Below are 57,671 nucleotides of genomic sequence, written 5' to 3'. Positions count from 1 at the left end.
GGGCGTACCGGTCCTGGAACGCACGAGACGGGACATCCGCGATGTCCTGTCGCGAGTTCCGACGCCGGCACTCGCCGGCCGGAATCGGGGAGAGATATGACGACGGACTCGGGAACAGCGGATTCGGGAGTGGCGGACGCGAGGCAGGCGGACACGCGGCACTCGGACGCCCGGCACGTGGACGCGCGGCACTCGGAGACCCGAGCCGTGGACACCCGGAGCATGACCACGGACGGCGGCATGACCCGCGCGGCCCGGGCCGCGGCCCGGAGCACCGCCCGCGCCGCTGCCGCCGTTGCGGACGCGGCCGCGGCCGGCACCCGCGGCACGGGGGCCAGCGACGCCACCGACGGCGGCCTGGCCGCGAGTGATCCGAACGCCGGCGCGCCCACGGGCCCGGGGGTACCCACCGACGCGGACGCAGCAGCCGAGGCGGTCAGCGCCGCCGAGGCGGAGGCCAGGGCAACCGCCGCCGCGGACGCCGAGCAGCGCGCCGCCACCCTGCGCGAGCGGAACGCGGCGCTGAGCGACCGCTGCCACCGGCTCGTCCGGTTCCTGCACGAGGTGGCCGTCTCCCAGTCCGAACAGGTCGTCGACGTCGACGACAACCCGCTGGTGATCTGGCTCGCCGACCTCCCCGCCGGCCTGTCCCTGTTCGAGCACGCGGGCGCCGGTGAGGTGCTCCTCGAGGCACCCGCCGCGGCGCTGCTGCCGCCGGCCCCACCGCTGCCCGAGATCCTGCGCGGACGGGTGCGGCTGCCGGTGCGTGGCGGCGACCTCGCCGCGGGCCTGCCCAACCCGGGAATCGTCCTGCACGGCCCGGTGCCACCCGCCGACATCGACCTGACCGCCACGCCGGTACTCGTCTACGACCCCCCGCCCCGCCCGACTCCGGCACCCGCCAAGCCCGCACCCCCGCCTCTCGCCCTACCACCGCAGCCGCAGCAGCCACCGGCACCGGACGGATCAGCCGGCGCCGGCAGCGACGGCGCGCAGGCGCCGGCCACCGAGCCGGCCGACGGCGGTGCGGGTAACAGCGAACCGCGCGGTGCCGCCGAGACGAGCGGTGCCGCCGAGACGAGCGGGAAGGCCCCCGGCGACGGGCCGCCCACGAACAGCCCGACCCGCAACGGAGCCGGCACCAGCAACGGCGTCGTCGTGCCAGGCACGACAGACGGTGGCAGCCCCAACGGGATCAGATCGAACGGCGCCAGCCCCAAGGGGGCCGGCTTCAACGGCATCAAGTTCACCGGAATCAGCCCGAACGGCATCAGCTCCAACGGGTCTGGTCACAACGGGTCTGGTCACAACGGCGTCGGCCCGAACGGCGTCAGCCCCGACGGGACCGGGCACACCGCCGCCCCGGGCGAGCCCGGCCACGGCGAGCCGCGGACCGGGGCGGGCCCCGGCGAGGCCGGCAGCAACGAAACCGACGGTAAGGGAACCGACAGCCACGGCGCAGCCGGCCACGGGTCGGACGACAACGAGACCCGCGGCCACGAAGACGGCGACCGGCCGACCGCCAGCCAGCCGACCGGCGGCGAGGCCGGCAGCTCCGGGGCTGCCAGCGTCGAGGACGGCATCGAGGACGAGGCCGAGCAGGTACCCGCCGACGTCCAGGCCGCCTTCACGGAGTGGGCGCGGGCCTGGCACGTGTGGAGTGCCCGGGCCCGGGCCGACGCCGACCGGCGTCACCTGCACACCACGCTGTACGGGGTGGCGCAGCGACTGGCCCAGGAGGGCGACACCCTGGAGCTGGTGCTCGCCACCGGCCTGCTCACCTGGTGGCTGCCGCGCCCGGTCCGCCGGCACCTGCTGGTCACCCGGCTGGTGGTCGAGGTCGACCCGATGACGTCCGCCGTCCGGCTGCGGGTGCCGGGAGGCACGTCCACCCGGCTCGAGGACAGCGCGTTCCTCGACGGCGTCCCCGCGTTCCGGCCCGAGCGGACCAACGCGCTGCACGAGCGCCTGCGCTCCCGGGACGCCGCCCCGCTGGGCGCCGACGACGAGCGCCTGCTGCGGGACTGGCTCACCCTCGCCGTCGACGGGACGACCGCCGGCTACCGTCCGGGCTGGCCGCCGCCTGGCCCGGCCGGGCCGAGCGCCGCCGTAACGCTCGCGCCGGCGCTCGTCCTACGCTCGCGCGGGCACGCCGCGCTGCTCAACTACTACGAGCAGATGCTGGACGCGCTGCGCGGCGACGGCCGTCCGCCGCTGGGCCTGGCCCAGCTCGTCGAGACCCTGGACACCTCCGAACGGCTGGCGTGGCTCGCCTCCCGCGACGGCCCCGACCCCGGCCCGGGCGCCGGACCGGGCCCGCGCGCGATCACCGCCGCCCCGGGTGAGCGTGGCGCCGGGCGGCACCGCGAACCGGCGGAGTCCGGACGTCCCGCGGAGGCCGAGGAGTGGCTCTCGCCGCTGCCGATCAGCCCTGAGCAGGCGCGGGTCATGCGGCGGCTGCGCATGGACAACGGCGTCGTCGTGGAGGGCCCGCCGGGCACCGGCAAGACGCACACCATCGCGAACCTGATCAGCGCGCTGCTGGCCGAGGGCCGCCGGGTCCTGGTGACCAGTCAGAAGGGCCAGGCCCTGCGGGTGCTGCAGGAGAAGCTCCCGCCCGAGCTGCGCCGGCTGTGCGTCTCGCTCACCGACAGCGCCGAGAGCGGCGCGGGCGAGCTCGCCACCAGCGTGAGCGCGCTGGCCGCGCAGAAGGCCGTCTACGACGCCGGGTCGCAGGACGAGCGGATCCGGACGGCGCGCTCACGCCGGGATTCCGCTGTCGCGGAACGCGACCGGATCTCGACCGCGGTCGCGGCCCGGCGAGCGGCGGAGTGGCGCCGCCACGGCACCTACGAGGTCGGGCCGGGCTGGTCGGGCACCCGGGCGGAGATCGCCGCCCGGCTGCGGGACGAGGCCGCCGAGCACGGCTGGATCCCGGTGCCCGTGCCGGGGCCGGAGGGCGGCGGCTGGCCGCGTCCACCGATCACCGACGCGGAGGCCGCCGAGCTCTGGCAGCTGCTGACCGCGCCGGACGCCACCCCACCCGGCCGCGCCGCCGCCGACGCGGCGTCCTCCCGGCAGGGCGGGTTCGCCGGGTTCGGCGACACGTCCGCCGCGCCGCCCACCTCGCCGCTCGTGCTCGGCCCGGCGGCGCGCCTGGCCCCACCGGGCCAGCGCACCCCGCTCGGCCAGACCGTGCAACCCGGCCGGACCGAACAGTCCAACCGGGCCACACAGTCCGGTGAGACCGCACGGCCCAGTCGGGCCGGACAGCCCGGTGAGACCGCACGGCCGGGCCAGGCGGTCGACGGCGCCTCGGAGACCGCGGGCGGGCCCGGCGCGCCCCACGGGTCGGCTACCGCGGGTGGCGAATCCACGCCGGCCGAGGAGCCGACGCCGGCGGACGGCTCACGGCCAGCGAACGGCTCAGGACGGGCAGACCGCTCGGGGCAGGCGGAGGGCTTCGGACCGGCCGGCGGATCGACCGGGCTGCTCGGATCCGGCGGCGGGCCTTCGGACCCGCCGACCGTGCCCTCCCCGATCACCTCCGCGCTGGCGCTGTCCGCCCTGCGCGAGCAGCGGGCGTTCGGCCTCCCGCCGGAGCTCGGCGAGCTGCCCACCCGCTCCGAACTGTCCGTCCTCGCGCACATCGAGCGGGTCGCGCTGACAGCCGCGAAGGCCGCTGAGGACGCACTGAGCCGGCAGGCCGTGCTCATGGCGCCCGTGATCGCCGACGCGCTCGCCCGGGCCGGCGACGAGGCGGCGGAACGGATGGCGGCCGGCGCCGACGACGTGCGGCGTGCCCTCGATGCCGTCGGCCGGCGGGCCGTCCGCCAGCAGTGGGTCGCCGACGCCCTCGCCGACGCCTTCGCCGGGCGGGCCGCCGTCCTGTGGACGAAGGTCGCTGCCGCGGCACCCGCGATCGCGGAGGCCAGCCAGGCGGTGGTCGAGCTCGGCCTGCACCGGGTCGAGCTCCCCACCGGCGGCGAGGGTCCGGGCCGCGACCTGACCGGGCTGCTGTCGTCCGCGCTGGCGCTGCGCGAGCACATGGAGGCCGGCGGCTCGCTGCGCCGGCTGTTCCGGTCAAAGGCGCAGAAGGACGCCGGTCTGCTCCTTGACGGCACCACCGTCGACGGCGTCACGCCCCGCTCCCCCGAGCTGCTCGATCTGGCCCTGTGCCGGCTGCGGGCCGAGGTGGCCCTCGAGGCCGCCACCCGGGCGTGGTCGCTGCTGGGCGTCGCCCCCGATCCCGCCGTCGAGCTGGAGGTGCGTCTGGCCCGGCTCACCGAGGCCCAGGACGCCGCACGGGCCATCGACGTCGCCGTCGCCGCACGCGACCGGCTCGCGGCGCTGCTCGACGCGCTCGGCGTGGAGACGATCACGCTCGACTCGCCCACGTCCTGCGCGGACGTCGGCGCCGCCGTGAACGCCCATCGGCTGCGGCAGTCCGCCACGGTCGCCGGCACCCAGCTGCGGGACCTCACCGCCGACCTCGTCGCGGCGGCCGGCCAGCCCGACGCCGTCCCGGAGCTGGCACTGCTCGCGATCGCGGTCGAGGCGCGCGACCCCGCCGAGTACGTGGCGGCCCTGGAGGCGACGGCGGGCGCGCTCAACGGCCGCGCGCGGGCCCGCCGTCGCGCCGAGCTGCTCGGACGTGTCCGGGAGGCACATCCCCTGCTCGCCGACCTGCTCGCGCTGGGCAACCTCACCGTGGGAAACCCGAACCCGGAATGGGGCGGTCACGGCTCCGCGGCGGGCGGCGCAGGCGGCTGGAACAGCCCGAACGGATTCGCCGCGGGCGCCTTCTCGGCAGGCGGTTTCGCGGCGAACGGATTCGGCGGGGGCGGATTCGGTACGGCCGGATTCGGTGCGGGCGGATTCGGCATGACCGGGGTCGGCCTCAACGGCGTCGGGCCGGAGCGGATGGAGTCGTTCGGCCGGGCCTGGTCGCACGCCGTCGCCGCGACCTGGCTGGCCCGCGTCCGCGCCGTCGACCAGACCGACCTCGACGCCGACCTGGACGCCGCCGACGAGCTGGTCGCCTCCGCCACCGCCGAGCTGGCCGGCGCCCTGGCCTGGAAGCACTGCCTGGAGCGGATGGGCACCGAGCAGTCCGCCGCCCTGCGCGCCTACGCCGACGCCATGGCCGCCGGCGGCCGGTTCACCGGACGCCACGCCGAGCGCTACCGGCAGGCGGCCCGGGAGGCCATGCGCATCGCGCAGACCGCCGTCCCGGCCTGGGTGATGCCGATCAGCGAGGTCCTGTCGACCATCCCCGCGGTACGCGACAGCTTCGACGTCGTCATCGTGGACGAGGGCAGTCAGGCCGGCCTGGACAGCCTCTTCCTGCTGTGGCTGGCCCCCCGGGTGATCGTCGTCGGGGACGACCGGCAGTGCACCCCGCCGGACGCGTCCGTCGAGGAGCTCGAACCCGTCTTCACCAGGCTCGACACCCTCCTGCCGGACATCCCGAGCTGGCTTCGGGTGGGCTTCACGCCGCGGTCCAGCCTGTTCTCGCTGCTGCGGACCCGGTTCGGGGACGTCGTCCGGCTGCGCGAGCACTTCCGGTGCATGCCGGAGATCATCGAGTGGTCGTCGGCGATGTTCTACCGGGACGCCCCGCTCGTCCCGCTGCGGCAGTTCGGCGCGGACCGCCTCGCCCCGCTGCGCGCGCAGTTCGTGCCGCACGCCTACACCACCTCGACCCCCGCCGGCCCGCGCAACCCGATCGAGGCCGAGGCGCTGGTCACCCAGGTGCTCAACTGCGCCGAGGACCCGCGCTACCGGGGGCTGAGCTTCGGCATCGTCGTGCTGCAGGGCACCGCGCAGGCGGAGCTGATCCGCTCGGAGCTGTCCGCCCGGATGTCCGCGGCCGAGCAGCTGCGGCGCCACCTGCGGGTGGGCTCGCCTCCGGACTTCCAGGGTGACGAGCGGGACGTGGTCTTCCTGTCGCTCGTGATCGCGCCAGGCACGTCCACCACCTCGCTGACCAGGCTGGAGTACCAGCGCAGGTTCAACGTCGCCGCGTCCCGGGCCCGGGACCAGGTCTGGCTGTTCCACTCGGTCTCCACCGCCGACCTGGACCCGGGCGACCTGCGGCACAGCTACCTCAGCTACGTCCTCGCGCACTCGGTGTCGGCGCCGATGGCGATCATGGCGACCCCGCTCTCGCCGTCCGAGGTGAGCCCGGTGCTGCCGCACCCCAGGTTCGACTCGCTCTTCGAGCAGCGGGTGTTCCTGGCGCTGAGCTCACGCGGATACCACGTCACCCCGCAGGTCGAGATCAACGGCCGGCGGTTCGACCTCGTGGTCTCCGGCGGCCGCGCCCGGCTCGCCGTCGAATGCGACGGCGACGCGACCCGCTCCACCGAGGACGTCGAGCGGGACCTGACCCGCGAACGCGAGCTGCGCCGGGTCGGCTGGCGCATCTGGCGGGTCCGCCGCTCGGAGTTCGAGATCGACCCGGAGGCGGCGCTCGCCCCACTGTGGCCCCGGCTCGCCGCGGCCGGCATCGCCCCCACCATCCCGGTGGCGCTCGCGCCGCCGGTCTCCGATCAACCGGATCCGGCGATGCTGGTGACCCAGCTCCTCGCCGCCCCCGCCTACGCGAGCCCCGTACCGCCGGCGCCGGCGCCGGCGGCGCCCGCGGCCGCGCCGGCGTCCGTACCGCCGTCGGCGTCCGTACCGCCCTCGGCGTCCGTACCGCCGCCGGCGTCCGTACCGCCGCCGGCGTCCGTACCGCCCTCGGCGTCCGTACCGCCGCCGGCGCCGGCCAGCCCGGCCACGTTTACCCCCCAGAGCGACCCCTCAGCGACAGGTTTCCACGGCTACGCACGCTCGACCGCCACACCGGCGGAGCCGTCGGGTCGGGACGCGGGCAGCTCGGGCACCGCCCAGCCGGGCGGGGGCATCGGCGCGGGCACCGGCACCGCTGGCCTGGGCGAGGCAGGCATCGGCGCCACCGGCCCTGGATCAGGGGGCACCGGCAACGCGGACGTCGGCGACGCGGGCCTCAGCGTCCTCGGGCTGGGTGTCGTGGGCCGGGGCACCCACGGCTCCGGACTCGCGGGCCCGGGCATCACGGGCCACGGGGCCACCGACCCGGACCTCGCTCCCGGGGCCGCGGGAGCCTCCTGGGACCCTCGGACCGCCTCGGCCCTGCCCAGCACCGCGCCCCCGGCCCCGGCCGGCTCGACCAGCCCGTCCGGCCCAATCGCGGCACCCGGCCCGTCCGGCTCACCCGGCGCGAACGGGGCACCCCTGCTGAGCGGCACACCCGGCTCGGGCCAGGCCGCCGCTGCGGCGGCCTCGGAACCACAGACCCCCGGATCACGACCGGCCGGAGGCCCGACTCCGAGCACCCAGACCCCGGCCACCCCACCGGCGAACGCGGCCACGCCGAGCTCGGCGACCGCGGGATGGCCCACCTCCGGCGGGTCACCGACCGGCTGGGCATCGGTCGGGACCGCCCCGAACGGGTTCCCGGGCGTCCCGCACATCTACCCGGGTCCGGACTCCTGGCCGGGCGTATCGCTCTCGCCCAACGCACCGTCACTGCCTGGCGATGCCGCCTCCCCCGGCGGGAGGACTCCCTCGAGCTCACCCCAGGCCGGCGGACCGGCGCGCCCCAGCGCACCGGAGCCCCTCGACGATCTGACGCGCATCGACTGGACGGCAACCCCCGGTGGATCAGCACCGCCCAACGCGATGCCATCCCCCACCGGCAGCATGCCGCCCGGTGGGACCACGGCACCCGGCGGGACCCCGACGCCCGGCGACACCACATCGTCCAGCCGCAGCATGCCGCCCAGCGGGACCACGGCGGCTGGCGGGACCGGCGCGGCGGCCGGAGCATTCGGGCCAGTCGCACCGGACGGGGCGGCCGGCCTCCCGAACGTCCCGCAGAACGGCATGRTGGCGGGCTCGTTTCCCCCGGTCGGCGGCGTGCCCTCCGTCCACTCCGACCCCGACGAACGTCGCCAGCGCTGGCGCCCCATCCCCCTCTCCGACCAAGAAGGCCTAGACGACGCCTAACTAACCCCGATAAATGCGTGGCGGGTGAATGAGTCCATACGCTCACTCACCCGCCACGCTTGTATTGAGAGGCCTCTCCGGTCAGGCGGCCGGGCCCCGGGTAATGGAGGCGGCCCCGTCGTCGGTGGGGGTTTCCAGAGGCTGGGGCGGCGGGGCGTCGCGCATGCGGTCCCGCTCCTGGTCGCGGTCCCGCTCAGGGGCACGGTGCGCCTCCGGGGCACGGTCCCGGTCAGAAACGTGGTTCTGCTCCGGGAGGCGGGCCTCGTCACCGCCATGGTCACCACCACCGCCATGGTCACCACCGCCATAATGACCACGGTCGACGTCAAGGTCACCGTCACCACCGCGATCCCGGCCAGCATCATGGTCACCGTCACCGCCGCGGCCGGCATCATGGTCATGGTCATGGTCGCGGTCGGTGTCATGGTCGCGGTCGGTGTCGCCGTCCGTGCCGCCGACGATGCGGGCGAAACCGGCTCGGGGCAGTCGGGCCTTCACCGGTGTGGGCTCGCTGAAGTCCGCGCGCCGTATGCGGCAGTACCCGGATTCCGGGCCGCCCGCCAGCCGGCCGACCCCGAAGTCCGCCGCCGAGGACAGGTAAGCAACCGCGGCCGCCCGGTCCAGCCCGACCTTCGTCTGGAGGAACGTCACCGCCGCGCGGGCCGCCCGGCGCAGGGCCTCCCGCGGATCGGGGTCGAATCCCGACGTTATCCACAGCTCGTCGGTCTCGATGAACGGCTCCCGCAGTGAGCCGAGAGCGGCCCGGGCCGCCGCGTCCCGCAGGGTCACCAGGCGGAGGGTGGCTCGCAGCGGACCTTCCAGCGCGGTCGCGCCGATCATGCCGTCGCCGATGGCGTAGTGGGGGTCACCCACGGCGAAGAGCGCGCCCGGTGCCTGGATCGGCAGGTAGAGATGTGAGCCCGGGCCGAGATCACGGCAGTCCAGCGCGCCGCCGTGCCGGCCCACCGAGTCGGAGGCGACCGGGCCGTCGGGGACGTCCGCGGCAACGGTCATGATGCCCAGCGACGGGTTGAGCGGAAAGCGGATCCGGGTGTCGCGACCGCTCGGCATGGATCCGAAGAGCCGGCCGCGGCGGCGTTCGACCGCGCAGAAGGACGTGTCCGTCCGATATGCCTGCCAGCGCCGGGCGTCGGCGTCGAGGTCGGGTGCCGGGGTCTCGGGAAACTCGCCGGCGAGCAGGCCGGCGCCGTGCCGGGTGGAGATCACGCCGTAGCGGGCGCGCGGGTGCAGTGAGATGACGTCGATCCGCAGCACGTCGCCGGGTTCGGCGCCCCGGACGTACACCGGGCCCGTCACGATGTGCGCGCCGTCGCGGCCGAAGCGGTGCGGTATCCCGGACGCGGCGATCGCCCGCGCGTCCTCGAGCACCTCGGACGGCGCCACGCCGAAACCGCGGAAGAACGTGTCCGGGTCCCGTCCCTGGTCCTCGAGGATCCCTTCCTGGCTGACGGTGTCGATGGTGACGGTCGTGCCGGGGTCGATGCTGAGGACCGGCCGCGTCCGCGCGGTCGGGAGGGCACCCCAGCTGATTGTCTCGGGGGTGGAGGGCAGATAGTGCCGGCCCTCGATCTTTCCTCGTCCGGGTTGCAGGGCCACTCGCGTTCTACCCGTGCCGGCGACCGGCGTAGGCCGGAATCGTCCTGGTCGTCGCTCGGCGCTCCGGATCGGAGGGCGCACCGGCGGACGGGACAGCGGACGACCGGACGGCGACGGCGGCCTCGGTAGGGGCCGGTCGCAGACGGTGGCGGTGGGGGCGCTGCACGCGCGTCAGAGTCGCAGCGCGACATGACGCCGAGATGTCCTGGATGTTGCAGTCGCGGTCCAGCCCTCGCTCAGCTCCAGCTCAGCGCCGCGCGTCACCCGGTGAGGAGCCCACGGAAGGGGTACCAGAGGGGCACGCGCCGGTATCCGGCGGCTGCTGTTCGTCACGCGGGCGGGGCCCGACGGCCCCGATCCGGGTCCGGCGGAAGACGTCAGCCAACGTCCAGACACGCACCGGAGACGAGGACCGGCCGACTACCGTGGCTCCACAATGAGCACACGCGGCCAGCCGGACACCGAAAGCACCGACGACACCACCGACCCCGGCAGCACCGGCAGCACCGGCAGCACCGGCAGCACCGGCAGCGGGCCGACGGTGGCGGAGACCGGTGAGTTCGGGCTGATCCGGGCGATCACCCGACGCCTCCCCGTCGGGGCGGACGTCCTGCTCGGGCCCGGTGACGACGCGGCGGTGGTGGCCGCTCCCGATGGACGGGTGGTCGTCACGACCGACCTGCTCGTCGAGGGTCGGCATTTCCGGCGCGACTGGTCCTCCGCGTACGACACAGGGCGCAAGGCGGCGGCGCAGAACCTCGCCGACGTCGCCGCCATGGGCGCGCGCCCGACCGCCCTGGTGGTGGGTTTCGCCGCGCCCGGCGAGCTGCCCGTCGCCTGGGCCGAGCAGCTCGCCGACGGCCTGCGTGACGAGTGCGCGCTGGTCGGCGCGTCCGTGGCCGGCGGCGACGTCAGCTCGGCCGCCGGGATCGTGCTGGGGATCACCGCGCTCGGCGACCTCGCCGGACGAGCCCCGATCCGCCGGGACGGCGCCCGCCCCGGCGACCGGGTGGTGCTGGCGGGACGGATCGGATGGGCCGAGGCCGGCCTCGCCCTCCTGCGCGCCGCCGAGCTCCCCCCCGAGATCCTGCGGGCGCACGCCGAGGTTGTGGACGCGCACCGGCGGCCCCACCCGCCCTACGCGCTCGGCCCGCTGCTCGCGGCGGCGGGGGCGCACGCGATGTGCGACGTGTCGGACGGTCTCCTCGCCGATCTCGGCCATGTCGCGGCGGCCTCCGCCGTGTGGATCGACATCGACCCCACGGCGCTGCCGGTGCCCGGACCGATCCGGGACGCCGCCGCGGTGCTGGGCGCCGATCCGCTGACCTGGGTTCTCACTGGAGGTGACGACCACGCGCTGGTCGCCTGCCTTGCTCCTACCGCCCTGCTCCCGGCCGGCTGCGTCGTCATCGGACGGGTACTGGCCGCCCCCACCCATGTGGGCCCGGACGGGACCCGGCCTGATGACCGCGGCGCGGGTCACGGGGTGCTCGTCGGCGGGCTCGACTACCGGCGGGGCACCGGATGGGACCACTTCCGCCAGGTCACCTGAGCCCGCGGGCTCGACAACCCCCGGACACGGCGGGGCCCCATCCTCTGGAGAGAGGACGGGGCGCAACGTGTTAGGGCGCCGGCCCGCCAGGTCGCCTCGCGGCGCGATGTCGCACGTAGCGACTCAATTTGGGTCCGGGGGCCATGATACGGACCGGCACTGTTCATAGTAACGGCCCACACCCCGACCCTGTTCCCGTTCGCTGGATACCCGTCAAACAATCCAGCGCCGCCCACCCGACTCCGTCAGACGGCGGACGGGTTCAGACGGCGGACGGCGTCGTGTGGGTGAGGACGATCGTCCCGATGTCGTCCACGACGCCGGTCCAACCACGGCGGAGCAGGCAGGTCGCCTCGGCGAACTCCACGACGGCCGGGCCGGTCACCGTGTCTCCCCGTCCGAGGGCCGCCCGGGGGATCACGTCGATCTCGTGCCACGCGCCGTCCGTCCAGGCCCGGCGCCGGCCGCGGCGCGCCGTGGGGTCGGGGCGCGGGGCGACCGGTCTCGGTCTGGGCCCGGGCACGGTCACCACCAGGCGGACGGCCACCGTCTCGATCTCGCGGCCCGCCGCGATGTGCCCGTAGCGGCGCAGGTGCTCGGCCTCGAAGGCAGCACGGACGGCGTCGACGAGCCCGCCGGCCCCCGCCGCCCAGCCGCTTGCCGCACCGCTGCCGCTTGCCGCACCGCTGCCGCCCGCGGCCTCGCTGCCGCCGCCCCCGGGCTCCGCCACGTCGATGGTCAGCTCGTGGGACTGCCCCACGTAGCGGCAGTCCAGCCGGTGTTGGAGCACGACCGCGCCCGCGGAATCGTGGCCCCCGGCCAGGCCGGCGCCTGCCGCGAGGTCGGCGAACGCGACGAGGTCGGCGAACGCGGCCGCCAGGTCGACCTCGCCCAGACGGCCGATCAGCGGGCGGGCGTGGTCACGCCGGACGTCGCCGATCGCCAGGCCCAGCGCGGAGAGGACGCCGGCCGCGAGCGGGACGAGGACCCTGGTCATCCCGAGCTCCTCGGCGAGCGCGCAGGCATGCGTCCCGCCGGCTCCGCCGAAGGCGACCAGCACGAGCTCGCGCGGGTCGAGGCCGCGTTCCACGGAGACGACGCGCAGGGCACGGGTCATCTCGGCGTCCGCGACCGCCACCACCCCGGCGGCGGTCTCGACCGGTGAGAGCCCGAGGGGAGCGCCCAGCGCGCCCAGCGCGGCCTCGGCCGCCGCCCGCGAGAGGGTGACCTCGCCGCCGAGCCCGGCGCCGTCGGCGAGGTAGCCGAGGCAGAGGTCGGCGTCGGTCACCGTGGGCCGCGTGCCGCCGCGGCCGTAGCAGGCCGGTCCCGGGTCCGCGCCGGCGGAGCGCGGGCCGACGCGCAGCGCGCCGCCGGCGTCGACCCAGGCGATCGACCCGCCGCCGGCGCTGACCGAGTGGACGTCCACGGTGGGCAGCACGATCGGTACCCCGGCGAGCACCGACTCGGAGGTGGTCAGCGCGCGGCCGTCGAGGACCGGCGCCACGTCGGTGGAGGTGCCGCCCATGTCGAAGGTCAGCAGGTCGCGCACGCCGGACAGGCCGGCCACGTACGCGGCGCCGACCACTCCCCCGGCCGGCCCGGAGAGCACGCAGCGGGCGGCGTGGCCGGCCGCCTCGGCCAGCTCGGTGACCCCGCCCGAGGACTGCATGATCATCGGGACGGTGACGTCCCGGGCGGCGCAGCGCCGCTCGAGCGCCCGCAGATAGGACGACAGCCGCGGGGTCAGGTAGGCGTCGGCGACGGCCGTGGTGAACCGTTCGTACTCGCGGAAGACCGGCAGGACCTCGCTGGAGGCCACCACCGTGACCCCGGGCAGCCGGGCGCGCAGGGCGGCCGCGACGGTGCGTTCGTGGTCGGGGTGAGCGAAGGAGAACAGCAGGCACACGGCGACCGCGTCGAGGCCGGGGACGGCCGCGACCTCCTCGACGACCCGGTCCACCTCGGCGGCCTGCAGCGGCTCGAGCACCCCGTGCGGGCCGCACCGTTCCGCCACGGTGAAGCGCAGCTCGCGCGGGACGAGGGCGGGCGGCCGGTCGAGGGTCAGGTCGTAGAGCGACGGCCGGTTCTGCCGGCCGATCTCGATCACGTCCCGGAACCCGCGGGTGGTCACCAGGGCCGTGCGGGCACCGGCCCGCTCCAGCAGCGCGTTCGTGGCGACGGTGGTGCCGTGGGCGAACGTGCCCACGAGTGGTCCGTCCAGCCCCGCGGCGGTGAGGGCGGCGAGCACTCCGTCGGACGGGTCGACGGGCACCGAGGGAACCTTGGCGAACCGCACCGCGCCGTCCGGGTCGACGGCGACCAGGTCGGTGAAGGTGCCGCCGACGTCCACCCCAAGGCGGATCTTGCCGCTTGGACGGACCCGGCCGGCGGATGACTCCTCGTGATCGACCACTCGGCTTTCCACTCCTCTGACGGCTCCCCTGACGTGCTCACTCCCGCGCCCGCCGCCCTCCGGCAGGCAGTCACCCAGAGCGACGGCGCCGGGCCTCCCGATCGGCCGGTGAACGTCGGCCGCGAGCCTGGCACCGGGAGCTCCGGACGGGCGTCACAAGACCTCGCGCTCTGCACCGGACGGCCGACGCGAACCGGGTCCGTGGCCTGACCATTGCTTCTGGTGTCAGGGAAAGCCACCGACGGCCGACGGGCGGCACGGCGAGAACGCCGGCCGACCGATCGACCCGGCCAAATGGTGTCAATTGTGATGTGACGTCCGGCAGGGCACCTCAAGCGGGTCCGTCCACAGCGGGTAACCTGAGCAGACGGTAGCGAAGGGCCTGTGAACAGGCAGAGATGTACACCGTGGATAGAGGCGATTGGCCCCGTGACAGCACCGACGGTACCCGCGTCAGAACCTGACTTCGGCCCCAACGAGTGGTTGGTCTTCGAGATCTACCAGCAGTATCTCGAGGACCCGGAGAGCGTCTCCGCCGAATGGCGTGAGTTCCTCTCCGACTACCGTCCCGCGAACCCGTCCGCCCCGCATGTGGCGGGCACACTGGTCGCCGGCGACGGACAGGCGGCCGCCGCCACCGACCCCGGTTCACCGCGCCCGCCCGTGCCCTCCGCGCCCTCCCCGGCACCGGGGGCGCCCGCAGCCGCGGCGGCTCCGGCGCAGGCCCAGGCCACGGCGCCGGCTGCTGCGCCCGTGGCGAAGCCGGCGGTGGCGAGGCCCGCCGCTGCCGGGGCCCAGACCCCGCTGCGCGGCGCGTCCGCCCGGGTGGTCTCGAACATGGAGACCTCGCTGCACATCCCGACGGCGACCTCCGTGCGCGCCGTGCCGGCGAAGCTGCTGGCCGACAACCGGATCGTCATCAACCGGCATCTCGCCCGGTCCAGCGGCGGCAAGATCTCCTTCACCCATGTCATCGGCTACGCCATGGTCAAGGCGCTGGTCGACCACCCGGCGATGAATGCTTCGTACGCCGAGGTCGGCGGCAAGCCCACCCTGGTGCAGCCCGAGCACGTCAACCTTGGTCTCGCCATCGACCTGGTGACGCCCAAGGGCCGCCAGCTCGTCGTCGCCGCCGTGAAGAAGGCCGAGACGCTCGACTTCAGCCAGTTCTGGCTGGCGTACGAGGATCTCGTCCGCCGTGCACGGACGAACAAGCTGACGATGGACGACTTCGCCGGCGTCACGATCAGCCTGACCAACCCCGGCGGCATCGGGACGGTGCACTCCGTCCCGCGGCTCATGGAGGGCCAGGGCACGATCATCGGCGTCGGGGCCATGGAGTACCCGGCCGAGTTCCAGGGCGCGTCGCAGCAGACCCTGTCGAAGCTCGCCATCTCCAAGATCATGACTCTGACCAGCACGTACGACCACCGGATCATCCAGGGCGCGCAGTCCGGAGAGTACCTGCGGCGCATTCACGAGCTGCTGCTCGGCGCCGACGGGTTCTACGACGAGATCTTCCACTCGCTGCGCGTGCCCTACGTCCCGGTGCGCTGGCTGCCCGACATCTCCGCGCACCACGAGGGCGACCTCGACCACGGCGCGCGGGTGCTCGAGCTCATCCACGCCTACCGGGTGCGCGGGCACCTGATGGCCGACACGAACCCGCTCGAGTTCGCCATCCGCAGCCACCCCGACCTCGACATCATCGGGCACGGGCTGACCCTGTGGGACCTCGACCGGGAGTTTCCCGTCGGCGGGTTCGCCGGCCAGCGCACGATGTCGCTGCGTGACGTGCTCGGCGTGCTGCGCGACTCGTACTGCCGCCGCGTCGGCATCGAGTACATGCACATCCAGGAGCCCGCGGAGCGCACCTGGATCCAGGCCCGGGTCGAGCGCTCGGCCGAGCGGCCCGACCCGGCCGAGCAGCTCTACGTGCTGGAGCGCCTCGGCGCCGCCGAGGCGTTCGAGTCCTTCCTGCAGACGAAGTACGTCGGCCAGCGCCGGTTCTCCCTCGAGGGCGCCGAGTCGACGATCCCGCTGCTCGACGAGGTCCTCAGCCGGGCGGCGGAGGCCGCCATGGACGAGGTCGTCATCGGCATGGCCCACCGCGGGCGGCTCAACGTGCTGGCGAACATCGTCGGCAAGTCCTACCGGCAGATCTTCGACGAGTTCGAGGGCTACGTCGACCCGCAGACCGCCCACGGCTCGGGAGACGTGAAGTACCACCTGGGTGCCGACGGCGTCTACACCGACCAGGACGGCCGCACCGTCCCCGTGTCGGTGGTGGCGAACCCGTCCCACCTCGAAGCCGTCGACGCGGTGCTCGAGGGCGTGGCCCGCGCCAAGCAGGACGTGCTGGACAAGGGCTTCAGCGGCTACACCGTCCTGCCGGTGCTGATCCACGGTGACGCCGCGTTCGCCGGCCAGGGTGTGGTCGCCGAGACGCTGAACCTCTCCCAGCTGCGCGGCTACCGCACCGGTGGCACCGTGCACGTGGTCATCAACAACCAGGTCGGCTTCACCACGTCGCCGACGTCCAGCCGCTCCTCGGTCTACGCCACCGACGTGGCGCGAATGGTGCAGGCGCCGATCTTCCACGTCAACGGGGACGACCCCGAGGCGTGCGTCCGGGTCGCCACGCTGGCCTTCGCCTACCGGCAGGAGTTCAACAAGGACGTCGTCATCGACCTCGTCTGCTACCGGCGCCGCGGCCACAACGAGATGGACGAGCCGTCCTTCACCCAGCCGCTGATGTACGACACCATCGCCTCCAAGCGCTCGGTGCGCAAGGTCTACACCGAGGCGCTGATCGGCCGTGGGGACATCACCCGCGACGAGGCCGAGCATGCGATGAAGAGCTACCGCGCCGAGTTGGAGAAGGCGTTCGCCGAGACCCGGGAGACCACGACCCGGCCCACGCCGCAGCCACGGATCGTGACCACACCGGCGGAAGCAGCCGCGGCCGCCGCGGTCACCACCGCGGTGTCGCCCGAGGCGGTCAAGAAGGTCGTCGACACCCAGGTCAGCCTGCCGGACGGGTTCGTCATGCACCCGCGCCTGCGCCCGCAGATCGAGCGCCGGGCGCAGATGGTCGAGACCGCCTCCATCGACTGGGCCCTGGCCGAGACCATCGCCTTCGGGACGCTGCTCCTCAACGGCGTCTCGGTGCGGCTCACCKGCCAGGACAGCCGGCGCGGCACGTTCGGCCAGCGGCACTCCGTGCTGGTCGACCGCTACACCGCCGAGGAGCACACCCCGCTGCGCACCCTGCGCGAGGAGGGTGACTCGCAGGTGGGCACCTTCTACACCTACGACTCGCTGCTCTCCGAGTTCGCGGCGATGGGCTTCGAGTACGGCTACTCGGTGGCCCGCTCCGACACCCTGGTGCTGTGGGAGGCGCAGTTTGGCGACTTCGCCAACGGCGCGCAGTCGATCATCGACGAGTTCATCTCGGCCGGTGAGGCCAAGTGGGGCCAGCGCTCGTCGCTGACGCTGCTGCTCCCGCACGGGTACGAGGGTCAGGGCCCCGACCACTCCTCCGCCCGCATCGAGCGCTTCCTCTCACTGTGCGCGGACGGCAACATGACCGTCTCGGCGCCGTCCAGCCCGGCCAGCTACTTCCACCTGTTGCGCCGGCAGGCGTTGTCGCCCGTGCGCCGGCCGCTGATCGTCTTCACGCCGAAGTCGATGCTGCGACTCAAGGCGGCGGCGTCCTCCGTCGAGGAGCTCACCGGCGGTTCCTGGCAGCCGATCATCGACGACGCGGCGGTCAGCGACCCGGCCAGCGTGAAGCGCGTGCTCCTGTCCGCCGGCAAGGTCTACTACGACCTGGCCGCCGCGCGGGTGAAGCGCAACGACGCGCAGCGGTTCGCCCTGCTCCGCGTCGAGCAGCTCTACCCGACCCCCGGGCCGGAGCTCACCGCACTGCTGCGCCGCTACCCGAACGTGACCGACCTCGTCTGGGTCCAGGAGGAGCCGGCGAACCAGGGCGCCTACCCGCACATGGCGCTGAACCTGCCCGAGTCGCTGCCGGACGGCCTGCGGTTGCGGCGGGTCTCGCGGCGGGCCGCGGCCGCCCCCGCGGGCGGCTCGTCCTCGGTGCACGAGCGCGAACAGGCCGCGCTGGTCGAAGCGGCCTTCGAGGGCTGATCACCCCGCGGGCACACCCCGTGCCCGCTGGCCGCATGCCGGTCAGGAGACATTCGGCGGTGAGCCGGGCCCGGAGCAAGCGGGCCCGGCTCACCGCCGAACCTCGTTGAGGCCGCCGCAGCGTCGGGACGGATACCTTTCCACCATGTACTTCACCGACCGGGGCATCGAGGAGCTGGCTGCCCGCCGCGGCGAGGAATCGGTGTCGTTCGACTCGCTCGCCGACGCTCTGCGCACCTTCGTCGACCTGCACCCGCAGTTCGAGGACGCCGTCGAGCAGCTCGCGACCTGGCTGGCCCGCCCCGACGACGACCCGGACCTCTAGCGCCACCGGCCGAGAGCAGGCCGGCGCGCCGCGCCGGGATCAGCCCGTCGCTGTCGGGTTCGGGGGAACGGCGCCCTGTCGGCCGATCACCCGAGCGTCCCCGAACACGGTGCTGCTGCGGTAGTAGGCATAGCTGCTGTCGACGGTCTCCTCCTCGCCGAGGAGCGTGGTCGACAGCCTCAACCGCAGGATGCCGGTCACATCCAGGTCGACCTGCTCCGCCTCGCCGAGGCCGAGGGTGTACTCCGTGAGCCGGCGGCCGTCGCCGTGCACCTCGACCAGGTATTTCACCGAGCTCGTGGCGTCGTCGGCGAGACCGACCGTGGTCTGGAAACGCAGGAAGTGCCGGCCCAGGTCGAACTCCACCTGACCGACCTTCAACGGCTCTTCGTGGTAGGAGTACGCGACGGCATTGATGATCAGACTGCGCGGTTGCGCGACACCGCCCACCGTCGCCTGCCCGGTCTCCACCGACCCCCGGACCTGTAGTTGCCTGCTGTGGTCCCGGCGCCGCCAGGGCGTCGGCGGCGGGCCGCGGATCGGCTGCGGCCGGGTTCTCGTCACCGGGCCCCAGTTGCTCCCACGAGTCGTACTTGCGGGTCCCCATCCGCGTGGGCCCGGTGTCGAGGACCGCCGCTGCCGGGCCCGACACCCGGGTACCCGCCGGCGGGACGTCCAGTGCCGGCCAGGGTGGCAGGCCCTCAAGCCCCTCGGCCGCCGCCAGCATGCGCACAGTGTCCTGTGCCGTCCGCGGGCGCTGAGCCGGATCCTTCTCGAGCAGGCCGGCGACGACGTCCCACAGCGGCTCGGGGATACCGGGTGGCCGGCCGGGCACGAGGTCGACGTGCGCGCGCAGCGCGGCGATGGGCGGGCGGTCCGCGAACGGGCTCACCCCGCAGAGCAGCTCGTAGAGGACGACTCCGACGGCGTAGAGGTCGGCGGCGGTGTCGGCCCGGCCCGCCTCGATGGTCTCCGGTGCCATGTAGTGCGGGGTGCCGAGCACCCCCGACAGCTTCGTCAGGCTCGTCGAGCCGTCCAGCAGCCGGGCGATGCCGAAGTCGGTGACCATGGCCCGCCAGGCATCGGTGTCGCCCCGCGCCATCAGGATGTTCTTCGGTTTGAGGTCACGGTGGACGATCCCGAGCTCGTGGGCGGCACCGACGCCGTGGAGGATCTCGCTCGTCGCGGTCACGGCCTCCAGCGGGGCCAGGGTGCGGCGGTGGCGGATCTCCCGGCGCAGGTCGGATCCGTCGACGAGGTCCATGACGATCGCGAGCTGCCCGCGCTCGGCCACAAGGTCGTGCACCCGCACCGTGTGGGGCGAGTCGAGCCGGCGCAGGATGGAGCGCTCACGCAGGAAGCGGGCGACGAGCTCCTCGTCGGTCGCCAGCTCGGCGCGCAGCACCTTGAAGGCGAACACGGTCCCGTCGTCGGAGCGGCCGCGCCACACCTCACCCATGGCGCCGCGGCCGATCAGGGAATCCAACGTGTACGCACTACCGAGGCGTTGGGCCAATGTCCCGTCCCGTGTTCGTCATGCCGGCAACCGCGTCCACGCCCATGACACCGCGCGGACGGGATGGTCGACGACATAGTGTCGCAGATCGGACGCGGAACGGCGCAGAACCACAGAAGCCCAGGTACCGGGTCCTCCCACTCGCCGGGAGCGGTCAACCGGCTATGGCGTGAGAACGAGTTTCCCGAAGACCTCGCCATCCGCGAGACGCTCGAACGAGGCGCGGGCGTCGGTGAGCGGGCGGACGTCGTCGATCAGCGGGCGGGTACCGGTGTGGTCGAGGAGCTCGACGAGGTCCGCGAGTTCGCCGCGGGTGCCCATCGTCGAACCGATCACCGAGAGCTGCAGGAAGAAGATCCGGTTGAGCTCGGCCGGCGGGTTCGGGCCGCTCGTGGCGCCGGAGCAGACGATCCGTCCGCCCGGGCGCAATGAGCGCACCGAGTGCGACCAGGTCGCGGCCCCGACCGTCTCGATCACTGCGTCCACGCGCTTCGGCAGGCGCGCGCCCGACTCGACGGCGAGATCGGCCCCGAGCTCGAGCGCCCGCCTACGCTTGGACTCGCCCCGAGAGGTGACGAACACGGTGTGACCGGCCGCCTTGCCGATCACCAGGGCCGCGGTGGACACTCCGCCACCGGCTCCCTGGACGAGCAGCGTCCCGCCACCACCCGCCGGCAGGCCCGCCCGGTTGACCACCATGCGGTACGCCGTGAGCCAGGCCGTGGGCAGGCAGGCCGCCTCCTCCCACGACAGCGCCGCCGGCTTGGGCACAAGGTTCCCCCGCGGGACGGCGATCCGCTCCGCGAGCGTGCCGGGATGCAGCTCGGAGAGCAGGGTCCGCTTCGGGTCCAGGGTCTCGTCACCGCCCCCGCGAGCCGGGTCACCGATGACGGCATGGACGATCACCTCGTCGCCGTCCGCGCTGACCCCGGCCGCGTCGCAGCCCAGGATCATGGGCAGGCGCTCGGGCGGCAGCCCAACTCCGCGCAGGCTGAACAGGTCGTGGTGGTTGAGCGCGGCGGCCCGCACGGTGACCGTGGTCCAGCCCTCGGGCACGACCGGTTCCGGCTGGTCGCCGACCACGAGGCCGGCCAGCGGGTCGTCCGGGTTGATGGAGACGGCGGCGGCGGCGAGCACGAGGGTAACCCTAGGATGACGCTCCCCACCAACGCCACCGAACCGTCCGCTCCACGCTCGGTCCGATCCGTGTCCGATCCGTGTCCGGTTCCGGTGAACGCGGCATACGACAGCACCCGACGCCGCCGTTGCTCTTCGTCATGGTTCGCCCCGATCCCGCCGCACGCCGCGGAAGCCGGGGAGATCGACCACAGGCCGATTGACAGGCTTCGGGCAGCCCGGCCGTCGCGCGGTCGGACCGGATGTGTTGAACTCAATCCCGTGGTTACACAGGGGAGTACGCCGGCCCCCCTCAGCCGGGACACAGTCAGCCGGGACGCAGGCGGCCGGGACGGGGGCGGCCGTCGGTTCGGCTGGCGACGGCGCCGGCCGGCGCCCGTACCGGAACCGCCGGTGGTGCTCGTGACAGACGGCGATCCAGTGATCATCGTCCCGTCAGCGGACTTCGTCTGCTGCTCCTACAAGGGCTGCGGCGCGCTGCGCCCACTGACCGAGGCCAGCGAGAACCGCCCCTGCCCCGGCTGCGGCCGGGTCTGAGGCGGCGCCCCGGGCTCCTGGGCGGCGGCGGTCTCCCGGATTCCGAACGGCGACCGCCGCGGAACTCTGAGGTTCCGCGGCGGTCGCGTTAGGCTCTGTCTTTCCCTGCCCGCAGCGCTCCGGACGACCCGAGCCCTGCCGCGGCGGAGGTGCTAGCGGCGTGCGACTCCGTCGGCGCGGGCTGCCGCGGCAACCGCGGTCGAGACCGCGGGCGCGACACGCTCGTCGAAGACGCTCGGGATGATGTGGTCGTCGGCCAGCTCGTCAGCGATCACGTCGGCGAGTGCCCGGGCGGCCGCGAGCTTCATGCCCTCGGTGACCCGGCTGGCGCGGACGTCCAGCGCACCGCGGAACAGACCCGGGAAGGCCAGCACGTTGTTGATCTGGTTCGGGTAGTCGCTGCGGCCGGTGGCCACGATCCGGGCGTACTTGTGGGCGATCTCGGGGTCGATCTCCGGGTCCGGGTTGGCCATCGCGAAGACGATCGCCTCCGGCGCCATCGTGGCGACGGCCTCCTCGGGCACCTTGCCCGCGGAGAGGCCGAGGTAGACGTCCGCCCCGGCGAGTGCCTCGTTGATCGAGCCGCGCAGGCCGGCCTTGTTCGTCTCGGCGGCGAGGGCGGCCTTGACCGTCGTCAGGCCGTCCCGACCGGGGTAGATCATGCCGCGACTGTCGCCGACGGCGATGTCACCGATGCCGGCGGCGAGCAGGATGCGGGTGACGGCCACACCGGCGGCGCCGGCGCCCGACACGACGGCCCGCAGGTCGCCGAGGGTCCGCCCGGTCAGCCGGGCGGCGTTCTCCAGCGCGGCGAGCGCGACGATCGCGGTGCCGTGCTGGTCGTCGTGGAAGACGGGGATGTCGACGCGGTCCTGGAGCATCGACTCGATCGCGAAGCACCGGGGGGCCGAGATGTCCTCGAGGTTGACGCCACCGAAGCCCGGGGCGAGGCGGGCGACCGTGTCGACGATCTCCTCGACGTCGGTGCAGTCGAGGCAGATCGGCACGGCGTCGACCCCGCCGAAGTGCTTGAAGAGGGCGGCCTTGCCCTCCATGACCGGCAGGGCGGCCGCGGGGCCGATGTCACCGAGGCCCAGGACGGCCGTTCCGTCGGTCACCACGATCACGGTGTTGGAACGCCAGGTGTACTCGTCGGCCAGGGCCGGCGTCTCGGCGATCGCCGTGCACACCCGGGCCACGCCGGGGGTGTAGGCGAGCGAGAGGTCCTCGCGGTTGTTCAGAGGTGCGGTCAGCCCGATCCCGATCTTCCCGCCCCGGTGCAGCGCGAAGGCGGGGTCGTCGTCGGACGGGCGCGGGCTCGGCCCGTCGAACCCCGGCGACGTCACCGGTGCCGCGGGCGAGACGGGCCCATCGGTCGGGGCCGCGAGGGACGAGTCGAGGGTCGTGTGGTCTGTGGTTGCGGTCACGAAAGGGGCTCCTCGGACAAGCCACGGCGGTTCCGTCCGGCGAACGGTGTCACTGACCGGACGTGGCTGGACGTTCCCGGGGCCCCGGCGAAGATCGGGCGTTCGCGGGGCGGCGGGCACTGCTGCGCCACCTCGACGTGTGAGGTGGCTGGACTGCCACATGCCTGCGACGGGGGTGGCCCGACGCTGCTTCCAATATGGCACGCGCGAGGCTCCGGGCCTCCCGGTCCGGTTCACCGGCGGCCAACCCGGGATGACATCCGCGTGAAACATGCGTGCGTCGCCCGGGCGCCGTGACGTAGCTGAACTGTGACGTAATGGCACTTGTCGGGCTCCCCGGGATGAGTCCAACCTCCGCCGCTCACAACCGTCTGTCGCCTCGTGTTTCCCTACCTGTCGCCCATCCGACTCCGACGGGCGGTGCCGCCGGAGTCCGCGCCGCCAGGTCCGGCACACCCGGCCGCCCGCCAGGCCCACCCGAGGGCCGGGGCACGGCGGGAGCCAGGGCACACGGCGGCCGCACGTCCTCGCGCCGGCCACCCTACCGATCAGCCGATCAGCTCCCCGGCCGCGCCCGCCAGCCGACGCGGGCCGGCGCCGGTCCRCTCCCGGGGACCCGCTGGAAGGCCGCCACCGGAGCTGCCGTTGCGTTTCTGGAAACGACCTGAAACCGGCCCGCATCGTCCGACCCGGGTGCGGAATCCACCGCGTTTCAAGCCGGTTTCCACACAGGCGCGACGGCAATGATCTCGTGCCTCGCGACACATCCACGACCGATAAAGCGTGAGACGATTCACTCGAAACGCGAGCGTTGTTCGTCCGTGGACCTGCGGAGTGCGACAGGCGACGCGCGGGGGTTTCGAACACGGCTCGAGCCGGCCCGCGATCACCATCCGCCGACCGTCATCTCACAGAGCGGAAGCCCCACGTGTCAGGCCGATCCTGATGTCAACCAGTCGAAGCGGGACGTCCACCGACGGCACACGGCAGGCGACGAGGCTGACCGGGAATCGCCGCGCCCAACCTAGTAGCGTGCGTTGTCGTGGAGGTAACCGAGCTGCCGATCGCCGATGCCTGGTTGTTCACCCCTCGCCAGCACTCCGACCCGCGCGGAACATTCCTCGAATGGTTCCGCGTCGACGCGCTGGAATCGGTGACCGGGCACCGGCTTGAACTCGCCCAGGCGAACGCCAGTGTCAGCCGGGCGGGAACGCTGCGCGGCGTGCACTACGCCCAGGTGCCGCCCAGCCAGGCAAAGTACGTCACCTGTGTCAGCGGCCGCGTGCTGGACTGTGTCGTCGACATCCGGGTCGGTTCGCCGACCTTCGGGTCGCACGCGGCCGTCCTGCTCGACGACGTCGACCGGCGGGGCCTCTATGTCTCCGAGGGGCTCGGGCATGCCTTCATGGCGTTGACGGACGGCGCCGCGATCACCTATCTGTGCTCCACGCCGTACACGCCGGAGCGCGAGTTCGGGATCAACCCGCTCGATCCCGACCTGGCCCTGCCGTGGCCGGCCGAGCTGACCCCGCTGCTGTCGGAGAAGGACACCGCCGCGCCGACACTGAGCCAGGCCGCGGCGGCGGGCCTGCTCCCCACCTACGCCGACTGCCGGGCGTTCTACGACTCGCTGCGGCCGCTGAGCACCGGCGCGAGCCGCGGCTGACCCGCCGCCCGCCCGGGCGGCTCACGCCCGGGGTGGCCGGCTGCGGCGCAGTGCACGCGGGCGCGGCCAGTACCGCGCCACGACCCGGCCGAGGACGTCGCCGGCCGGGATCATCCCGAACGTCGCGCTGTCGGTGCCGGTGYGCACGTTGTCCGAGCGCAGCCACCAGGATCCGTCCGGGTCGGTGAACTCGGCCCGTTTGACCCCCAGCCCGCGCTCGGGCAGCCGCGCCACCACCACGTCACCCGGTCTGGGTGACGCGCCCCACAGCACGAGGCATGTGTCGCCGTCGTTCAGGGTTGGTTGCATCGACTCGCCGCGGACAGCGACCGCCCGCACGGAAACACGTGGCCTCACGGGGGTAGGTTGCCAGAAGGCGGGAAACTGGTCCGCGGACTCCTAACTCGCGATCCACGTCCCGCGATCGCAACCACCCAGGGCCGACCCGCCCGGCGCGGACGCGGCCGCCCCTGGGCGACAGACCCGAGGCGATACAGAGAGGACGGCGGCATGAGCCTGCTGCATCCCGCGATCAGCGTCAGTGCCCACTGTGACCTGCCCTGCGGCGTCTACGACCCGGCCCAGGCGAAGGTCGAGGCCCAGTCGGTCAAGGCCATCCAGGAGAAGTACCAGGCCAACACGGACCCGGAGTTCCGGGCCCGGGCGCTCGTCATCAAGGAGGAGCGCGCCGAGCTGGTCAAGCACCACCTCTGGGTGCTCTGGACCGACTACTTCAAGCCGAACCACCTCGAGAAGTACCCCCAGCTGCATGACCTGTTCTGGCAGGCCACCAAGGCAGCCGGCGCGGCCGGCGCCAAGGGCTCGGTCGACCCGACACAGGGCCAGAAGCTCCTGGACCTGATCGACGAGATCTCCACGATCTTCTGGGAGACGAAGGCCGCCGCCTGAGACTCGGGCGACAGGTAGGGCCGGGCGTTCCCCCGGGTGGCCGAGTGCCATCCCGGCGGGGCGCCCGGTTTTGTGTGTGGGTCGGGTGTCCCGTCGGCCGGTGGGGCGAGCGCCTGTGATCCCGTCCACCGGGGATCTAAATGATCACATCCCGGGAGCGGACATGATCAGACCTGCCCGGCACGGGGACGTCGAAGCCGTCCTCGCCCTGGTCCGCGGCCTCGCCGCCTACGAGCGCGAGCCGGACGCGGTCGCGATGACCGCCGACGACCTCACCATGGCCCTGTTCGGCGACCCACCCGCGGCGCACTGCCTGGTGGCGGGGTCGCCGAACCCGGCCGGCGACGTGGCCGACGTTGTGGGCTTCGCGATGTGGCACCCGACCTTCTCCACCTGGACGGGGAAAAGCGGGATGTACCTGATCGACCTGTTCGTCCGGCCCGAGCACCGCCGCGCCGGGCACGGCCGGGAGCTGCTGACCGAGCTCGCCCGGATCTGCGGGCGGCGCGGCTACCTGCGGCTGGAATGGGCCGTCCTGGACTGGAACACCCCCGCGCACGCCTTCTACCGGTCGGTGGGGGCGGCACCCACCTCGGAGTGGACCACCTGGCGGCTGGACGCCCGCGCGATCGACACGCTGGCAGGCCCCCGCTCACATCACGACAGTGTTACCTGACGTGCGCCTTCCCGGCTGAAACCGTGCCCTGAAGGTCACTGTCACCTGACCTCCGCACCGGCACCCCGGCCGCCCGCGGCCACCTGGTCGGCCGCGCCCGGCGCCGAGAACACCCAGGTGGCCGGGCAGGAAGCGGCCATCCGCGACCAGTCGGGCCTTCGGCGCCCTCTTCTGATCACCCGACCTGCGATACCCCAGGCGGGCTGGGTACGGTGGTGAACGACGGGGCCCACGCGAGTCGGACCTCCTCGGCAGCGCCATCATCGGAGTAACGCCCCGATGGATCGGGCAGGCGCCGGCACCGGAGTGTCGTCCGGAAACGGACACAACACCACGGGTCGCGGGAAACCCGCCTCGCAGCGCCGGCGACCGCAAGACACCGGCAACAGCAAGGCACCGATCACGGGACGGAACCCGAGCCAGACCCAGCCAGATCGAGATCCACGAACGAGCGACACCCGGTGGCGGAAACACCCGACACAAACGCACGAAGACCGACATCATCGACGAGGACCTTCCTCGCACGACCCGGGCTCTTGGGGGTAGGAACGTGAATCCGACGCCTTCGACCGGCGGCGCGGAGAACTCCGGCGGCACCTCGGGCGAGGCCACCCACGGCGGCGGCCCGCACGACGTCGTCCAGCTCACCCTGCCCGCCGCGAGCGCCTATCTGACCGTCCTGCGGACGGCCACCGCGTCGCTCGCGGCCCGGCTGGACTTCACCCTCGACGACATCGAGGATCTCCGGATCGCGGTGGACGAGGCGTGCGCGCTGCTGCTCGTCTCCGCCGTTCCCGGCTCGTCGCTGGAATGCAGGTTCGCCCTCGAGCCCGGCGTCATGAAAGTCCTGGTAACCGTCGAGAGCCTCGACGGCGAGCCGCCCTCCACCGAGACGTTCGCCTGGACGGTGCTGACCGCGCTGGCCGGCGACGTCTCCAGCTCGACCGGTCCGGGCTCCCGGGTAAGCATCGCCCTCCAGAAGCGCCGCGGTGTCCGGGCCGACCTGGGTGAGCCCCCGGCCGGGCACGTCCGCGGCTCCGGCGCGGCCTCCACAGCGGCCCTCGGCGACACGGTAGGCACGTCGTGACTTCAGCCGGCAGAACACCCACCACCCCTCGTACGGTCCCCACGAACCGCGCGGGCGACCCGGTCGCGGCACTCAGCCAGCGCGGTGCCGGCGACATCACCAGCGCTGACATCGCCAGCGCTGACACCGCCGGCCCCGACGTCGGCGGGATCACCGGGACGGCGCACGAGGCCGACGGCCTAGCCGAACGCGGATCCGGGCCTGGCGCCGAGCACGGTGGTCCGCCGCCCGCCTCGGCCGTGGGCGAGCAGGCCCAGCCCGACGAGGCCGTCGACGCCGCCGGTGCGGGCTCCCGCTCCGGCGCGTCCGGGCACGGCGCCGGGTCGCCGGATCGGATCCGGGCCCGCGCGCTGTTCGTCCGGCTGGTGTCGCTGCCCGAGGGGGACCCGGAACGGGCCGCCCTGCGCGACCAGCTCGTCCGCATGCACCTTCCCCTCGTCGAGTACCTCGCCCGGCGGTTCCGAAACCGCGGCGAGCCGCTCGACGATCTGGTGCAGGTCGCGACCATCGGGCTGATCAAGTCCGTCGACCGGTTCGACCCGGAGCGCGGGGTCGAGTTCTCGACCTACGCGACCCCGACCATCGTCGGGGAGATCAAGCGGCACTTCCGCGACAAGGGCTGGGCGATCCGGGTGCCCCGTCGGCTCCAGGAGCTCAAGCTCTCGCTGACGAAGGCGACCTCCGAGCTGTCCCAGTCGCTGGGCCGCTCGCCGACGGTCAGCGAGATCGCCCGTCACCTGGAGATGAGCGAGGAAGAGGTCCTCGAGGGCCTCGAGTCGGCGAACGCCTACTCGGCCGTCTCGCTGGACGCGCCCGACTCCGGGGACGACGAGGCTCCGGCCGTCGCCGACACCCTGGGGGTGCAGGACGAGTCGCTGGAGGGCGTGGAGTACCGCGAGTCCCTCAAGCCGCTGTTGGAGAAGCTTCCCCCGCGGGAGAAGCGCATCCTGCTGCTCCGCTTCTTCGGCAACATGACCCAGTCGCAGATCGCGAACGAGCTCGGCATCTCGCAGATGCACGTGTCCCGGCTGTTGGCCCGCACACTGGCCCAGCTCCGCCGCGGGCTACTGGAAGACGGCTGAGCCGACCAGCATTCGGTACGCCCCGGGGCCGCACCCCCGCCCCTGGCCCGGCCAACCGCCCGGCCTAAGCCTGACTGCTCACCAGCAGCAGCCCGTCCAGCACCTGCCTGTCCAGCAACGCCTGTCCTGTTCGCTGCCCGTCCGACCCGCGCTCGGCGCGGGTGCCGCACGGCACAGCCTGCCGGCGAACCGACCCCTGGGCCCGGGTCGGTTCAGCTCCTCACCCGGCCGCCCAGCCCGCCACGATCAAGCGTCGCCATCTTCGGCCGGCCTGGCGTACCCGCCGCCGAAGCCCAGGGACACGATGATCGCGAGCGGAACTACCACCAGCGGCACACCATAGCCGTACAGACCACCCTGCAACAGGCCCCAGGCAACGGGGAGACACAGAACCTGTGTCACCAGCGCAGGCGACCGGAAACCGGACCGGCCGCGCAGGACCCCCCAGGTCACCAGGCCCAGGCAGGCCGCGCCCACCAGAGCGAGCACACCACCGGTCTCCGCCCGGCCGACGTCCTCGATGTCGGAACCGAAGCCCCGGACCACCAGCAGCGCGCCCAGGCCCGCGAGCACCGCCGTCTCAACGCCGAGCAGCACGCCAGCGGCAAGCAGCGGACGCGGTACGACCCGCGCGCTCGGTGCCGGAGCAGGGCCGGACGCCCCGACGGGGCCGCGGTTGGTACCCATCCGCCGAGATTACGTCCCGTTCGCCACGACGGCGCTGGGGACCACACCGCGAGGCCCACGCCACGGCGCGGGATCCGCACGGACGGTGTGAGAGTTTTCCCAGCCGACGCCCGGAATGGTTGCGCAGGCTACCGTATTGGCATGCGCGGGCTGCTGGTCGTCAATCCGGTCGCGACCACCACTACCGAGCGGGTCCGCGACGTGCTCGCCACCGCTCTCGCCGCGGACGTCGCCCTGGAGACGGTGGTCACCAAGGGGCGCGGCCACGGGCTGGAGCTGGGTGCCCGGGCCCGCGAGCTCGGCATCGACGTGGTGATCGTCCTCGGTGGCGACGGCACCGTGAACGAGATCGTCAACGGCCTGGTCGAGAGCGGCCCGGCGGGCGAGGGCCCGGCACTCGCCGTCGTCCCGGGCGGGAGCACGAACGTCTTCGCCCGAGCGCTCGGGTACTCGGCGTCGCCGGTGGAGGCCACCGGGGAGCTGCTTGCCGCGCTGCGCGAGGGCCGCTCCCGGCAGGTGAGCGTGGGCCGGGCCCGGTACGGCGACCAGACCCGCTACTTCACCTTCTGCCTCGGCATGGGTCTCGACGCCGATGTGGTCGCCGCGGTCGAGCGTCGCCGTGACAAGGGACGTCGCAGCACCGCCGGGCTCTTCCTGCGCTGCGCGACCGCCGAGCTCGTCCGCCGGGTCGGGCGCTCCGGCCCGGCGATCAGCATCACCGCGGCGGGCGGCATCCTGGGTGGGGTGGCCACCGGGCGCGCGGCGCCCGACGGCGACGCGGCTGACGGCGACGCGCGGGACACCGAGGCCGGCGGGGCGGCCGGCACCGGGGAGACCGGCGGGGCGGCTGTCGACCACTCCGAGCCCGGGGCGCAGGGCCGTGAGCCCGTCGAGGTGTCGCTCGCGATCGTCTGCAACACCCGGCCCTGGACCTACCTGAACAACCGGCCGGTCGCCGCCTGCCCGGAGGCCTCCTTCGACACCGGCCTCGACCTGGTGGGGCTGCGCCGCGCCAGGCTGTCGAGCGTGCTGCGGACGGGGCTCCAGATGCTGGGCGACGAGCCGACCCCCCGGGGGCGCAACGTCGTCACGCTGCACGACGCGGCGGCGGTGACTCTGCGGGCCGATCAGCCGGTCGCGGTGCAGATGGACGGCGAGGTCCTGGGGAACTTCGAGCTGGTGGAGCTCACCGACCACCCTCGGGCACTGCGCGTCATCGCCTAGCCCGACCGAATCGCCCGAGGCTCCTGAGCGTCGTCACCTGAGCCGGGACCGAGTCGACTGAAGCTCCTGAGCCGACTGAAGGCGCCTGAGGCGGTGAGGCAACCGAGGCCCCTGAGCCGGCTGAGAGCGCCCGCTCAGGGGCGCCGCAGCGCCTGGCCGACGCCCACGGGGTCGTCACAGATCACGCCGTCCACACCGGCGTCGCGCAGCTCGATCGCCGTCGCCGGGTCGGTGACCGTCCAGGTGACGAGGCGGAGGCCGGCCCGCCGCGCGCGCGGGACCGCGTCGGTCACGCCCAGCACGGCGGACACGTGTGCGTGCAGCTCCGTGTGGCCCGCCGAGCGGGCGTAGGCGACCCCGCCGCTCACCGACATCCGCGGCATCGTGAGGAACGCGGTCGCGACGCCGAGCCCGGCGTCGCGGATCGCCTCGATCGCGAACCAGTCGAAGGACGAGACTGTGATTCCCGACACAGATCGGCTTGCCGGCGCCGGGTTCCCGGTGGAGCTCGACCCACTCGATTCGCCGGCTGGCCCACCCGCCGAGCCGGGCGCGGAAGGCGCTCCGTTCGCGGGAAGCGCTCCGTTCGCGAATGGCGTACCGGGGCCGGGCGGCGCACCGGCGGCCAGCTGGGCGAGCTGTGGGTCGACGTCGGATGGCGCACCGGGGGCCGGCGCTGTCGCCTGATCGAGGTGCGCGCCGGCGACGGAGGAGCCCGGCAGCCCGCGAGCCCGCAGCAGCTCGATGAGCGCACGGGCCGTCCGCTCGCGTGGAGCGTCGAAATCCGGCTGGCCCGGCTGGTTCTTGATCTCCAGGATGAGACGGCCACGGCCGTCCCAGACGTCGAGCATCTCGGTCAGCAGTGGGATGCCACGGCTGGCGAGCTCACTGGTCGACCGGCGGATGACGGCCCGACCGCCCAACCGCGGCAGCCGCGCGTCGTGCACACACACCAGGTCGCCGTCGGCGCTGCGGCGCACGTCGAGCTCGACGCCGTCCGCACCTGCCCGTAACGCGGCGTCTACCGCCTCGAGCGTGTTCTCCGGACCGGGTGTCCGGCTTCCACGATGGCCCAGAACCTCCATCGCCCCATCCTGCGCGGTCCGTTCCATGCGGTCACGCCGCGTGGAGAGTGGATCGGTCGGGTGTTCCGCGACTCACCTGCCGTCGGTTACCTGCGGTCAGTTCACGTGCTGGTCGTATGCCCCGCTGTCAGCGCGGTTGCCTGCGTGGTCCTCAGTGCTACGCCGGCCGACCGCGCCACTCCACACGGCGACAGCCAGATCGACACCAAGAGGGCAGCCTAGCACGAGATGACTAACCGGCATCACCCGACAGGCCAACATCGTTTGACCCTGCGGGGCGAGCCGACCCATCGTTACGCCACAACGATTCAACATGATCCGAAGGGCCTCGAAGTACTACAAACCACGGGATCCACTCGTGATGACCACCGGCCGACGTAGGGCAGGGTGATCCTTGGTCCGCTTGTGTCCCCGTCGGACAGGTAGCGGCCAGACCGGGCGTGACGGACCATGCAGGTTCTTGCGCCCCTGCCCGTTCCGGTGGGAGGGTGGCGAATGTCCGAGGTGGATGCACGTGCAGTTGGGTCCGCACACATGCACTCGCACAAGCCCCGGTCGCCGCGACCCGATCAGACATCCGGAATTTTCTTCTGGGACGCGACGCAACCAAGGCGGCTCACCGAGCGTCTGATGTGCAGTGTGACCCGAGACGAGAGAGGGAGTAGTACGCATGGACTGGCGCCACAGAGCGCTCTGCCGTGAAGAGGACCCCGAGCTCTTCTTCCCGATCGGTACGACCGGTCCGGCAGAACGCCAGGTCGAAGAGGCGAAGGCCGTCTGCAGGCGGTGCGCAGTCACTAGTGACTGCCTCAACTGGGCACTGGACACCGGGCAGGATTCCGGCGTCTGGGGCGGGTTGAGCGAGGATGAACGTCGGACGCTCAAGCGCCAGGTGCGGCTGAGAGTCCGGACCGCCTGAGTCCGGACCACCCAAGCCCGGGGCGCCCCACACTGGGCGCGATCGAGCCGGTCGGCATCAGGACCGATCAGGCCTACCTGAGGTAGGCCGCACACAACCGAACAATGATCGTGAACCGCCTGTCCGCGTACGGACGGACCGGATGTCCATTGCGGAGCCACGCAGTGGTCCGTTCCCATCCGCTCGCGGGTCGATCGACGCATGCCCGAGGCGAGATTCACGATATGCATCACCATCGGCCGCTCTGTCCGCTGGTCCGGCGCACACCCCTGCGCGGACCCGGACGGAGCGGCCGAAAAATCTTTCGGGTCGGCATCCCCTTCGGGGTACTCGGCCTCCCCGCCGGCACCATCGGCGGCGCCCGATGCGCCACGACCGCCCTGCGGCGACGACACGACCGCCGTACGCGAGCCGTGAACAGAGGACACATTGGCCTGCGTACCCGCGCCAGCGAGGCCCAAACACACAACTTCAAGAAAGTGGGATCGACAGGAGCGCCTCGGTCCCTCGTGCCGGACCGGCCTGCAGCCGGATGGTCCCGCGCATCTCGCCCAGCACCAGCTGACGGACGATCTGCAGCCCGAGCCGGGGTGAGTGCTCGAGCTGGAAGTCGTCCGGCAGGCCGGCGCCGTCGTCGGCAACCACGACGTCGAGGCGGTCCTCGGCGCGCCGCACGCGGAGCTCGATCGCTCCCGACGATCCATCGAACGCATGTTCGACAGCATTCTGCAGAAGTTCCGAGAGCACAAGGGCCAACGGCGTGGCGAGTTCGCCCGAAAGCCGGCCGAACGACCCGATCCGCCTGGTCGTCGCGCGGGTCCCGGTCGACGCGAGGTCGACGGTCACCGAGGTGATCTGGTCGGCGATCTCGTCGAACGGAACGGACTCCCCCAGCGTCTGGGAGAGYGTCTCGTGGACGACGGCGATCGAGGTCACCCGGCGCACCGACTCGCGCAGCGCGTCGCGGGCCTCGTCCGCCTTCGTCCGGCGCATCTGCAGGCGCAGCAGCGCCGCCACGGTCTGCAGGTTGTTCTTGACCCGGTGGTGGATCTCCCGGATCGTCGCGTCCTTGCTCAGCAGCTGGGCCTCCCGGCGCCGCAGCTCCGAGACGTCGCGGACGAGGACCAGCACCTCGCGGATCGCGCCGGGGAAGAGCGGGATGGCCCGCAGCAGCACGACCGTGCTGCCCACCTCGATCTCGACCTCGACCGGCCGGCGCCGGCTGATCGCGTGCCAGACCGCGGGTGTCGTGGCCGGCAGGTTGAGCGCGCGGTGCACGGTGCGCAGGTCCTCACCGGTGACGTTCCCGGTGTGGCCGAGCCGGCGGTACGCCGACAGCGCATTCGGGCTGGCGAAGATCACCTTGCCGGCGCCGTCGAGGCGCATCATGCCGTCACCGACCCGCGGCGCCTCGGGCAGCTCGGCGGAGCTGCCCCGGAACGGGAACGCACCCTCGGCGATCATCAGGGCCAGGTTGTTCGCGCCCTGCAGGTAGGCGGACTCCAGCGCGCTCGGCGTCCGGGTCGTCGCGAGGTTGGTGTCCCGGGCCAGGACGGCGATCACCCGGTCGCCGTGGCGCACCGGGATCGCCTCGGTGCGCACCGGCACCCCGCCGTCCCACTCGGGCTCACCCTCCCGCGCGATCCGGTGCTCGCGCCAGGCGTTCTGCACGACCCACCGGTTGATGACGACGCTGCCGACCTCGTCGTTGTGATACGCGGTGGGTCCGGTCGTGGGACGTACCTGCGCGACGACCTGGAACTCCATGCCGCCGGCGTGCCCCGCCCGCACCGAGCCGGACCGCACCGGGACAAGCAGCAGCAGGTCCGCGAAGGACAGATCGGCGAGCAGGGCCCAGTCCGCGACGAGCGCATGGAGATGGTCGATGTCGTCGCCGCTGAGATCGGTGCTCGCTCGCAGGGCGTCGGCGAGGGTTCCCACGGGACGCAGACTGCCAGACGCCGTGGTGGGCGTGCCGGGCGGCCGGGCCGGAATGCGCCGTACGCTCGCCGACGTGACGCCCGACAGCACCATCACCACCCCATCCGCGACCTCGGCCGACGCATCGGACGGCGTCCCGGCCAGCCCCGCCGGCACCGTGCCCGGCCCCGCGGGCGGCGCGACCAGCCACGCGAACAGCCCCGCCGCCAGCCCCGCCCCGCTCGGCTGGCTGGGCGAGGCGGCCCGGCTGCGGGCCGAGGCCGGGCTGCACCGCGTGCTGCGCCCCCGGGCGCCCCGCGCCGAGCGCGGGCCCACGGGCGCGCCGGCGCTGCCCGCACACGGCTCGCTGCAGCCGTGGACCGACGGTGATCTCCTGCTCGACCTCGCCGGCAACGACTACCTCGGGCTGGCTCGCCATCCGGAGGTGGTCGAGGGCGGCATCGCCGCGCTGCGCGCGTTCGGCGCCGGGTCCACCGGCAGCCGGCTGGTCAGCGGCACCACGACGCTGCACGGGGAGCTCGAGTCCGCGCTCGCCGAGCACCTCGGCTTCGGCTCCGCGCTCGTCTTCTCCTCGGGCTACGCCGCCAACCTGGCGATGCTGACCGTCCTCACCGGGCCTGGTGACCTGGTGCTCTCCGACGAGCGCAACCACGCCTCACTGGTCGACGCCTGCCGGCTGTCCCGCGCGGACGTCCTGGTCACGCCACATTCGGACGTCGATGCGGTCGACGAGGCGCTGGCCACACGTTCCTGGCGGCGCGCGTTCGTCCTCACCGACTCGATCTTCTCCGCGGACGGCGATCTCGCCCCGCTGGCCGCCCTGCACGCGGTCGCCCGGCGACACGGCGCCGTCCTGCTCGTCGACGAGGCGCACGGGCTCGGCGTCGTGGGCCCGGGCGGGCGCGGGGCGCTCGCCGCGGCCGGGCTGGCCGGCGAGCCGGACGTGATCGCCACCGTGACCCTCTCCAAGTCGCTGGGCAGCCAGGGCGGTGCCGTCCTCGGGCCGGCCGCGCTGCGCGACCACCTGATCGACACCGCCCGGACGTTCATCTTCGACACGGGGCTGGCGCCGGCGTGCGCGGGCTCCGCACTGGCGGCGCTGCGGCTGCTCACCCGACACCCGGACCTGCCGGAGCGGGTCCAGCGGCGGGCGCGGGAGATCGCCGCCGCGACCGGGGCCCCGGAGCCGGCCGGCGCGGTGGTGTCGGTGGTGCTCGGCGATCCCGAGCGGGCCGTCTCGGTGGCCGCGGCCTGCCGCGACGCCGGGGTCGCCGTCGGCTGCTTCCGGCCCCCGACGGTCCCCGCCGGGACGAGCCGGCTGCGGGTGGCGGCCCGCGCCGACCTCACCGAGGCCGATGTGAGCCGCGCGGTCGGTGTGATCACCGACGCCATCGGCCGGTTCCCCGCGCCGTGAGCGTGCTCATCGTCACCGGCACCGGGACGGAGGTCGGCAAGACCGTGGTGACCGCCGCCCTCGCCGCCCTCGCCGCGGACAGGGGGACGGCGGTCGCCGTGGTCAAGCCGGCGCAGACCGGCGTCCGGGCCGGCGAGCTGGGCGACGTCGACCTCGTCCGGGACCTCTCCGGGGTCGACGACGTGCACGAGCTCAGCCGGTACGCCGACCCGCTGGCGCCGGTGAGCGCCGCGCGGCGGGCCGGCCTGCCCACGCCCGACCTCGGCACGGTGGCGGTGGCGGTGCGGCGGCTGCAGGCCGACCGCGGGCTGGTCCTCGTCGAGGGCGCCGGCGGTCTGCTCGTCCGGTACGACCACGACGGCTCCACCCTCGCCGACCTGGCCCGGACGCTGGCGGCACCGGTTCTCGTGGTCACGACCGCCGGGCTCGGCACGCTGAACGCGACGGCGCTCACCCTGGAGGTCATGGCCAACCGCGGGCTCGACCTGGCGGGCATCGTCGTGGGCTCCTGGCCGGCCGAGCCCGACCTGGCCGCGCGCAGCAACATCGTCGACCTCGAGCTGCTCGCCGCGCGGCCGCTGGCCGGGGCGGTGCCGGCCGGGGCCGGGCTGCTCGGCACCGGGCAGTTCCTGCAGATCGCGCGATCCTCGCTCGAACCGGCCCTCGGCGGCGCATTCAACGCCGCGGAGTTCCGACGCCGGTACGCCGTGTGACGACCCCGGCCGGACTCACGTCACAACACGGGCACGAGTCACGAGGATGACTGAACAATGGTCTCGGCGCGGATCGACCGGCCCCGGCCGGCCACAACCCCCGCCACCCGACCGCTGATACGAGAAGACGGACGTCCAGCCCGACCGCTGGCCGCGAGCCACGCCGCCGGCACGACCTCCTGATGGAGATCACCTGTGACCGCACCTGTGACCACGCCCGCGACCGCGGAAGCGTCCCCGACCGTCGAGACCACCGACGTCACCGAGGCACCCCGACCCGTCGACGACGACATTCTCGCCCGTGCCCGCCGACAGGTACTCGACGAGGGGCGCGGCCTCGACGAACAGGACGTGCTCGCGGTCCTCCAGCTGCCGGACGAGGCACTGGGCGACCTGCTCGCGCTCGCCCACGAGGTGCGGCTGCGCTGGTGCGGGCCGGAGGTCGAGGTCGAGGGCATCATCAGCCTCAAGACCGGCGGCTGCCCCGAGGACTGCCACTTCTGCTCCCAGTCCGGCCGCTTCGACTCCCCCGTGCGCTCCGCCTGGCTGGACGTCCCGTCCCTGGTCGAGGCGGCGAAGGCGACGGCGGCGACCGGCGCCACCGAGTTCTGCATCGTCGCCGCGGTCCGCGGCCCCGACCAGCGGCTGATGGAGCAGATCCGCGAGGGCGTGGCGGCGATCCGGGCGGCCGTCGACATCAACGTCGCCTGCTCGCTCGGCATGCTCACCCAGGAGCAGGTGGACGAGCTCGCCGGCCTGGGCGTGCACCGCTACAACCACAACCTGGAGACGGCGCGCTCGCACTTCCCGAAGGTGGTCACCACCCACAGCTGGGAGGAGCGCTGGGAGACCTGCGAGCTCGTCCGCGCCGCCGGGATGGAGCTGTGCTGCGGCGCGATCATCGGTGTGGGCGAGTCCCTCGAACAGCGCGCCGAGCTGGCCGCCCAGCTCGCCGCTCTGGAGCCGGACGAGGTGCCGCTGAACTTCCTCAACCCGCGACCCGGCACCCCGTTCGGTGACCTGCCCGCGGTGGACTCACGCGAGGCCCTGCGCACCATCGCCGCGTTCCGGCTGGCGCTGCCCCGCACGATCCTGCGCTACGCCGGCGGGCGCGAGATCACGCTGGGCGACCTGGATGTCCAGGGAATGCTCGGCGGCATCAACGCGGTGATCGTCGGAAACTACCTGACCACGCTCGGCAAGAATCCGGAGAGCGACCTGGCCATGCTCACGGAGCTGCGGATGCCGATCAAGTCCCTGCAGGCCACGCTCTGAGCAAGTGAGTCCGGACCTTCCGTCACCCTAATGTTGATCTATCATCGGGGGTTCGTGTCCGGTTCGGGTGTTCCGCGGAGCACCGCGGTCGACCGTGGTTCGTGGTGACCACGGCTCGCGGGAGTTCGGGTGTTCCGCGGAGCACCGCGGTCGACCGTGGTTCGTGGTGACCACGGCACGGCCAGCCGTCATTTATCGGACAAAACCCCTACACGTCGGGGTGGCCTGCTCGTCGTTTGACATCCTTCTCGCCCTCCCAGAGCGAACGTCGCAGGGCGTGCCGTCTGAAACGGCGAGAAAGAAACCAAACGGCGAGTAGCCGAGCGCGCGGAAGCGAACCGGAGCCTGGGCGGTCGGCACCGAGGGCGAAACTGTCGGACTACTCGTCCAGACCACGAGCCCCGCCACCGACCCAGGGCCGGGTAGCGGGACGAGCCCGGCCCCGCGGCCAAGGCTGGGAAGCGGCCACGGGTCAGGCCGACACCGACGTCCCGTGCTCGGCGCAGCGCGCGCTCCAGCCCAGCGGGGTCACCTGGACGACGAGGCGACGCCGGCAGGACGAGCAGTACCGCGGTGGTTCCAGCGCGCGCGCCCGCGCGCAGACGTCATGACTGCCAATGCTCGCGAGCTGGCCACACCGGTCGCAGAACGAGGCCTCCATGACAGAGCAGCCTAGGGCACCCGGCCCGCGACCGGCGGCGGGAAGTCCGCGCCGTCACGTCACCACCGGTGGCCTGCCGGGCGGCTGCCTGCCGGGCCGTCGCGGGCCACCGGCGGCAGCATGTCACCCGCGCAGCATGTCACCGGTGACCGGTCAGGAGTCGACGACGGCGATCAGGTCCCCGTCCTGCACGACGTCGCCCTCGTTGACGGCGATGCTGGCGACGGTGCCGCCCTCCTCGCTGATCACCGGAATCTCCATCTTCATGGAGTCGAGGATTACCAGGGCATCACCCGCCGCGACCGAGTCGCCGACACCGACGACGACCTTCCAGACGTTGGCGACCATCTCGGCACGGACTTCCTCGGACATCGGAATCCCTTCTCCACGTCGACCGCTCTCCCGGTCGACCGCGCTGCGGCGCCGGCTGATGTGAGCGTAGTAGCCGCCGGGTCGGCGCAGGATCGCAATCGACCCGACGCGCCATCCGGACGACCCGCGGCGGGGCCGCGCCCGGTTGGGAGGACGACCCCACACCCCCGGGCCATGCCGGTGCGCGGCGCCGGATCGGGCGCCCACGCGGGCACGGGCCGCGACCTCGTCGTCGGCGCCGCTGCGTCCCGGGCCCGTCGCGGAAGGGTCACACCGGCGGGCGGTGCTGCGCGATCGAGCGGCGACCCTCCACACTTACGGATGTGCTCGTACTCCTCCTCCTGACCCTGTTGTGCGGGTTGGCCGTGGGGCTCGCGAGGGGCGGAACCCTCGACGCCCTCAGTCGCGTCCACGTCGCCAGGCCCTGGCTGTTCGTCGGCGTACTGGTCGTGCTGGCCGTCGGCAGGCTCGTCGGAGCACTGCACAGCCCGGCCTGGATCCTCGCGTCAGCCGGTCTGGTGGTCTTCGCCGTGGCCAACCGGCGGCTCCCCGGCCTTCCGCTGCTGTGCGCCGGCGTGCTGCTCAACGCGCTCGTGATCAGCGCCAACAGCGGGGACATGCCGGTCTCGGCGTGGGCCGCCGACCGGGCCGGCGTATCGGTCCAGAGCATCCACGACTCGCACTTCCACACGGTGGCGGGAGGGGACACGTCGCTGCGCCTGATCAGTGACATCCTGCCGCTCCCGACGCCGGGCGCACCGGCCGTGGTGAGCCTCGGGGACGTCCTCATGGCCGCCGGCCTGGGCATGTTCGGCGCGGTGGCACCGGTGCGGGCACGGCGGACGTTGCAGGCCCGGCTCGCCGCCGGCCTCGCCCGACCCCGGCGGGCCGCTGGCGCACCGGACACCGACGGACACGGCGCGGACGACAGCGACGGCGACGGCGACGGGCCCGGCGACGACGAGGGACACCTCGACGACGAGCACCTCGAAGACGAGAGACCCCGCGTCGACGGGCACGGCAGAGACCACGAGGACGTCAGGGATCACGAGGGTGACGGGCTCGAGAGCGACGGGCGGGACGGGGACCGTGAGGACGACGGATACGTCCTGGACCAGGACCCGTCGGCCGAGGAGCCGCTCGCCGAGGGCCCGCCCGGCGACGAGCACACGGAGCGGGACGGCACGCCACGGCTCGTTCCCGCCATGACCGGGCCCGCGGACGACCCGGCCGGACCCGTGGGCGCCACGGCCGCGCCGGAGCGCCCCGGAGCGGGGGACGTGCCGCCCGGCCGCGAACCCGCCGACGATCATCCGGGCGGTGACGGGCCCCCGCCCGGCGACGGGACCAGGCTCGGCGGACGCGCCGGCGCGGGCCCGGACTCCGGCCCCACCAGCGGCCTCGCCCGCCCCGTCGACAGCGGCCACGCCGCCGAGTAGGCCGACCAGCCGGGTCCGCCGCCGCTGCGCGGCAGCCGGCGGCTGGCAGTATGTGCCCAGAGCGACCATGTGCTCAGAGCGGCGGAGAGGAGTTCATGATGGCGAAGAAGAAGCGCAAGCGGCGCGCGCGGGCGAAGAGCAAGGCCAACCACGGCAAGCGCCCGAACACCTGACAGGTGGACCGGGTGGGACGCCCAGCGCTCCCACCCGGTCTCGTCAGCCGGTCACGCCGGCCGAGCCGGAGGCGGCGGCGTGGGCGCTGATCCGGGCCCGGATCCAGTCGACGGTCCGGGTGAGCCCGCCGTCCAGGTCCATCCGCGGCCGCCAGCCGATCTCCCGCTCCGCGAGGCCGACGTCCAGGCTGATGCGCTGCAGCTCGCCGGGGCGCGGCGGGGCGAACTGGGGCTCGTCCGGCACCCCGACCACCCGCGCGATGCGGCTGTGCAGGTCGAGAACGGTGGTCTCGGCGCCGGTCCCGATGTTGATCCGCAGGCCGTTGGCCGCCTGGGCCGGCACGCACCGGGCGAAGGCGTCGGCGACGTCCCCGACGAAGACGTAGTCCCGGCTGGTCGTCCCGTCACCGAAGATCTTGGTCGGGCGCCCCTCGAGCATGGCGGTGCCGAAGATGGCGACCACCCCGGCCTCGCCGTGCGGGTCCTGACGGGGCCCGTAGACGTTCCCGAGCGCCAGCGCCGTCGTCGCGACACCGTAGGTCACCCGGTACACGTTGAGGTACAGCTCGCCGGCGGCCTTCCCGGCCGCGTACGGCGACTCGGGCGCGGGTGGCACGGACTCGTCGACGGGCAGCGCGGCCGGCGTGCCGTAGATCGACCCGCCGGACGAGGTGTGGATGACCTTCGCCACCCCGGCGGCCCGGGCCGCCTCCAGCAGGTTGATCGTGCCGAGAACGTTCAGCCGGGCGTCGAGCAGCGGGTCGGCGACGCTGATCCGGACGTCAATCTGCGCCGCGAGATGAGCCACCGCGTCGGGGCGGACCCGGGCGACGAAGTCACCGAGATCGGGCGATGTGATATCGCCCTTCTCGAACGAGAACCGGGCATCGGCCGCCGCCTGCGCGAGATTCTCCATGCGCCCGGACGACAGGTCGTCGATGCCCACGACCGAATGACCGTCAGCAAGCATCCGATCGACGACGGTGGAACCGATGAAACCGGCCGCGCCGGTGACGAGGATACGCACAGCAGGCAGCCTAACCGCCCGCTGCCGACCTCCCCGCACGAGCGGGGAGGCGCTCGCCTAGTCGGGGCGGAACTCGGTCGCGTCGGCGCCCGTGCGGGCCGCGCGCAGCCGGGCCAGCACACTGAGCCGCAGCGAGTCCGGTGCCCGCTCCCCGCCGCACTTGCGCGCGACGAGCATTTTCACCTCGTGTTCGACCCCGAACTCCCGCAGGCACGGCGAGCACTCGTCGAGATGTGCCCGGATCAGGTGCTGCTGCGGGTCGTTGCACTCCCCGTCGAGGTAAAGAAAGACCGCGTCGAGCACCTTGCGGCAATCGATGTTGTGAGGTCCTCCGCAGCTCACGACCCACCGCCCTCGTTCTCGGCAGACCCCGCCGGAACCAGCCCGCGCTCCAGCGCGTACTGCTCCAGCGACTTTCGCAGACCACGCCGCCCACGGTGCAGCCGTGACATCACGGTACCGATGGGAGTGCCCATGATCTCAGCGATCTCCTTGTACGAGAACCCCTCGACGTCGGCCAGATAGACCGCCATCCGGAAGTCCTCGGGCAGCGCCTGGAGCGCCTCGGTGATGTCGCTGTCGGGCAGGTGCTCCAACGCCTCGGCCTCGGCGCTCTTCAGGCCGGTGGACGTGTGCGACTCCGCCTCGGCGAGCTGCCAGTCCTCGACCTGCTCGGTCGGGCTCTGCAGCGGCTGCCGCTGGCGCTTGCGGTACGTGTTGATGAACGTGTTCGTCAGGATGCGGTACAACCAGGCCTTGAGGTTGGTTCCCTCCTGGAACTGGTGGAAGGCCGCGAATGCCTTGACGAAGGTCTCCTGAACGAGATCCTCCGCGTCCGCGGGGTTGCGGGTCATCCGCAGCGCGGCAGCGTAGAGCTGATCGAGGAACGGCAGGGCATCCCGCTCGAACCGGGCGCCGCGCTCCTGGGTGGACTCGTCGTTGGTCTCGTCGACCAGGATCACTCCTTCGCCCCGCCGGGAACCGATCGCCGGCCCGCCGGCTGCCGTCCTGACTGGACCGCTCTCCGCGCCGGACGATACCCCCGCCACCGCCCTGGTGCGCACCGGCGCGGCGACCGGCCGCCCGCGGCCCGGCCCCGTCACCCGGCGATCCTGCGAGCGCGGGCCTGGTGTGCTGTGCTGGAACGTCATCGAACCTCCGTGACGCGGGCACTCCGGCGGTCGCACCACCTCCGTGCGACACCGGCCACGCCTGGCCTCCCGCGCTTCCCACTGGCGCCAACCACCGCGGGCTGTTCTCGATTCCCGGCGGGTGCTGTTCTCGATTCCTGGCGGGTCAGGCGGGTCGAACGGGTCGCGGGTGGGTAACCGAAACAGACGTGAGCACTCAGCCGCGGCGCGCTCAGGCCGTGCCGCCGGGCCCGTCTCCGACCATGCCTCCGGGCTCATGTCCGACCGTGTCCCCGGGCTCGTGCCCGACCGTGCCGGAGGGCTCGTCCCCGAGGCGGGCGAGCAGCCAGGACGCGCCCACCTCCGCGGCCTCCCCGATCACCTCCCCCACGGGCCGGCCGTCCCGGACCCGCACCCGGAACGAGTGGTCGGCCCCCGCCACGACGTGCACCCTGATCCCGCAGGACGGGTCGGCCACCGGCATGCCGAAGGCGTCGCGCGATCCCTGCACCACGAGGACGGGGACGCCGGCCCCCGCCAGCTCCGGCCCGCGCGACGGCTTCCCGCCCGGCGGCTCGAGCGGGAAGCCCAGCGCCAGCACCGCGCGGGCACCGACGGCACGGGCGCAGCGCACCGCCACCCGCGATCCCATCGACGCCCCGGCCAGCGCCAGGCGGTCGGGCGGGCCCAGCGCGGCGACCGCCGCGGTGAGCACGGCGTCCAGCCGGGCGGGGCGGTCGGGGGCGCGCCGGCCGGCCACCCGGTAGGGCATCTCCAGGGCGGCCACCCGGATCCCGGCGGCGGTGAGGCGTTCCGTGAGCGCGGTCAGCGCCGGCGTGTCGGTGCCGCTGCCCGCCCCGTGCAGGAGGACGACGGTGCCGACAACCTCGGCGCGTGGCGGGACGGGAACCACCCACAGTCGTCCACCGTCCACAAGGAGGGGATCCTCGCCTGCCGTCGCGGCCGCCCTGACCGGCGCCGGTGGCTCGGCCGGGTCACTTCCGTCCGAGCCGCCCGGGAAGGACACTGCGTGGTCGGCCCGAACATCTGTCAGAATTTCACCTTGCGCATGTGACGTGCCTCGCATCATTGCCCCTTGAAGGGTAGGAACGGTCCATGTTGTCTGGCCCCGACGCCGACACTCACTCGTCCCGGGGGTCCTCCAACACGCTGGTGTGTGAGGCCCCCGCCGGCAGTGACGACCCCTACTGGGCCTTCTACGAGGAGGTCGCCTCGGCCCAGCTGAAGGAGTGGCTGCCCGCCGATCCGGTCCGCGTCCTGGACGTCTCCGGCCCGCGGGCCAGATTCGCACGCCAGATGGTCGCGGCCGGGCACGAGGTGGTCCGGGTCGTGGGGAGCCTCAGCAGCGTGGACACGCCGGGCGAGAGCGAGCCCGCTCCCGGCCCGGGGGCCGTGCGGCGGGTCGTCGGTGATGCCCGCTCGCTGGACTGGTTCCGTCCCGGCTCGTTCGACGCCGTGCTCGCCGAGGCACGGGCCCTGTCGTTCTGCCTGGCTACCGAGACCACGCTCGAGGAGATCCACCGCATGCTCCGGCCGGGCGGCCGGCTGCTGCTGTGCGTCGACTCCCTGCTTCTCGGGCTCGCCCGGCTCGCCGAGCAGCACCGCTGGGCGGAGCTGTCCGACGTGCCGCGCGCGGACGTCGTGCTCGTCCCGGCCGAGGACGGCACCATCACCCGGTGCTTCTGGCCCGAGGAGCTGCGCGCCCTGCTCACCAGTGCCGGTCTGGAGGTCGACTGGATCCGCCCGCGCACGGTGCTCTCCGCCGAGGCGGTCCGCCGGGCCGTCGCCGAGGACGTCTCCTGCTTCCCCACCCTGGTGCGCACCGAGGTCGAGCTCGCCGCCGAGCGTGAGGGCGAGTCAATCGGTATTCACCTGATCGCCTCGGCCCGCCGGCCCGACTAGCGCCGGGAATCCGGCATGCTGGCACGGTGACCACCATCACCGAAGTGCAGCGCGGGCAGGGCGACCCGTGGTCGGCTCCGGTCGCGACCGGTCCGGTCCGGGCGACCGTCACCGTGCCGGGCTCGAAGTCCGGCACAAACCGGGCGCTCGTGCTGGCCGCGGCGGCTGACGGGGTCTCCCGCCTGCGCGGGGCGCTGCGCTCCCGGGACACCGTCCTGATGACCGCCGCCCTGCGCGAGCTCGGCGCGACGGTGACCGACGAGGCCGCACCAGGCGGCGCCGAGCCGGGCAGGCCGGGTGAGCCGGGCGCGGACCAGGGCGCCGCCGACATCGTCGTCACCGGCCCGGTCGGCGCCGTACGGGGCACGGCCGCGATCGACTGCGGCAACGCGGGAACGGTCGCGCGCTTCACTCCCGCGCTGGCGACACTGGCCCGCGGGGACGTGCGCTTCGACGGCGATCCCCGGATGCGGGACCGCCCGCTCGCCCCGCTGCTGCGCGCGCTGCGCGAGCTGGGCGCCCACATCGACGGCGACCGGATGCCCTTCACCGTGCGCGGCACCGGGGCGGTCTCCGGCGGGGCGGTGACGGTCGACGCGTCGGATTCCAGCCAGCTCGTCTCCGGCCTGCTGCTCGCCGCGGCGCGGTTCGAGCGCGGTGCGACCGTGACCCACGCCGGTCACCGCCTGCCGTCCGGGCCGTACCTCGACATGACCGTCGCCGACCTGCGGGCGGCCGGGGTGATCGTCGACGTCGACGACCCGACCGCGGACCTGCTGCGCGCCGGGGGCACTCCGGCCGCGTCGACCCGGCGCTGGCGGGTCGAGCCCGGCGGGCCGCGGCCGCTGGACCGCGTGATCGAGCCCGACCTCAACAGCGCCGCCCCCTTCGTCGCCGCCGCGGCGGTGACCGGCGGCGAGATGACGATCACCGGCTGGCCGGCGTCCACCGAGCAGCCCGGCCGGATGCTGCCGGACCTGCTGGTGGCCATGGGCTGCCGGGCGGAGCTGGTGCCGGAGGGCCTGCGCGTCACCGGCGGCGGGCGGATCACCGGTATCGACGTCGACCTCTCCGACTTCGGCGAGGCGGCGCCGGTGCTGACCGGGCTGGCCGTGCTGGCGGACTCGCCGTCCCGGCTGCGGGGCATCGCCCACCTGCGCCTGCAGGAGACCGACCGGCTCGCCGCGCTGGCGAGCGAGCTCGGCCGGCTCGGCGCCCGTGTCACCGTCACCGACGACGGCCTGTCGATCACCCCGGTGCCGCTGCGCGGCGCCCGGCTCGACCCGCACGCGGACCACCGGCTGGCGATGACCTACGCCGTGGTCGGCCTGGCGGTGCCCGGGGTCACCGTCGACGACATCGCCACCACCGGCAAGACAGTCCCCGACTTCGCGCGGATGTGGACGACGATGCTGGCCGGCTGACCGTGGCACGCGAGATGGACGAGGACGACGTCCGTACCCGACCCGGCCGGGGCTCCCGGCCGCGGACGCGGATCCGGCCCGAGCACGCGGACGCGGCCCGCGCGGTGGTCGTCGCGGTCGACCGCGGCCGCTACACCTGCCGCCCGGAGATTGGCCCGGGCGGCCGCCCGGGCACGGCCCGGCGTGACACCCCCGCCGGCCGGCGGGAGGGCCCGGCCGGCCTGGTGGCGGCGGTGCGCGGCGGTTCCATGCGGCGGACGTCCGTCGTGGTCGGCGACCGGGTCGAACTGGTCGGGGATCTCTCGGGCAGCGCCGGCTCGCTGGCGCGCATCGTGCGCCGCGACGAGCGGACGAGCCTGCTGCGGCGCACCGCCGACGACTCCGACCCGGTGGAGCGGCCGATCGTCGCCAACGCCGACCTGCTTGTCATCGTCTGTGCGCTGACCGATCCGCCGCCGCGCACCGGGCTGATCGACCGGTGCCTGGTGGCCGCCTACGACGGCGGGCTGACCCCGGTCCTGTGCCTGACCAAGGCGGACCTCGCCGATCCGGCCCCCGTGCGGGCGTCCTACGAGCCGCTCGGGCTGCCGGTGGTCGCCACCCGGCCGGACGGCGACCTCGACCCGCTCCAGACGCTGCTGCGCGACACGACCAGCGTGTTCTTCGGGCACAGCGGGGTCGGCAAGTCGACGCTGGTCAACCGCCTTGTCCCGGACGCCGACCGGGCCATCGGAGTGGTCAACGCGGTGACCGGCCGTGGCCGGCACACCTCCTCTGCGGCCGTCGCGCTCGCCCTGCCGGACGGCGGGACCGTCGTCGACACCCCGGGGATCCGCTCGTTCGGGCTGGGCGCCGTCCAGCTCGAGCGGGTCCTGACGGCCTTCGACGACCTCGCGGCCGCGACCGCCGACTGCGAGCCCGGCTGCGACCACCTGACCGCGCCGGACTGCGGGCTCGACGAGGCCGTCCGGCAGGGGCGGGCCGACCCCGCKCGGGTGGCGAGCCTGCGCCGTCTGCTCGCGGCCCGCGCGACACCCGTCTGACCGGACGGCGCCGGTCGCACGCGGTCGCACAACCGTCGGCGTCGCAGCACAGCGTGCGGCCCCACAGGGCTCCGGCCAGCCATGTGATCGACAAAGGCTGCCCGGCGGATGCCGATCATGGCTGTGCCGCACCTAGTCTCGGTCTGTGACCGATCAAGGAACGGTGCCGCGGACGGGTGAGTTCGCCCGCGTGGCCCGGCGCCGACGCCGGCAGCCGGTGGAGGCCGAGCGCGAGATCCTCCAGGCCGCGATCGAGATGATCGGCTCGGACGAGCCCGGCCCGATGACCGTCGCGGCGCTGATGAGCCGCACCGGGCTCGGCCGCTCCGCCTTCTACGCGTACTTCCGGGACGTCCCCGACCTGCTGCGGCGGCTGCTGCGTGAGATCGAGGGCGAGCTGTCGGCGGCGTCCGCCGGCTGGTTCGACGGCAACGGCGACCCGGTCGAGGACTGCGTCCGCTCCGCCCGGACCATCGTCGGCGTGCACCTGCGCCACGGGTTCGTCCTGCGGGTCATCGCGCAGGCCGCGGCCACCGATCCGGAGCTGGCCGCCGGGTACCGGAGGGCGGCGGTCGAGGGATTTGTCACAGCGGTGACCGAGCGGCTCGGCCGGGAGCAGGCCCGCGGCCGGGTGCGCCCCGACCACCACCCGCAGAGCGCGCGGGCGTTGATGGCGATGACCGATGCTTACCTGCGCGAAACACTGGGCCACCACCCCCGGGCGGATCCCGCCGAGGTCATTCGTACCCTCACCATGGTCTGGTCGCAGGCGCTCTACGGGCGGGCACCGGCAGAGCCTGCCGAAGCCGCCACGCCGGGCGGGCGGATCCGGGCCGACGTCCGGTGACCACCGCGCCCGTTCCCTCGACGCCGGAACTCGTAGTCTTCCCTCGTGACTCCGCCAAACCCGAGCCCCGTCAGCGCCAACCCGGTCGAGGCGGTCGACCCTGCCGGCTGGCTCGCCGACGACCTCGCACTCGCTCTGAGCCTCGCCGACGCCGCCGACCGGATCACCCTCTCCCGCTTCCAGGCGGTGGACCTCCACGTCGAGTCGAAGCCCGACAACACTCCGGTCTCGGACGCGGACACCGCCGTCGAGTCCATGATCAGGGAACGGCTCGCCACCGCGCGCCCCGGTGACGGAGTTCTCGGCGAGGAGGAGGGCCTCGTCGGCGAGAACACCCGCCGGCGCTGGATCCTCGACCCGGTCGACGGCACCAAGAACTTCGTGCGCGGCGTTCCCGTCTGGGGCACCCTGCTCGGCCTCGAGGTGGACGGCGAGATGGTCGTCGGCGTGGCGAGCGCCCCGGCCATGAGCCGCCGCTGGTGGGCCGCCCGCGGCACCGGGGCGTTCACCCGGGATGCCACCGGCGACACCCGTTCACTGCAGGTCTCCTCCGTCGCCCGGCTGTCGGACGCCTTCCTCTCGTTCGCCTCACTGGAGGGATGGCGCACCGCCGACCGGCTGCCCCAGCTCCTGAGCCTGGCCGAGCAGATCTGGCGCAGCCGCGCCTACGGCGACTTCTGGTCGCACATGATGGTCGCCGAGGGCGCCGTCGACCTCGCCTGCGAGCCGGAGGTCTCACTGTGGGACCTCGCCGCCCTGCAGGTCATCGTCGAGGAGGCCGGCGGCCGGTTCACCGACCTGCGTGGGCGGCGCGGGCCCGGCTGGGGCACGATCCTCACGACCAACGGGCACCTGCACGACGTCGCCCTGAGCCACTTCCGGGACTGACCCGAGCGGGCACCCGTCCCACGATGATCGGTTTCGCGCACCGCGGCGCGCCGGCCCCGTTCCAGCGGGAGAACCGGCTGCCCGCCTTCCGCCGCGCGCTGGCGGCCGGCGCCAACGGCCTGGAGTCGGACGTCTGGCTCACCGCGGACGGAATTCCCGTCCTGCGGCATGACGGCACGCTGGGCCCACCCGGCCGCCGGCGGCGGCTGGGTGAGCTGCGCGGCGCCGATCTGCCCGGGTGGCTGCCGACGCTGGCGGCCTTCTACGACGATCTGGGCTGGGGTTTCGATCTCAGCCTCGATCTGAAGGGCCGTCCCGATCACATGTCCGCGGCCGAGGCGGCGGGCGCCGTCCTCGCGGTCACCCGTGCGGCGGGTGGCACCGAGGCCGCCGCACGGCTGTGGCTGTGTGGTTCGTTTCCCGACCTGCACGAGTGGCGGCAGGCCGACGGTGACGTCAGGCTCGTGAACTCCACCACGGTGGCAAACGTGGAACAGAACGGCGGCGCCGCCGCCTACGGGGGCATCCTGCGCGCGGCGGGCGTCGACGCCCTGAACCTGCGCACGCGGGAGTGGACACCACCGCGGGCGGCGATGGTCGACGAGCTGCACGCCGCCGGTATCGCGGCGTTCGGATGGGACGCCCAGTCGACGGCGACACTGCGCCGGCTACGCGGTTACCGCCTCGACGCCGTGTACTCGGATCATCTCGGGCGGTTGATCGATGTCACCGTCGGGCACACCCGATCCGCGATCGGCGACGACTGGCCGGCGGCGGGCTCATCGTAAGGACGCGGGATGGTTGGGCCTGATGGGCCGGGGCCGGCCCGATCACCCGGAAGTGCTCACCCGCAATACATCATGACCCCACACGCGCGAGCAATGGGTCACCCGATTGAGGCGGGCCGGGCCGAATGTAGCCGTCTCACTACCAGAACGATTGACCTGACCGGTCGAATTTGACGAGGTACTCGCGATGGATCTCCCACCGCGAAGACCACATGTCAAGGACATCTAGGCGAAGGGACACGGGCGGACAGGCCCGCAGGGACGTATTCATGACACCGACGGCGACCAGTACCACACGCCCCGCACTACAACCGAGACCGCACGGCCCCGGCGCACACGGCCACGGCCGCCGGCCTGGTCCGCGACTTCACGGGCACGGGCATGGGCGAACGGTCAGTCTTTGACGGCGACTTTGAGCATCTTCGCGGGAAAGCCGGTGCGTTCCGCGACGTTGTCGATGGAGTAGCCCTGCTCTACCAGGTCACGAGCCTGTTCGAGGGTCCAGCCCCGACCGGGGTCGACCCTGCGGACGATCACCTCACTCGCCTGATGATGTTCCTGCGGCCAGCTCAGTCGCGCGCGGCGTGCCAACGGTCGACCTCCGAAGTTATGGCGGGCATTAGCGTTACGAACCAAGGATAAGCCAGATACGCGCCTTCCCGCTCCATGAACTTCGCGATAGAGACCACGCCAGAGTAATGCGCAACCCGTCGACCGGACACCGTCGGGACCACGGCCCGGCCCCATCATCGATGCTCACCGGACACCTGACGCTGCGCGCCGGGCCGCGTGGACAACACCGTGGTGAGACAACTGTTGACCCGGCGACTGTGCGGCGCCGAGTTGTCCGATCGACATGTCCACTTAACTTGTCCGACCGGTACTTGTCCGGTCGGTTCTTGTCCGGTAATGTCCAGCGCCCGCCGCGAACGGACGGGTGCGAACGGGTCTCTCGAACCGTACCGCCCGGATCGCGCCGGCCCGGGCGGCGGAGGTCACCTGTGGCGGTATCCCTTCATCCGGCGCCACGGGACCGACCGGCCGCCCGGGGCGCGACCGGCGGCGGATCAGTCGTCCTGTGCGGGTGCCGCCGTGCCGTGGGAACGCAGCAGGGTGCGCCACTGGCGGGCGGAGTGGCTGGCCGGTCTGGTGGTCGCCAGAAAATCCTCGAGAACGGCCCGGAATCGCACCGGGTCCGCGTGGTGGGGGAAATGGCCCGCGTCCGGGAAGATCTCCAGCCGGCTGCCCGGCATCGCCTCGTGGGCGATCCTCGCGTGCTCCACCGGGATCGCCGCATCGTGCGCCCCCCACACGATCAGCGAGGGCATGCCTGCCGCCAGGTAGCACCGGTCCAGCATCGTGATCGCCTGGCCGTGGCCGTCCACCGCCGAGCGCAGGGTGCGCAGGAAGGCCTGCCGGGCCGTGGGGACGTCCAGCGAGGCGAACACGCGCATCAGGTCGTCCGCGTCCCGCCCGACGTCGGTGTGCAGCAGCCGCAGCGCGCGGGTGGCCGCCCAGCCGACCCGGCGCACGGGCGCTCTGGTCAGCAGCGACAGCGCATGGCCCGAGCCCGGCACCGTCGCCGCCCGCAGCACCGGGTGCAGGTCCGGCCCCACGCCCCCGGTCGACACCAGGACGAGCCGCTCGCACCGCTCGGGGAACTGGTAGGCGAACTGCATCGCCACTCCGCCGCCCAGCGAGTGGCCTACCACCGTCGCCCGCTCGATGCCCAGGACGGTCAGCAGGTCGCGCATCCCGCAGGCGTAGCCGGCGATCGAATAGTCGCCCCGGGGCTTGTCGGAGCGGCCGTGGCCCAGCAGATCCGGCGCGATGACGGTGCGGCCGCGCGCCAGCTCCGGGATGAGGTCCCGCCAGGTTCCCGAATTGTCCCCGATGCCGTGGATCAGCAGCAGGGCCGGACCACGACCGGCCCGGAGATAGGCCCGCCGGTAACCGTGGACCGTCACGAACCGGGTGGACAGCTGCCGCCCCGGCCCACCGGAAGCCCGCGCGGCCGCGGTCCCGGCCGCACCCGCACCCGCAGCCGGAGCCGCGACCTCGGTCTTGTCCCCGGCACCGGCCTTGTGCCCCGCTGCTTGCCCGCCGTCCGTCACCGCCACCGACCCTAGAACTCGATGTTGTGCATCACGTGCTTGATACGGGTGTAGTCCTCCAGCCCGTAGACCGACAGGTCCTTTCCGTAACCGCTCTTCTTGAATCCTCCGTGTGGCATCTCCGCAACGATAGGAATGTGCGTGTTGACCCATACGCACCCGAAGTCGAGGCGGCGCGCCACCCGCATCGCGCGGGAGTGGTCACGCGTCCAGACACTGGAGGCGAGGCCGTACTCGACCCCGTTCGCCCACGCGACCGCCTCGTCCTCGGCCGAGAACTCCTGGACGGTGACGACCGGGCCGAACACCTCCTGCTGGATCAGCTCGTCGTCCTGGCGCAGGCCGGCGATCACGGTGGCCGGGTAGAAGTAGCCGGGCCGGTCCAGCGGCGTCCCGCCCGCGAGCAGGCGGGCGTGCTCGGGGGCACGCTCGACGAACCCGCTGACCCGGCCGAGCTGACCGGCGCTGTTCAGCGGGCCGTAGTCAGCCTCGCCTCCGCCGGCCGCGGCCCCGCCGGTCTGGCCGCCGGTCTGGCCGCCGGCGGCGGGCGGGCCGGTCGTGGTGGCGCGGGCGGCCTCGGCGAGCGCGTCGGCGAGCTCGCCCGCGATGCCGGGCCCGGCGAGCACCCGGGTCGCGGCCGTGCAGTCCTGGCCGGCGTTGAAGTACGCCGCCCCGGCGATCTCCGCGGCGACCACGGCCGGGTCGACGTCGTCAAAGACGATCACCGGGGCCTTGCCTCCGAGCTCGAGGTGCACCCGCTTGAGCGAGTCGGCCGCCCCGCGGGCGACCTCCATGCCCGCGCGCACGCTGCCCGTCACCGAAATCATCGCCGGGCCCGGGTGGGCGACGAGGGCACGGCCGGTGTCCCGGTCACCACAGACCACGTTGAGCACACCCGGCGGGAGGATCTCGGCCGCGATCTCGGCGAGCAGCAGCGAGCTGGCGGGCGTGGTCTCCGCGGGCTTGAGCACGACCGTGTTCCCGGCCGCCAACGCCGGGGCGATCTTCCAGACGGCCATCATCAGCGGGTAGTTCCAGGGGGTCACCTGGGCACAGACACCGATCGGCTCACGCCGGACGTAGCTGGTGTGGCCCGCCAGGTACTCCCCCGCCGACCGGCCCTCCAGCAGCCGCGCCGCCCCGGCGAAGAACCGGATCTGGTCGGCCGACGGGGCGATCTCCTCGTCAAGGGTGAGCTGGCGCGGCTTGCCGGTGTTCGCGCACTCCACGTCGGCGATCTCGGCCGCCCGTTCCTCGACGGCGTCGGCGAGGCGGAGCAGGGCACGGGAGCGCTCGCTCGGCGTGCTGTCCCGCCAGCCCTCGAACGCCTCACCGGCGGCCCGCACGGCGGCGTCCACGTCGGCCGGCCCGGAGCTCGGCGCGTGCGCGAGGACCTCGCCGGTGGCGGGATTGAGCACCGGCATCGTCCGCCCGTCCAGCGACGGTGCCTGCTTCCCCCCGACGAAATTGCTCAGCGTCCGCTCCATGGGTGTCCGCTCCATGGGTGTCCGTTCCATCGGTGTCCGTTCCATGCGTCCGGCTCCCTCCGGTCGTCCGAGCGCCGCCCAACGGACACGATGGTTCCACGAACCTGGTGCCACCGATAGCGCATTCAACTCGCTCTTATGCAACCGAAAACTTCGAGAAAGGACCGTTTCAGCGATGTCTGTAGCCCGCCGTGCGGGCCCGGGAGGGCCCGGGAGGGCCCGGGAGGGCCCGGGAGGGCCCGGGAGGGCCCGGGAGGGCCCGGGAGGGCCCGGGAGGGCCCGGGAGGGCCCGGGAGGGCCCGGGAGGGCCCGGGTGCGACCCTGGTACACCGGGCCCGACCGGTCCCGGTTCCGGTGGCACAGTCATCACGACGGAACGATCTGTTCCGGCGGAGCGGGAGGCGACGGGCACCGTGCGCGACACCGACACCGGAGCAGAGGCAGACGAAGCGGTCACACCGACGGCCGTCAGCAAGGCGCCGGCGCGCCGGGCGATGGTCAGCCCGACGGGCTGGTCGCTGTGGACGGACACCCTGGACGGCGCGGCGCGCCGCCCCCGGCCGCGGGCCCGCGGCGCGCTCACCGCCGACGTCTGCGTCGTCGGAGCCGGCTACACGGGCCTGTGGACGGCCTACTACCTGGCCCGCACCCATCCCACGCTACGGGTGATCGTGGTGGAGAAGGAGACGGCCGGGTTCGGCGCCTCCGGGCGCAACGGGGGCTGGTGCTCGGCGCTGTTCCCCAACACGGCCCTCGCCGGGCAGATGCGGCCCGCCCTGGCGGCGACCGTCGACGAGGTCGGCGCGGTCGCCCGCGAGGAGGGCATCGACTGCGACTTCGTCAAGGCCGGCTACCTGAGCGTGGCGACCACACCGGCACAGGCTGCCCGGCTGCGCCGCGAGGCCGGCTCCGCCTGGCTGGACGCCGCCGCGGTGGCGGGCATCGTGCGGGTCGCGGGGGCCGAGGGCGGCGTCCTGGACCCGGACTGCGCCGCGCTCCATCCCGGCCGGCTCGCGCGCGGGCTCGCCGACGCGGTCGAGCGCCGCGGGGTCACGTTGTTCGAGCGCAGCCGCGCGCGCCGGATCGTCCCGGGCCGGGTCGTGCTGGAGGGCGGGGTCGTACGGGCGGACGCGATCGTGCGCGCGACGGAGGCCTACACCGCGGCGCTGCCCGGTCTGCGCCGCGAGCTCGTGCCCGTCTACTCGCTGCTGATCGCCACCGAGCCGCTGCCGCCGGCGGTCTGGGACGAGATCGGCTGGGAGCGCCGGGTCACCGTCGGCGACGGCCGCCATATGATCACCTACGCGCAGCGCACGGCGGACGGGCGGATCGTGCTCGGCGGCCGCGGGGCGCCCTACCACTTCGGCTCGCGAGTCCGGCCGTCCTTCGACGTCGTGCCGGCCGTCTTCGACCATCTGCGGCGCACTCTCGGCGCGCTGTTCCCGGCCGCCGCGTCGGCCCGGATCACCCACCGCTGGGGCGGGCCACTGGGAGTTCCCCGCGACTGGACACCCGCCGTCCACCTGGACCGGGAGACCGGGCTGGCCCACGCGGGCGGGTACGTGGGCGACGGGGTCGCGGCGAGCGCCCTCGCCGGCCGGACGCTCGCCGAGCTGATCACCGGGCGCACCTCGGAGCGCACCGGCCTGCCCTGGGTCGGCCACTCCCGGCGGCGCTGGGAGCCCGAGCCGCTGCGGTGGCTGGGCGTGAACGGCGGCGCGCTGCTGGCGTCCGCCGCCGACGCCCGCGAGAACCGCACCGGACGGCCGTCCCGCCTCGGCTCGGCCCTGTCCGCCCTCACCGGCGGCCGCTGACGGCCAGAGACCGCTGACAGTCAGCGGCCGCGACGGCCGGCGGGCGCTCACGGCCGGCGGGCGCAGGACCCGTCAGCCGCGGGCGAGGTCCGCGGCCATCGCGTCGAGGCTCGCCAGGTAGCGGTCGACGTCGGCGTCGGTGTGCTGGACGGACAGCGTCCACTCCTCCTCCCGGCCGGGGGCCATCAGCACCTGCCGGTTGGCGTTGTAGAGCCAGGCCAGCTCCGGCAGGACCGCGTTCTGGTGGGCCATGAAGGACGTGTAGTCCCGGATCGGGGCGTCGGTGAAGTGGACGCATCCCTTCGAGCTGATCCCGACGGCGTAGCCGGCGATGCCGTGGCGGGCCAGGATCGCGGTGCAGCCGTCCACCAGGCGGTCGTTGAGGCGGTCGAGGTGGGCGTAGGCGTCCGGGGTCAGGACCTCGGTCAGGCTGGCCCGCGCCGCCGCCATGACCAGCGGGTTGCCGTTGAAGGTCCCCACCTGTTTCACCCTGTCCTCGGCGACCGCGGCCATCAGCTCCGCGGTGGCGCCGATCGCGCCGGCCGGCAGTCCGCCGCCGAGCGCCTTGGCGAGGGTGACCATGTCGGGCAGCACCCCGAACCGCTCGACGGCGCCGCCGGCCGCGACGCACAGCCCGGTCTTGACCTCGTCGAAGATGAGCACGATGCCGTGCCTGCGTGTGATCTCCCGGACGGCCTCCAGGTAGCCCGGCTCGGGCAGGACGACGCCGAGGTTCATCATCGCCGCCTCCATGATCACGCAGGCGGGCTTGCGCCCCTCGGCCTCGAGCGCGGCGATCCGCCGTTCCATCGCCGCCGCGTCGTTGAACGGCACGGGCACCGTCAGGTCGACCACCGCCTGCGGGATTCCCGCGCCGTAGGCCAGGGAGTTCATGTGGTCCGCCGGCCCGATGTCCCCGTAGGGGGTGCCGATCGAGACCATCACGTAGTCGTGATGGCCGTGGTACGAGCCGAAGATCTTGACGATGGTGTCCCGGCCGGTCACCCCGCGGGCGATACGGATGGCGTCCATGGTCGCCTCGGAGCCGGAGTTGACGTAGCGCCACTGCGGCAGCCCGAAGCGGCGGGCCAGCTCCTCGCTGACCAGCACCGAATCCTCGGTGGGCATGGCGAAGTGCGAGCCGAGCGCCATCCGCTCGGTCACCGCGCGCACGATCGCGGGGTGGGCGTGGCCCTGAACCATCGAGCCGTACCCGTTGTGGAAGTCGGAGTACTCGTTGCCGTCGACGTCCCAGACCAGCGAGCCGCGGCCGTGCGTGAGGTAGATCGGCCAGGGGTCGCGCAGCTGGTAGGAGGACGGGACCCCGCCGGTCATCGTCCGCAGGGCACGGGTGTGCATGGCCTCGGACGCCGGAGTGCGGGCCTGCAGCGCGCGCTCCTCCCGCTCGAGGAGGTCGGTCACCCGCCCGGCGTGCCCGGTCCGCGGCGGGTCACCGGGACGAGGAGTCGTGGTCGTCGCGTTGGACACCGTCACCGCACCCTTCCTTTGCTCTCGACTATCGAAAGCGTAGCCCCGGGGCGCTGTTTGCGATGGAATCCGTGGAGACGGAGAGGTAGAAATGCCATATCCAGGCCAACGCCCCCGCGCCCATACGATGACGCGCAGCGAGTACTTGCCCCATGATCGGCGTCCATCGGACGAAACATCCAGGAGGATGTCGCGTGCAGTCACGCAGGTCGCCCGGTCAGCGCCAGACTCCGGAACCGCTGCTGGACGACATCAACAAGGCGATCATCGAGCAGCTCCAGCAGGACGGCCGCCGGTCCTACGCGGCGATGGCCACGGCCGTCGGCCTGTCGGAGGCGGCGGTCCGCCAGCGCGTGCAGCGCCTGCTCGACGCCGGGATCATGCAGATCGTCGCGGTGACGGACCCGCTGCGCGTCGGCTTCCGCCGCGAGGCGATGGTCGGCGTGCGGGTCTCCGGGGACACCCGCCAGGTGGCCGAGGCCCTCGCCCAGCTCCCGGAGGTCGACTACGTCGTCCTCACCGCGGGCACGTTCGACATCCTGATCGAGCTCGTGGCCGAGGACGACGAACACCTGCTGTCCCTCATCAACGACCACATCCGTGCGCTTCCGCAGGTCAGGGAGACGGAGACCTTCGTCTACCTGCGACTGGTCAAACAGACCTACACCTGGGGCGCCCGATGACCGAAAACGTCGGCGCCACGACAACCCTTGCCACCGGGCAACCATGAAGAGCCAACAGGAGTCCAACCTTTCGCTAAGACTGGTTGATTCCGGCTCGATCGATGAGGAGACCGTGACTACTCCGACGGCTGAAGCCGCCGGCTTCTCAGGCGGCTTGCGCCGCTTGAAGGGCCAGCCCGACCCTGAGGATGTTGACGGCGGCGTTCACGTCGGCGTGCGCGGTGTGCCCACAGCCACCGCAGGTGAAAACGGCTTGTGCTCTGCGGTTGTCGGCGTGGCAGTGCCCGCAGACCGCGCAGGTGCGGGACGTGTTGGCGGGTGGCACCTCGACGACTGTCCGTCCGGCGCTTTCAGCCTTGGCGCGCAGTACGGCGAGGAACACCCCCCATCCCGCATCGAGAATGCTCTTGTTCAGCCCGGCTTTCGCCGTCTGTCCGTTGGGCAGGAACGTCCCGGGCCGCTCCGGGTCGGGTCTCGCAGCCACCCGACGGGTCATGTTCGCGACCCTGAGCGCCTCCACCGCGATCAGGTCGTGGTCGCGGACCAGATCCAGGGCAGTCTTGTGGGCGAGGTCGAGGCGCTGGCGGCGCACCGTCCCGTGCAGCGCCGCGACTTTCGCGACGGCCTTGCGGCGCCGGGCCGATCCGCGTTTCCTCCTCGCCAGCTCCCGCTGCGCACGGGCCAGCCGCCCGGCCGCCGCCGCCAGGTAGCGAGGGTTACCGACATGGCGGCCCTCAGACGTGGTGGCCAACGACGCCACCCCCATGTCCACCCCGGTCACCACCCCGGTCGGCGCAAGCGGCCGGGCGGGCACGTCATCGCAGGACAGGACCACGTACCAGCGGCCCCCCTCACGCTTGACACCGATGGTCTTGACGGTGCCCTGCACGGGCCGGTGCTGGTTGACCTTGACGTGGCCAACGCCCTGAAGCCTCACTCGGGTCTGGGTCGGGTGACCGGGCTGGGAGTCCCAGCGGCAGCC

45 protein-coding genes and 1 pseudogene (1 of these 46 cut by a window edge) are annotated in these 57,671 nt (G+C 73.3%); 25 read left to right on the top strand and 21 right to left on the bottom strand.

What is annotated here, in order from left to right:
* Window positions 1–96 precede the first annotated feature (96 nt).
* Window positions 97–8,034: an AAA domain-containing protein gene (locus BBK14_RS01420; RefSeq protein WP_071059392.1), complete on the top strand. Its 7,938-nt coding sequence runs from the start codon at window positions 97–99 to the stop codon at window positions 8,032–8,034.
* Window positions 8,035–8,115: 81 nt separating this feature from the next.
* Here the strand turns inward: BBK14_RS01420 and BBK14_RS01415 are convergent, their stop codons facing one another.
* Complete coding sequence (locus tag BBK14_RS01415) at window positions 8,116–9,651, bottom strand: acetamidase/formamidase family protein (protein ID WP_071059391.1); 1,536 nt, start codon at window positions 9,649–9,651, stop codon at window positions 8,116–8,118.
* Window positions 9,652–10,087: 436 nt separating this feature from the next.
* Between BBK14_RS01415 and BBK14_RS01410 the strand changes: the two genes are divergently transcribed.
* Complete coding sequence (locus BBK14_RS01410; RefSeq protein WP_071059390.1) at window positions 10,088–11,203, top strand: thiamine-phosphate kinase; 1,116 nt, start codon at window positions 10,088–10,090, stop codon at window positions 11,201–11,203.
* Between the two features lie 262 nt (window positions 11,204–11,465).
* Here the strand turns inward: BBK14_RS01410 and BBK14_RS01405 are convergent, their stop codons facing one another.
* Entirely contained in the window at window positions 11,466–13,616 is a 2,151-nt protein-coding gene (locus BBK14_RS01405) for a hydantoinase/oxoprolinase family protein (RefSeq protein WP_071059389.1), read from the bottom strand.
* A 429-nt stretch (window positions 13,617–14,045) separates the two neighbouring features.
* Here BBK14_RS01405 and BBK14_RS01400 point away from each other — a divergent pair, with 429 nt between their 5' ends.
* Together BBK14_RS01400 and BBK14_RS01395 are read left to right on the top strand one after the other, a co-directional pair.
* Window positions 14,046–17,768: a multifunctional oxoglutarate decarboxylase/oxoglutarate dehydrogenase thiamine pyrophosphate-binding subunit/dihydrolipoyllysine-residue succinyltransferase subunit gene (locus BBK14_RS01400; RefSeq protein ID WP_071059388.1), complete on the top strand. Its 3,723-nt coding sequence runs from the start codon at window positions 14,046–14,048 to the stop codon at window positions 17,766–17,768.
* A gap of 145 nt (window positions 17,769–17,913) precedes the next feature.
* The gene (locus BBK14_RS01395; RefSeq protein WP_018502297.1) at window positions 17,914–18,093 is read left to right on the top strand and encodes a DUF6104 family protein; all 180 of its coding nucleotides are present in this window, start codon (window positions 17,914–17,916) and stop codon (window positions 18,091–18,093) included.
* Window positions 18,094–18,132: 39 nt separating this feature from the next.
* On the opposite strand, the gene BBK14_RS34325 is transcribed toward BBK14_RS01395, so the two are convergent.
* From BBK14_RS34325 to BBK14_RS01380, 3 genes and pseudogenes are all read right to left on the bottom strand, one after another.
* On the bottom strand, window positions 18,133–18,657 hold the full coding sequence (locus BBK14_RS34325) for an NPCBM/NEW2 domain-containing protein (protein ID WP_157904189.1): 525 nt from the start codon (window positions 18,655–18,657) through the stop codon (window positions 18,133–18,135).
* A gap of 238 nt (window positions 18,658–18,895) precedes the next feature.
* A pseudogene (locus BBK14_RS34320) lies at window positions 18,896–19,552 on the bottom strand (serine/threonine-protein kinase); the annotation flags it as partial.
* 219 nt (window positions 19,553–19,771) lie between these two features.
* Complete coding sequence (locus tag BBK14_RS01380; protein WP_071059385.1) at window positions 19,772–20,746, bottom strand: zinc-binding dehydrogenase; 975 nt, start codon at window positions 20,744–20,746, stop codon at window positions 19,772–19,774.
* A gap of 393 nt (window positions 20,747–21,139) precedes the next feature.
* Between BBK14_RS01380 and BBK14_RS39365 the strand changes: the two genes are divergently transcribed.
* Window positions 21,140–21,283 (top strand): hypothetical protein, encoded by a 144-nt coding sequence (locus BBK14_RS39365; protein WP_198145458.1) that lies wholly within the window; start codon window positions 21,140–21,142, stop codon window positions 21,281–21,283.
* A gap of 152 nt (window positions 21,284–21,435) precedes the next feature.
* Here BBK14_RS39365 and BBK14_RS01370 read toward each other — a convergent pair whose 3' ends face one another.
* Entirely contained in the window at window positions 21,436–22,710 is a 1,275-nt protein-coding gene (locus BBK14_RS01370; RefSeq protein ID WP_071059383.1) for an NAD(P)-dependent malic enzyme, read from the bottom strand.
* A 1,042-nt stretch (window positions 22,711–23,752) separates the two neighbouring features.
* On the opposite strand from BBK14_RS01370, the gene BBK14_RS01365 reads away from it, so the two are divergent.
* Window positions 23,753–24,376: a dTDP-4-dehydrorhamnose 3,5-epimerase family protein gene (locus BBK14_RS01365; protein ID WP_018502293.1), complete on the top strand. Its 624-nt coding sequence runs from the start codon at window positions 23,753–23,755 to the stop codon at window positions 24,374–24,376.
* Between the two features lie 21 nt (window positions 24,377–24,397).
* Here BBK14_RS01365 and BBK14_RS01360 read toward each other — a convergent pair whose 3' ends face one another.
* Complete coding sequence (locus BBK14_RS01360) at window positions 24,398–24,733, bottom strand: S24/S26 family peptidase (protein ID WP_071059382.1); 336 nt, start codon at window positions 24,731–24,733, stop codon at window positions 24,398–24,400.
* Between the two features lie 153 nt (window positions 24,734–24,886).
* Here BBK14_RS01360 and sodN point away from each other — a divergent pair, with 153 nt between their 5' ends.
* From sodN to BBK14_RS01340, 4 genes are all read left to right on the top strand, one after another.
* On the top strand, window positions 24,887–25,285 hold the full coding sequence (sodN, locus tag BBK14_RS01355; protein ID WP_018502291.1) for a superoxide dismutase, Ni: 399 nt from the start codon (window positions 24,887–24,889) through the stop codon (window positions 25,283–25,285).
* 163 nt (window positions 25,286–25,448) lie between these two features.
* Complete coding sequence (locus tag BBK14_RS01350; protein ID WP_071059381.1) at window positions 25,449–25,961, top strand: GNAT family N-acetyltransferase; 513 nt, start codon at window positions 25,449–25,451, stop codon at window positions 25,959–25,961.
* A gap of 550 nt (window positions 25,962–26,511) precedes the next feature.
* Window positions 26,512–27,048 (top strand): ATP-binding protein, encoded by a 537-nt coding sequence (locus BBK14_RS01345; RefSeq protein WP_018502289.1) that lies wholly within the window; start codon window positions 26,512–26,514, stop codon window positions 27,046–27,048.
* Complete coding sequence (locus BBK14_RS01340) at window positions 27,045–28,130, top strand: RNA polymerase sigma factor SigF (protein ID WP_083390624.1); 1,086 nt, start codon at window positions 27,045–27,047, stop codon at window positions 28,128–28,130. The genes BBK14_RS01345 and BBK14_RS01340 overlap by 4 nt, the downstream gene beginning before the upstream one ends.
* A 246-nt stretch (window positions 28,131–28,376) precedes the next feature.
* Here the strand turns inward: BBK14_RS01340 and BBK14_RS01335 are convergent, their stop codons facing one another.
* Window positions 28,377–28,817 (bottom strand): hypothetical protein, encoded by a 441-nt coding sequence (locus tag BBK14_RS01335; RefSeq protein ID WP_071059380.1) that lies wholly within the window; start codon window positions 28,815–28,817, stop codon window positions 28,377–28,379.
* Between the two features lie 141 nt (window positions 28,818–28,958).
* On the opposite strand from BBK14_RS01335, the gene BBK14_RS01330 reads away from it, so the two are divergent.
* Window positions 28,959–30,041 (top strand): diacylglycerol/lipid kinase family protein, encoded by a 1,083-nt coding sequence (locus BBK14_RS01330; protein WP_071059379.1) that lies wholly within the window; start codon window positions 28,959–28,961, stop codon window positions 30,039–30,041.
* A 134-nt stretch (window positions 30,042–30,175) separates the two neighbouring features.
* On the opposite strand, the gene BBK14_RS01325 is transcribed toward BBK14_RS01330, so the two are convergent.
* Window positions 30,176–31,126: a glycerophosphodiester phosphodiesterase gene (locus tag BBK14_RS01325; RefSeq protein WP_071059378.1), complete on the bottom strand. Its 951-nt coding sequence runs from the start codon at window positions 31,124–31,126 to the stop codon at window positions 30,176–30,178.
* 670 nt (window positions 31,127–31,796) lie between these two features.
* On the opposite strand from BBK14_RS01325, the gene BBK14_RS01320 reads away from it, so the two are divergent.
* Window positions 31,797–32,045 (top strand): WhiB family transcriptional regulator, encoded by a 249-nt coding sequence (locus tag BBK14_RS01320; RefSeq protein ID WP_018502284.1) that lies wholly within the window; start codon window positions 31,797–31,799, stop codon window positions 32,043–32,045.
* Window positions 32,046–32,516: 471 nt separating this feature from the next.
* On the opposite strand, the gene BBK14_RS01315 is transcribed toward BBK14_RS01320, so the two are convergent.
* The gene (locus BBK14_RS01315; protein WP_041253694.1) at window positions 32,517–33,986 is read right to left on the bottom strand and encodes a sensor histidine kinase; all 1,470 of its coding nucleotides are present in this window, start codon (window positions 33,984–33,986) and stop codon (window positions 32,517–32,519) included.
* Between the two features lie 52 nt (window positions 33,987–34,038).
* Between BBK14_RS01315 and BBK14_RS01310 the strand changes: the two genes are divergently transcribed.
* From BBK14_RS01310 to bioB, 3 genes are all read left to right on the top strand, one after another.
* On the top strand, window positions 34,039–35,400 hold the full coding sequence (locus BBK14_RS01310; RefSeq protein ID WP_235014381.1) for an 8-amino-7-oxononanoate synthase: 1,362 nt from the start codon (window positions 34,039–34,041) through the stop codon (window positions 35,398–35,400).
* Entirely contained in the window at window positions 35,397–36,113 is a 717-nt protein-coding gene (gene bioD, locus BBK14_RS01305; protein WP_071059377.1) for a dethiobiotin synthase, read from the top strand. The genes BBK14_RS01310 and bioD overlap by 4 nt, the downstream gene beginning before the upstream one ends.
* 195 nt (window positions 36,114–36,308) lie before the next feature.
* Window positions 36,309–37,388 (top strand): biotin synthase BioB, encoded by a 1,080-nt coding sequence (gene bioB, locus BBK14_RS01300; RefSeq protein WP_071059376.1) that lies wholly within the window; start codon window positions 36,309–36,311, stop codon window positions 37,386–37,388.
* 472 nt (window positions 37,389–37,860) lie between these two features.
* On the opposite strand, the gene bsaP is transcribed toward bioB, so the two are convergent.
* Window positions 37,861–38,049, bottom strand: a complete 189-nt coding sequence (gene bsaP / locus BBK14_RS34315; RefSeq protein WP_083390623.1) for a biotin synthase auxiliary protein BsaP — start codon at window positions 38,047–38,049, stop codon at window positions 37,861–37,863.
* A gap of 153 nt (window positions 38,050–38,202) precedes the next feature.
* Window positions 38,203–38,421, bottom strand: a complete 219-nt coding sequence (locus BBK14_RS01295) for a biotin/lipoyl-binding carrier protein (protein WP_020458608.1) — start codon at window positions 38,419–38,421, stop codon at window positions 38,203–38,205.
* A gap of 365 nt (window positions 38,422–38,786) precedes the next feature.
* Between BBK14_RS01295 and BBK14_RS01290 the strand changes: the two genes are divergently transcribed.
* Both BBK14_RS01290 and BBK14_RS41865 read left to right on the top strand, forming a co-directional pair.
* Window positions 38,787–39,860, top strand: a complete 1,074-nt coding sequence (locus tag BBK14_RS01290) for a DUF5317 domain-containing protein (protein ID WP_241831027.1) — start codon at window positions 38,787–38,789, stop codon at window positions 39,858–39,860.
* Between the two features lie 98 nt (window positions 39,861–39,958).
* On the top strand, window positions 39,959–40,033 hold the full coding sequence (locus BBK14_RS41865) for a 50S ribosomal protein bL37 (RefSeq protein WP_369299096.1): 75 nt from the start codon (window positions 39,959–39,961) through the stop codon (window positions 40,031–40,033).
* 43 nt (window positions 40,034–40,076) lie between these two features.
* Here the strand turns inward: BBK14_RS41865 and BBK14_RS01285 are convergent, their stop codons facing one another.
* From BBK14_RS01285 to BBK14_RS01270, 4 genes are all read right to left on the bottom strand, one after another.
* On the bottom strand, window positions 40,077–41,060 hold the full coding sequence (locus tag BBK14_RS01285) for an NAD-dependent epimerase/dehydratase family protein (protein ID WP_071059374.1): 984 nt from the start codon (window positions 41,058–41,060) through the stop codon (window positions 40,077–40,079).
* A gap of 57 nt (window positions 41,061–41,117) precedes the next feature.
* On the bottom strand, window positions 41,118–41,402 hold the full coding sequence (gene rsrA / locus BBK14_RS01280; RefSeq protein ID WP_020458605.1) for a mycothiol system anti-sigma-R factor: 285 nt from the start codon (window positions 41,400–41,402) through the stop codon (window positions 41,118–41,120).
* Window positions 41,399–42,211, bottom strand: coding sequence for a sigma-70 family RNA polymerase sigma factor (locus BBK14_RS01275; RefSeq protein WP_020458604.1), 813 nt, complete (start codon window positions 42,209–42,211; stop codon window positions 41,399–41,401). The genes rsrA and BBK14_RS01275 overlap by 4 nt, the downstream gene beginning before the upstream one ends.
* Window positions 42,212–42,422: 211 nt before the next feature.
* Complete coding sequence (locus BBK14_RS01270; protein WP_071059460.1) at window positions 42,423–43,277, bottom strand: alpha/beta hydrolase family protein; 855 nt, start codon at window positions 43,275–43,277, stop codon at window positions 42,423–42,425.
* Window positions 43,278–43,306: 29 nt separating this feature from the next.
* Here BBK14_RS01270 and BBK14_RS01265 point away from each other — a divergent pair, with 29 nt between their 5' ends.
* The 6 genes from BBK14_RS01265 to BBK14_RS01240 all read left to right on the top strand — a co-directional run bounded on the left by BBK14_RS01265 (window position 43,307) and on the right by BBK14_RS01240 (window position 49,103).
* The gene (locus BBK14_RS01265; protein ID WP_020458602.1) at window positions 43,307–44,113 is read left to right on the top strand and encodes a methyltransferase domain-containing protein; all 807 of its coding nucleotides are present in this window, start codon (window positions 43,307–43,309) and stop codon (window positions 44,111–44,113) included.
* Between the two features lie 26 nt (window positions 44,114–44,139).
* Window positions 44,140–45,537, top strand: coding sequence for a 3-phosphoshikimate 1-carboxyvinyltransferase (gene aroA / locus BBK14_RS01260; protein WP_071059373.1), 1,398 nt, complete (start codon window positions 44,140–44,142; stop codon window positions 45,535–45,537).
* A 14-nt stretch (window positions 45,538–45,551) separates the two neighbouring features.
* Complete coding sequence (gene rsgA, locus BBK14_RS01255) at window positions 45,552–46,580, top strand: ribosome small subunit-dependent GTPase A (protein ID WP_071059459.1); 1,029 nt, start codon at window positions 45,552–45,554, stop codon at window positions 46,578–46,580.
* A 163-nt stretch (window positions 46,581–46,743) separates the two neighbouring features.
* On the top strand, window positions 46,744–47,427 hold the full coding sequence (locus tag BBK14_RS01250; protein ID WP_241831026.1) for a TetR/AcrR family transcriptional regulator: 684 nt from the start codon (window positions 46,744–46,746) through the stop codon (window positions 47,425–47,427).
* Window positions 47,428–47,472: 45 nt separating this feature from the next.
* Entirely contained in the window at window positions 47,473–48,315 is an 843-nt protein-coding gene (gene hisN, locus BBK14_RS01245; RefSeq protein ID WP_071059371.1) for a histidinol-phosphatase, read from the top strand.
* Window positions 48,316–48,338: 23 nt separating this feature from the next.
* Complete coding sequence (locus BBK14_RS01240; RefSeq protein WP_071059370.1) at window positions 48,339–49,103, top strand: glycerophosphodiester phosphodiesterase; 765 nt, start codon at window positions 48,339–48,341, stop codon at window positions 49,101–49,103.
* 393 nt (window positions 49,104–49,496) lie between these two features.
* On the opposite strand, the gene BBK14_RS01235 is transcribed toward BBK14_RS01240, so the two are convergent.
* The 3 genes from BBK14_RS01235 to BBK14_RS01225 form a co-directional block, all read right to left on the bottom strand.
* On the bottom strand, window positions 49,497–49,694 hold the full coding sequence (locus tag BBK14_RS01235) for a hypothetical protein (protein ID WP_041253691.1): 198 nt from the start codon (window positions 49,692–49,694) through the stop codon (window positions 49,497–49,499).
* Between the two features lie 476 nt (window positions 49,695–50,170).
* Window positions 50,171–51,223, bottom strand: a complete 1,053-nt coding sequence (locus tag BBK14_RS01230; RefSeq protein ID WP_420849112.1) for an alpha/beta fold hydrolase — start codon at window positions 51,221–51,223, stop codon at window positions 50,171–50,173.
* A gap of 5 nt (window positions 51,224–51,228) precedes the next feature.
* Complete coding sequence (locus BBK14_RS01225) at window positions 51,229–52,704, bottom strand: gamma-aminobutyraldehyde dehydrogenase (RefSeq protein ID WP_071059369.1); 1,476 nt, start codon at window positions 52,702–52,704, stop codon at window positions 51,229–51,231.
* Between the two features lie 494 nt (window positions 52,705–53,198).
* Here BBK14_RS01225 and BBK14_RS01220 point away from each other — a divergent pair, with 494 nt between their 5' ends.
* Complete coding sequence (locus BBK14_RS01220; RefSeq protein ID WP_071059457.1) at window positions 53,199–54,518, top strand: NAD(P)/FAD-dependent oxidoreductase; 1,320 nt, start codon at window positions 53,199–53,201, stop codon at window positions 54,516–54,518.
* A 72-nt stretch (window positions 54,519–54,590) separates the two neighbouring features.
* Here the strand turns inward: BBK14_RS01220 and BBK14_RS01215 are convergent, their stop codons facing one another.
* The gene (locus BBK14_RS01215; RefSeq protein WP_041253689.1) at window positions 54,591–55,940 is read right to left on the bottom strand and encodes an aspartate aminotransferase family protein; all 1,350 of its coding nucleotides are present in this window, start codon (window positions 55,938–55,940) and stop codon (window positions 54,591–54,593) included.
* A gap of 260 nt (window positions 55,941–56,200) precedes the next feature.
* On the opposite strand from BBK14_RS01215, the gene BBK14_RS01210 reads away from it, so the two are divergent.
* Window positions 56,201–56,689: an Lrp/AsnC family transcriptional regulator gene (locus BBK14_RS01210; RefSeq protein WP_071059368.1), complete on the top strand. Its 489-nt coding sequence runs from the start codon at window positions 56,201–56,203 to the stop codon at window positions 56,687–56,689.
* 145 nt (window positions 56,690–56,834) lie between these two features.
* Here the strand turns inward: BBK14_RS01210 and BBK14_RS01205 are convergent, their stop codons facing one another.
* On the bottom strand, window positions 56,835–57,671 hold the 3' portion of the coding sequence (locus BBK14_RS01205; protein WP_071059456.1) for an RNA-guided endonuclease InsQ/TnpB family protein. 363 nt of this gene lie beyond the right edge of the window; the window shows 837 of its 1,200 coding nt (coding positions 364–1,200); its start codon lies off the right edge, out of view; its stop codon occupies window positions 56,835–56,837.

It is taken from the genome of Parafrankia soli (assembly GCF_001854695.1).
Taxonomy (GTDB): domain Bacteria; phylum Actinomycetota; class Actinomycetes; order Frankiales; family Frankiaceae; genus Parafrankia; species Parafrankia soli.
Note: the sequence above shows the minus strand (reverse complement) of the source record. Positions and strands in the feature narration are given on the sequence as shown.

Excerpts from the sequence above, each read along its gene's own strand:
- BBK14_RS01410 (WP_071059390.1), top strand. The coding sequence starts at position 10,088 with ATGAGCACACGCGGCCAGCCGGACACCGAAAGCACCGACGACACCACC.
- BBK14_RS01395 (WP_018502297.1), top strand. The coding sequence starts at position 17,914 with ATGTACTTCACCGACCGGGGCATCGAGGAGCTGGCTGCCCGCCGCGGC.
- sodN (WP_018502291.1), top strand. The coding sequence starts at position 24,887 with ATGAGCCTGCTGCATCCCGCGATCAGCGTCAGTGCCCACTGTGACCTG.
- BBK14_RS01350 (WP_071059381.1), top strand. The coding sequence starts at position 25,449 with ATGATCAGACCTGCCCGGCACGGGGACGTCGAAGCCGTCCTCGCCCTG.
- BBK14_RS01335 (WP_071059380.1), bottom strand. The coding sequence starts at position 28,817 with ATGGGTACCAACCGCGGCCCCGTCGGGGCGTCCGGCCCTGCTCCGGCA.
- BBK14_RS01330 (WP_071059379.1), top strand. The coding sequence starts at position 28,959 with ATGCGCGGGCTGCTGGTCGTCAATCCGGTCGCGACCACCACTACCGAG.
- BBK14_RS01325 (WP_071059378.1), bottom strand. The coding sequence starts at position 31,126 with ATGGAGGTTCTGGGCCATCGTGGAAGCCGGACACCCGGTCCGGAGAAC.
- BBK14_RS01320 (WP_018502284.1), top strand. The coding sequence starts at position 31,797 with ATGGACTGGCGCCACAGAGCGCTCTGCCGTGAAGAGGACCCCGAGCTC.
- BBK14_RS01310 (WP_235014381.1), top strand. The coding sequence starts at position 34,039 with ATGCGCCGTACGCTCGCCGACGTGACGCCCGACAGCACCATCACCACC.
- bsaP (WP_083390623.1), bottom strand. The coding sequence starts at position 38,049 with ATGGAGGCCTCGTTCTGCGACCGGTGTGGCCAGCTCGCGAGCATTGGC.
- BBK14_RS01295 (WP_020458608.1), bottom strand. The coding sequence starts at position 38,421 with ATGTCCGAGGAAGTCCGTGCCGAGATGGTCGCCAACGTCTGGAAGGTC.
- BBK14_RS01275 (WP_020458604.1), bottom strand. The coding sequence starts at position 42,211 with ATGACGTTCCAGCACAGCACACCAGGCCCGCGCTCGCAGGATCGCCGG.
- BBK14_RS01270 (WP_071059460.1), bottom strand. The coding sequence starts at position 43,277 with ATGCGAGGCACGTCACATGCGCAAGGTGAAATTCTGACAGATGTTCGG.
- BBK14_RS01265 (WP_020458602.1), top strand. The coding sequence starts at position 43,307 with ATGTTGTCTGGCCCCGACGCCGACACTCACTCGTCCCGGGGGTCCTCC.
- BBK14_RS01240 (WP_071059370.1), top strand. The coding sequence starts at position 48,339 with ATGATCGGTTTCGCGCACCGCGGCGCGCCGGCCCCGTTCCAGCGGGAG.
- BBK14_RS01225 (WP_071059369.1), bottom strand. The coding sequence starts at position 52,704 with ATGGAGCGGACGCTGAGCAATTTCGTCGGGGGGAAGCAGGCACCGTCG.
- BBK14_RS01220 (WP_071059457.1), top strand. The coding sequence starts at position 53,199 with ATGGTCAGCCCGACGGGCTGGTCGCTGTGGACGGACACCCTGGACGGC.